This is a genomic window from Burkholderia sp. WTPI3 (assembly GCF_021483755.1).
GTDB lineage: Bacteria > Pseudomonadota > Gammaproteobacteria > Burkholderiales > Burkholderiaceae > Burkholderia.
This window is the reverse complement of record NZ_JAGIXF010000058.1, coordinates 1-47,717: the sequence shown is the minus strand read 5'-3', so window position 1 is coordinate 47,717 and position 47,717 is coordinate 1. Positions and strand designations below refer to the sequence as shown.

Sequence of the window (47,717 nt, the reverse complement as noted above, 5' to 3'; positions counted from 1 at the left end):
ACCGCGGTTCACGTGGTCGACGCGCAGGATTTCCTCGCCGAGGCGCGGCGGCTGGGACGTCTGGACGGGGGCGTTTACAGCATTCGGATTGTGCATCGCGTTTCGCTCTCAATCGGTCTCAGTCGAGCCGCAGCTTCGCTTCGGCGAAGGCATACAGCGGGCGCCACAGCAGGCGGTTGAACAGGGTGACGAACAGGGACATCACGGCGATGCCCAGGATGATCTTCGGGAAGTCGCCGGCGGCGGTGGTCTGCGCGATGTACGCGCCGAGGCCATGCGCCTCGATCCTGGTGTTGCCCCACTGTACGGCTTCCGACACGATGCTCGCGTTCCACGCGCCGCCCGATGCGGTAATCGCGCCCGTCACGTAGTACGGGAAGATGCCCGGCAGGATCGCTTGCCGCCACCATTGCCAGCCGCGGATGCGGAAATTCGTCGCGGCCTCGCGATAGTCGTTCGGATAGGACGTCGCGCCAGCGATCACGTTGAACAGGATATACCACTGCGTGCCGAGCACGATCAGCGGCGACAGCCAGATGTCCGGGTTCAGATGGAAGCGCGCGATCACGATCACGAACACCGGGAACAGCAGGTTGGCCGGGAACGCGGCGAGGAACTGCGCGAGCGGCTGCAGCTTTTCGGCCAGCTTCGGACGCAGCCCGACCCATACACCGATCGGCACCCAGATCACGGAAGCGATCGCGATCAGCACGACCACGCGCAGCAGCGTGATGAGCCCGAGCACGAGCACGTGGCCGACTTCGGCCATCGTCACGCCGGTCGATACGAAGCTGATGACGCGCCACACAATATAGGCGGTGCCGATCAACATGAGGATCGCCCACGCGATGTCGACCGTGCGCGATGCCTTCTTCTCGACTTTCGGCAGCGAGAAGCGCATCGCACCCGACAGCGGCAGGCGCAGCGGGATCCGCGCGGCTTTCGCGAAGAACCAGCCGGCCGGCACGAGCAGCTGATGGATCAGGCGCGTGCGACGCACGAGGTCGAGCAGCCAGGATTGCGGCGCATCGCCCGACGCGGTGTTCTCCATCCGGAACTTGTCTGCCCACGCGATCAGCGGGCGGAATAGGAACTGGTCGTAAGCGAGGATCACGACGGTCATCGTGAGAATCACCCAGCCGATCGCGCCGAGGTTCTTGTCCGAGATGGCCTGCGCGAGATATGCGCCAATGCCCGGCAGCGTGATCGTCTGGTTGCCGACGGTGATCGCTTCCGACGCGACGACGAAGAACCAGCCGCCCGACATCGACATCATCATGTTCCAGATCAGGCCCGGCATCGAGAACGGCACCTCGAGCTTCCAGAAACGTTGCCACGACGTCAGGTGGAAACCGCGCGACACTTCGCTCAGGTCGCGCGGCACCGTGCGCAGCGACTGGTAGAAGCTGAAGGTCATGTTCCACGCCTGGCTCGTGAAGATCGCGAAGATCGCCGCGAGCTCGGCGCCGAGCACCCGGCTCGGGAACAGCGCGAGGAAGAACGTGACCGTAAACGAGATGAAGCCGAGCACCGGCACCGACTGCAGGATGTCGAGGATCGGGATCAGCACCATGCCCGCTCGCCGGCTTTTCGCGGCGAGCGTGCCGTAGACCAGCGTAAACACGAGCGACGCGATCATCGCGGCGAGCATCCGCAGCGTGGTGCGCAACGCGTATTCGGGCAGGTTCGACGGATCGAGCGAGATCTTCTGCGTCTGCAGTACACCGATCGGCGCCATCGTTTCATGGAAACCGACGACCGCCATCGCGATCAGGCAGATGATCAGCGGAAACGCGATGAAATCCCACCGGTTCGGCAGGACGCGCCAAGCAGACGCGTTGGCGGTCCGGTTCGGATTGAAGAATCCGACGTCCATCAGGCGCCCTCCCCGGTAAGGCCGAACGAAGCAGGCAAACGATGTTGATTCATGGCAAAGCGCTCGGGCGCGGTAATTCGACGCGGTAATTCGATGGATTCACGATTTCACGCCGGCGCGACGCGCCGTGCGTGCAAGCTGCGCCCCGGCGGCCGAGTCAGGCCGCGACGGCACGACACTACACCAACCTGTATTTCAGGTACAACCGTCCGGGGACGGGGCGACGCGCGGCCGCCGCACGGTTCGTGCCCGGCGCGCGGGCGGACGGTGGCGCGCGGTGCGGAGCAACCCGGCCGCAGTCGGTCGGCCGGCATGCAGGCCCCGAATTATGCCGTGATCCGGGCCGGCCGTGAACCCGCCCGGCGCACGTGAACGCAAACCATGCCGCACGTCAGCGGACGAATGCGGTGAAGCAGGTATGATCGGGGCTAGCCCTTAGAGTCTGCCGACAGACAGCCCCTAGGGATCGTTCGACCAGCGGGAGGAAGGGAATGGCAGGAAATTTGGTGATCGTCTGCCGCGATCAGGATGCCGACGCGTTCTACGAGCTGATGCAGGAATACGGGTCGTTCCAGACGCGGTTGTCGTCGACGGCGTGGTACCTGAACATGAACGTCGTGCCGGAATCGCTGCAGGAGGAAATCCTGGAGCGCCTCGGCCGCTACACGACCGTCTATATCTTCGAGGCCACGAGCGTGACCTACAACACCATCGACAGCAATGCCGCCGAGACGCTCGGCACGCTGTTCGGCGAATGATGCCGCGCGGCGCCTGCCCGGCAGGCGCCGCTTACGCCGCTTACGCCGCCTGTGCGTGAAGTTCGTCCTTCGGCACCACGTCGAACGGGAACGTCATCGCCACGCGCAGGCCGCCCTCGGGACGGTTGCCGATCTCGCACGCCCCGCCCAGCCTGACGACCAGCCGCTCGACGATCGCGAGCCCGAGTCCGCTGTGGCCGTTCCCGCCGCGCGCGGGGTCGAGACGCACGAACGGCCGCGTCGCGGCCGCGAGGTCGCGCGGCGCGATCCCGCCACCGCTGTCGCTGACCGACAGGACATAGCCGGCCGACGTGCGCACCGTCTCGACGAGCACGGGCGGCGCGCCATATGCATGCGCGTTGTCGAGCAGATTCGACAGGATCCGGTCGAGCGTCGCGGTCGGCAGACGGAAGCCCGGATCGGCCGCGAGACGCGTCTGGACCGTCGGCGCGTTCGGCGCGACCGCCCGATAGGTGCGCGCGATCCGCTCGCAGGTCTGGTCGACCGGCACGGGCTCGCTGCGGTCCGCCCCACCGTGCGCGAACACGAGGAACTGGTCGACGATGTGCGACATCGAGTCGACATCGCGCACGACGCCGTCGCGCAAACGCGCGTCATCCATCATTTCCGCCCGCAGGCGCATCCGCGCGAGCGGCGTGCGCAGGTCGTGCGCGACGCCCGCGAGCATGACCGCGCGGTCGCTCTCGGCCTGTGACACCTGCTCCACCATCTGGTTGAAGCCGTGCGTGAGCTGGCGCAGCTCGCGCGGGCCGCGCTCGCGCAGCGGCGGCACCGGCTGGCCACGGCCGAAGCGCGCGACGGCGCGCGCGAGCGAGCGCAACGGTTGCTGAAGCTGCCACGCCGCGAACAGCGCTGCGATCACGCCGGCCGAGAAAATCGTGCCGAGCCACAACAGCATCCCGTCGAGCGAGCGCGGTGGGCGCAACGGCTGCACCGGCACCACGATCCAGTTGCGGTCGGTCGGCTCCTTGACCCACAGCACCGGCGGATGGCCCGGCTGGCCAATCTCGACCCGGGTGCCCGCGGGCATTCGCTCGCTGACGTCGTCACGGAAACGCTTGAGCGGCGCCGGCATGTTCGAGTCGCCGCTCTTCGGCACATCGGGGCTGTCCGGCGATACGAGCCGCACGCGCGACGGCAGCGGCTGATCGGGCGTGCGCTCGACGTGCTGGCGTACCGCGTCGACGAGGAATGCGGCCTCTTCGACCGCATAGCGCGTCTGCATCTGGCTGCGCTCGAGCCGCATCGCGAAAAACCACGCGAAATGCGACAGGAGCAGAACGCCGACGACCAGCAACGCCAGTCGCCCGAACAGTGAATCAATGGGTTTGCGCATGGGCCTCGCCGTCGGGCACGAACACGTAGCCGCGCCCGCGGACCGTCTGGATGAAACGCGGCGTCGACGGATCCGTTTCCAGGATACGGCGCAGACGCCACACCTGGACGTCGATGCCGCGGTCGGTGCCGTCGTACTCCGGCCCGTGCAGCAGCTCGAGCAGCCGCTCGCGCGTGAGCGTGCGCAGCGCGTGGTTCACGAAGATCTTCAGCAGCGCGAATTCGCTGCTCGACAGGGTTGCGGGCTTGCCGTCGACCGACAGCGTGCGCGCCTGGAAGTCGAGCACGAAACGGCCGAATGCGAACGGCTCGCGCTGCTCGGGCGCGGCGGCCGACGGCGTCGCGCGGCGGCGGCGCAGCACGGCCTGCACGCGCGCCAGCAGCTCGCGCGGGTTGAACGGCTTGCCGAGATAGTCGTCGGCGCCGAGCTCCAGCCCGACGATGCGGTCGACGTCGTCCGCACGGGCGGTCAGCATGATCACGGGGATGTCGTCGCCGGCCGCGCGCAACTGGCGCAGCGCGGTCAGGCCGTCGACGCCCGGCATCATCAGGTCCAGCACGATCAGGTCGGGCCGCTCGCGCTCGAGGCGCTTCTCGAGCGTCGCCGCGTCGTGCAGCACGGACACTTCCATCCCCTGGCGCACGAGATAGTCGCGCAGCAGGTCTCGGAGTTCTTGGTCGTCGTCGACGATGAGGATCTGGGTAGTCATGGCTTGAAGTTTACCGCGCGAGCGCGGAGTCAAAGAACGAAACAAAGGGACGAAAGGGTTACTGCGGGTTACCGCGCAAGGCAACTGTAATGCGCCGTAACCCGGCAGGCTTCCCGCGTAACACCGGCCGAGGTTTGCGCCGCTAACCTGCCTCTTACCGGATGCGGCACACGGGCCACCCCGCGCACCGCATCGCCGGACCCTTTGGATACAAGGAGTTTCTGAAATGTATAAGAAGACTTCCCGCGTGGCCATCGCGGCCGCTACCGTGCTCGCTCTCGCATTCGGCACCGCGCAAGCCGCGCAGCCCAACAACATGCCCCCGCAAGGCGGCCCCGGCATGCATCACATGCACGGCCACGACGGCGGCCCGTTCGGCGTGATCATGAAGCTGCACGATCAGTTGAAGCTGAACGCGTCGCAGGAACAGCAATGGCAGACGGCCGTCAACACGATGAAGCAGAACCACGAGGCGATGCGCAAGAGCCACGAGCAGATGCGCGAGCAGTTCAAGGCTCAGCAGAACCAGCCGATCCTCGACCTGAGCGCGATGAACGCGGCCCGCCAGCAGGCCGAACAGCAGAATGCACAGCTGCGCGAACAGAGCTCGGCCGCCTGGCTCGCGTTCTACAACGGGCTGAACGACCAGCAGAAGACCACCGTCAGCACCGCGCTGAAGCAGCAGTTCGCACGGATGGAGCAGCGCCACGAGAAAATGAAGGAGCACTGGCAGCAGCATCGCGCGGCCAAGGCCGCATCGGCGCCGGCGCAGTAAGCCGGCAGGCCGCCCTCCCGGGGTGGCACCGACGGGGACTCGGGCATCCGGCCCGCGTCCCCGATTTCATTTCAGGCAACGTCGAACAGCAGCACCTCGGCCGCCCGGCCGCGCGCGAACGCGACCGCGTCCACCCCGGCGATCCGCACGCCGTCGCCCGTGCCCAGCGCTTGACCGTTGACTTCCACGTCGCCGCGCGCCACGTGCACATAGGTACTGCGCCCGGCCCGCACGTCGAACGCCGTCTCCTCGTCCCCGTCGATCAGCCCCGCGAAGATCCGCGCGTCGGCGCGCATCGATAACGCGCCGTCGTCGCCATCCGGCGACGCCACCAGCCGCAGCCGGCCGCGCTTCTCGTCGTCGGCGAAACGCCGTTCCGCGTAGCCCGGCCGCCCGCCCCGCTCGGCCGGCTGCAGCCAGATCTGCAGCAGATGCAGCGCGCGGTGGCACGACGCGTTGGTCTCGCTGTGCACGAGTCCCGTGCCCGCGCTCATCCGCTGAATCCCGCCAGCCCGCACGATCGCGCCGTTGCCCAGGCTGTCGCGATGCGCAAGCGCGCCGTCCAGCACATAGGTGACGATTTCGAGGTCGCGGCGCGGCTGCATGCCGAAGCCACGAGTCGGCGCGATCCGGTCCTCGCTCAGCACGCGCAGCGCCCCGAACGGCGGATGCGTGGCCCCGGCATGGCCGGCTAGCGGGAAGCTGTGGCTCGATTCGAGCCAGCCCTGGCGCGTGTGGCAACGGTCGGCGGCGCGGCGAATCTGAAACATGGGGCGGGCACTCCGGCAGGCAAATGTTCTTTGTCGGGTTTACCTGCACTGTAGGGGCGGCGCGGCCACGCCACAATCCGCTTTCCGCGCACCGCATCGTTGCACTCACGAGCTCAATCGGCGCAATATTCGTTGCGAATACCACGATTGCCGCAACGGCCGAATCGAAGAATCGACCGGTCGACCGGATTGCCGTTTTCCGGGTATCGCGTTCGGGTAAAATACCGCCCTTTTGGCGTTCGCCCGTCCGGCGGGCGCCGTTGCCAGCGCGCCGAAACACGAATTTTGGCCGTCTAGAATACGCCGCGGCGCCCGGCCCGACCGGCCGCGAGCGCCCTCCCGGAAGTGAGCGACAAAAGGATGGAAATGAAGAAGGCCGCCCTGTGCGCCGCCCTCGCCCTCGTGGCGGGCAGCGCCTTCGCGAAGGAGTGGAAGACCGTGCGGATCGGCGTCGATGCCAGCTACCCGCCGTTCGAGTCGACCGCGCCGAGCGGCGAGATCGTCGGTTTCGACGTCGATCTCACCAAGGAAATCTGCAAGCGGATCAACGTGAAGTGCGTGTGGGTCTCGCAGGATCTCGACGGGATCATCCCCGCGCTGAAGGCGAAGAAGTACGACATCATCGTGTCGTCGTTGACCGTCACGGACAAGCGTCGCGAACAGATCGACTTCTCCGACAAGGTGTATGACGCACCGGCACGGATGATCGCGAAGACCGGCTCGCCGCTGCTGCCGACGGTCGCGTCGCTCAAGGGCAAGCGTGTCGGTGTCGAGCAGGGCTCCACGCAGGAATCGTACGCGAAGGCGTACTGGGAACCGCAGGGCGTGACGATCATTCCTTACCAGAACCAGGATCAGGTCTACGCTGATCTCGGCTCGGGCCGCCTCGACGCGACGCTGCAGGACGAACTGCAGGCCGACTACGGCTTCCTGCGCACGCCGCGCGGCAAGGGCTTCGCGTTCGCCGGGCCGGAAGTGAAGGATCCGAAAACGATCGGCGACGGCACCGCGATCGGCCTGCGCAAGGACGATACGGACCTGAAGCTCAAGATCAACAGGGCGCTGGCCGACATGCACAAGGATGGCACTTACGACCGGCTGTCGCACAAGTATTTCGCATTCAGCGTCTACTCGGCCCGCTGAGCGCCGACAATGACGGGAACGGATGCGGGGGCGGCCCCGCGTCCGGGCAGTACAGGCAGTCAACCACGCGCCGCCCGCCCCCTCGCCCGCGCTCGCGCGACGGGCCTGCCCGGCACCGTTGCCGGGGCGGACGGCATGATACGCACGGGGCGTTCCGCGCAACTTGGCGGACGCGTATTTCGCGGCGCACCGCGTGCGCCCTCAGGGACCACACCAGGGACCACACATGTTTCTAGAAGGTTACGGCCCGCTGATCCTCGCGGGCACCTGGCAAACCGTCAAACTGGCGGTGCTTTCGCTCGCGCTTTCGTTCCTGCTGGGCCTGCTCGGCGCGGGCGCGAAACTGTCGCGCAACCGCTTCACGAACGGCGCCGGAACCGTCTACACGACGCTGATCCGCGGCGTGCCCGACCTCGTGCTGATGCTGCTGCTGTTCTACAGCCTGCAGATCTGGCTGAACATGGCGACCGATGCGCTCGGCTGGGATCAGATCGACATCGACCCGTTCCTCGCCGGCGTGCTCGTGCTCGGCTTCATCTACGGCGCGTACTTCACCGAGACGTTCCGCGGCGCCTTCCTGTCGGTGCCGCGCGGCCAGCTCGAGGCCGGCAGCGCATACGGGATGACCAACTGGCAGGTGTTCACGCGGATCATGTTTCCGCAGATGATGCGCTTCGCGCTGCCGGGTATCGGCAACAACTGGCAGGTGCTCGTGAAGTCGACCGCGCTCGTGTCGATCATCGGCCTCGCAGACGTCGTGAAGGCGTCGCAGGACGCCGGCAAGGGCACGCTGCGGTTCTTCTTCTTCACGCTGATCGCCGGTGCGGTCTATCTCGCCATCACCACGATCTCGAACTTCGTGCTGATGTGGCTCGAAAAGCGCTACTCGACCGGTGTCCGCAAGGCTGACCTATGATCGAACTCATCCAAGAATACTGGCGCAACTATCTGTACACCGACGGTTTCCGGATCACCGGTGTCGCGATCACGCTGTGGCTGCTGGTCGTGTCGATCGGCCTCGGCTTCTGCCTGTCGGTGCCGCTCGCGGTAGCCCGCGTGTCGAAGAAGAAGTGGCTGTCGGGCGCGGTGTGGCTCTACACGTACGTGTTCCGCGGCACGCCGCTCTACGTGCAGCTGCTGCTCTGCTACACGGGCCTCTACAGCCTGCAGTTCGTGCGCGGCACGCCGCTGCTCGACTCGTTCTTCCGTGACGGGATGCACTGCACGCTGCTCGCGTTCACGCTGAACACCTGCGCGTACACCACCGAGATCTTCGCCGGCGCGATCAAGTCGACGTCGTACGGCGAAATCGAGGCCGCGCGCGCGTACGGAATGTCCACGTTCACGATGTATCGCCGCGTGATCCTGCCGTCCGCGCTGCGCCGCTCGCTGCCGCTCTACAGCAATGAAGTGATCCTGATGCTGCACGCAACCACGGTGGCCTTCACCGCGACCGTGCCGGACATCCTGAAGATCGCCCGCGACGTGAACTCGGCGACCTACATGTCGTTCCACGCATTCGGCATCGCCGCCCTGCTCTATCTCGTGATCTCGTTCACGCTCGTGTGGCTGTTCCGCCAGGCCGAGCGTCGCTGGCTCGCGTATCTGCGCCCGCAAGGCAAGTAAGTTTTCGCAGGACTATTGATGAATCCCCAGACCCAGAAGCTTTTCGTCGACGATCTGCACAAGCGGTACGGCGACAACGAGGTACTCAAAGGCGTGTCGCTGAAGGCGAACTCGGGCGACGTGATCAGCGTGATCGGCTCGTCCGGTTCCGGCAAGAGCACGATGCTGCGCTGTATCAACTTCCTCGAGCAGCCGAACGCGGGCCGCATCGTCGTCGACGGCGAGGAAGTGCGTACCACGAAGGACAAGACGGGCGCACTGCGCGCCGCCGACCCGAAGCAGTTGCAGCGCGTGCGCACCAAGCTGTCGATGGTGTTCCAGCACTTCAATCTCTGGTCGCACATGAACGTGATCGAGAACGTGATGGAAGCGCCGGTGAACGTGCTCGGCATCCCGAAGAAGGAAGCCGAGGATCGCGCGCGCCAATATCTCGAGAAGGTCGGCCTCGCGCCGCGCGTCGAGAAGCAGTATCCGTCGCACCTCTCGGGCGGCCAGCAGCAGCGTGTGGCGATCGCGCGCGCGCTGGCGATGCATCCGGACGTGATGCTGTTCGACGAGCCGACGTCGGCGCTCGATCCGGAACTGGTCGGCGAAGTGCTGAAGGTGATGCAGAAGCTCGCCGAGGAAGGCCGCACGATGATCGTCGTCACGCACGAGATGGGCTTCGCGCGCAACGTGTCGAATCACGTGATGTTCCTGCACCAGGGGCGCGTCGAAGAAGAAGGCGTGCCGTCGGAAGTGTTCGCCAACCCGAAGAGCGAGCGCCTGCGCGGGTTCCTGTCGGGCAGCCTCAAGTAAACGCACGCATCGCGATACGCAAAACGGGCGCCGTCCGGCGCCCGTTTTGCGTTTACGCGGCGTCGAACGATGTGCCATCGGCGAACGCGCGCAGCGCATCGCCCGCGAGCCGGTAACGCACCCATTCGTTCTGCGGCGCCGCGCCGACGCTTTCGTAGAAGCGGATCGCCGGCTCGTTCCAGTCGAGCACGCTCCATTCGAAACGCCCGCAGCCCGAATCCACCGCGATCCGCGCAAGCGCCTTCAGCAGCCGCAGCCCCGCGCCCGCGCCGCGAAAGCGCGGCGACACGTACAGATCCTCGAGATACAGCCCCTGGCGGGCGAGCCACGTCGAGTACGAGAAGAAATACACGGCGAAGCCGGCCGGCTCGCCGCCGACCTCGCAGATCAGCGCGCGCGCCGGCGAGCCTTCGCCGAACAGGCTGCGCTCGAGCGACGCGGGCGTCGCGATCACTTCATGCTCGGCCTTCTCGTAGATGGCCAGCTCGGTGATGAAACGCAGGATTTGCGGCACGTCGGCGACGGTGGCGGGACGGATATCGATTTGCACGGTGTGAGCCCTCCTTCGGCTCTGGCCGGAAACGGGATGCAACGCCCGCGCAATCGCGCTGGCGCAGGTCAGATCGACATGCTACGTTCATGGCTCCACTGCAGGAAGTGCAGTTTCTTCATCAAAACATGAAAGCCATGCATCCCGATTTGCGCCGCCTCGACCTGAACCTGCTGCTCGCGTTCGACGCGTTGTACCGACACCGGTCGGTCACCGCTGCCGCGCACGAATTGGCGATGAGTCCGTCCGCGCTGAGCCATGCGCTCGCGCGGCTGCGCGACGCGATCGGCGATGCGCTGTTCGTGCGGCTCGGCAACGAAATGCAGCCGACCGTGCGCGCGGACGACATCGCTACATGGGCCGGCGACGCGCTCGACACGATGTCGAAAGGGCTCGCCCGCGCACGCCGTTTCGATCCCGCGCAAAGCGACCGCACGTTCGTGTTCGCCGCGAGCGACTACACGGCATTCGCGGTGCTGCCGGCGTTCCTCACGCGTATCGAACGCATCGCGCCGCGCCTGCGCATCCGGGTCGTCCATTCCGAGCGCAAGATATCCGTCGACGAACTCGCCGCCGGACGCATCGATTTCGCGCTCGGCTATCACGAGGAATCGACGGCCGACGCGCCCGGCATCGAGGATTTCGACTGGTTCTCGGACGACTACGTGGTCATCGCAAGCGCGCGGCATCCGGACCTTCACCGGCGGCTGACGCTCGACCAGTACCTCGCGGCGCGCCACCTGGTCGTCACGCCGTGGAACGAGTCGCGCGGCGTCGTCGACTACGTGCTCGACCGGCTCGGCGTCGAGCGGCAGGTGGCCGTGCAGTTGCCGAGCGTGCTGGCCGCCCCGTTCGTGATCGCGGAATCGTCGCTGCTGATGACCATACCGAACCGCGCCGCGCAGGCGCTGCGCCGTGCGGCGCCGATCCGCATCTTCCCCGCGCCGTTCGAGATCCCGCGCTACACGGTGAAGGTCTATTCGCACGCGAAGCACGCGCGCACCGATGCGCACCGGTGGATTCGCGCGCAGTTGCTCGACGCCCGGCCGACACCCGGTTAATCCGGACGCGCCTTCCGGCAGGCGACGTGCCACGGCCACCCGGGCGTTTCAGGCACGACGCAACGCCGCCAGCCCGCCGTCAACTTATTACGAAATACTTACTAATTTCATCTCTCCGGCGCTTACGCCGGTGCCCCGGTGACGTCAATAGTGGCAATCCTTGACCCATGGCCGCGGAATCCGTGTCTCCCTTGTCCGACAAGGGTTTTCCGGCCATCTGCGGGCTCGCCGCGCCCCTCCGCTCCCTCTGTTGCATGGCAATTTGGCGACAGGTGTTAGTCAAACAACGATTTCCATCGCCACAAAATTGTATTTTTGCTAAATTAGTAACCAAAGTAGCAAAACGAAGTTCGTGAAATGTAGTTTAGCTTCACGACACAACAAGGAGACCCCGCAAGCCGACCCGGCTGCGCGGGACCATTCAACGGTTTTCCGTCCGCTTGCCCGCGTGCCGCGCTTACCGGCCCTGCACGAGGTCTCCCTGGTTATCCCGCTTTTCGCTTTTGCCCGGCGTTCGTTGCGCCGGGCATCTCGTGCAGTCTGGGTTGACTTTTTGACAGGGTATGGAGGAGATGATGAAGAAAGCTTTGGTCGCGGCCGCGCTGATGGCTGCTGGGGTGGTTACGGCGCACGCGCAGAGCAGCGTCACGCTGTACGGCCGCCTGGATGCAGGCATCGAGTACATGAACGGCCTGCAAAACGGCCACCAAGTGCGCGCGGAAAGCGGCGACTGGGGCACGAGCCTGTGGGGCTTGAAGGGTAGCGAAGACATCGGTGGCGGCAACAAGGTCCTGTTCCACCTCGAAGGCGCATTCAACACGATGAACGGCGGCCTCGGCACGAGCGGCTCGATCTGGGATCGTTTCGCGACCGTCGGCATCTCCAACGACCACTACGGTACGCTGCTGCTGGGTCGCGAACTCGCGATCGCCAACGGCGTGTGGGACTTCGACCCGTTCGGCCAGTCGGCCTGGTCGACGGCCTCGCTGGTGCGCGGCCGCAACTGGAACAAGACCAGCAACAACGTGTCGTACCAGTCGCCGTCGCTCTACGGCCTCGACTTCTACGGCCAGTTCTCGTTCTCGAACTCGACGAGCTTCAACGGCAACACGACGGCCGGCCAGCCGGGTCGTGCAGCCGGCGCGCAGGTCACGTACACGAACTCGCTGTTCCAGTTGCGCGGCATCTACGACGAAACGCGCGACAGCAACGGCCGCTTCTCGGACGTGTTCAACTACTCGCGTGAATACTTCGCGGGCGTGAACGTGTTCCTCGGCCAGTTCAAGCTGCAGGCGGCTTACCAGGCATCGCGCGCGGACGGCAGCGGCGGCCCGGCAGTGAACGCCGGCGTGACGGGCACCCAGCAGGTGTGGGGCGGCGTGACGTGGCAGGCAACGCCGGCGGCAGCGCTGATCGCGGCCGTGTATCACGTGAACGCGAACCACGGCGGCGGCAACGCGAACATCTATACGGTCGGCGGTTCGTACAACATCTCGAAGCGCACACTGTTCGACCTGCAGGTCGCAACCGTACGCAACAGCTCGACGGCCAACTTCGGCCTGAACGCGAACGGCGCGGGCACGGCCGTGTCGACGGGCAACCCGAACCCGGGCGGCAGCCAGACCGGCGTCTACGCCGGCATCCAGCACCTGTTCTGATCGGGCGCCGTTCAAGGAGCGATTCGACAACACTTTCCACGCTGCTGCGAGAGGCGCGTATCGGTGCGGTACCCAACCGGGTATCGCACCGTTTTTTATTGGCGGGCCGGTTTTGCGCAGCCCTTGCCGGATGCGGCGCTCAGACCGCCGCTTCGTTCTCTTCGCCGGTGCGGATGCGGATCACGCGCTCGACGTCCGACACGAAGATCTTGCCGTCGCCGATCTTGCCCGTGCGCGCCGCGCCGATCACCGCATCGATCACCTGGTCGACCTGCGCTTCCGCGACGACCACCTCGATCTTCATCTTGGGCAGGAAGTCGACGACGTACTCGGCGCCGCGATACAGCTCGGTGTGCCCTTTCTGGCGGCCGAAGCCCTTCACTTCCGTCACGGTCAGGCCGGTGAGGCCGACTTCGGCGAGCGCTTCGCGGACTTCGTCCAGCTTGAACGGCTTGATGATGGCGGTGATGCGTTTCATGATGGTTGTCCCTCGATGCTCGTTTGGATGAAAAATCGCGATCCCGATTGTAAGCCGTAAGCCGGCCAGCGGCGTGCGGCTCAGTCGAGACGTTCGGTAAAGCGTGACGTGACCGGATAGCGCCAGTCTCGCCCGAAGGCGCGATGCGTGACGCGAATTCCGATCGGCGCCTGACGGCGCTTGTATTCGTTGACCTTGATGAGCCGCGTCACGCGCGCGACGTCGGCCTCCGCATAGCCGGCCGCGACGATCTCCGAGAGCGGCCGGTCCTCTTCCATGTACATCCGCATGATCGCGTCGAGCACGTCGTACGGCGGCAGGCTGTCCTGGTCCGTCTGGTTCTCGCGCAGCTCGGCCGACGGCGCGCGCGTCAGGATCCGCTCGGGAATCACGTCGCGCGGCCCGAAGTCGGCGCTCGCGTTGCGATAGCGGCAGAGCCGGTAAACCAGCGTTTTCGCGATGTCCTTGATCACCGCGAAACCGCCGGCCATGTCGCCGTACAGCGTGCAGTAGCCGACCGCCATCTCGCTCTTGTTGCCGGTCGTCAGCACGATCGAGCCGAACTTGTTCGACAGCGCCATCAGCAGCGTGCCGCGGATACGCGCCTGGATGTTCTCTTCCGTCGCATCTTCCGCCCGGCCCGCGAATTCGTTCGCGAGCGCCGCGCGGAACGCGTCGAACATCGGTGCGATCGCGATCTCGTCGTAGCGCACGCCGACGCGCCGCGCCATCTCGGCCGCGTCGGTCGTCGAGATGTCGGCCGTATAGCGTGACGGCATCATCACCGCGCGCACGCGCTCGGGCCCGAGCGCGTCGCATGCGATGGCGAGCACGAGTGCCGAATCGACACCGCCCGACAGCCCGATCAGCGCGCCGGGAAAACCGTTCTTGCCGATGTAGTCGCGCACGCCGGTCACGAGCGCGCGATAGACCTGCGCATCGACCGGCAGATCGGGCGCGATCGCGCCAGGCAGCGGCCGCGTGCCGTCGAATTCGACGATCGCATGTCCTTCGTCGAACTGCGGCATCTTCGCGACGAGCGCGCCCTGTGCGTCGAGCACGAACGAGCCGCCGTCGAACACGAGTTCGTCCTGACCGCCGACGAGGTTTACGTACACCATCGGCAACCCGGTCTCGCGAATCCGCGCGCGCAGGATGTCGATGCGCAGCGCTTCCTTGTCCATGTGATACGGCGAACCGTTCGGGATCAGCAGCACCTGCGCGCCGGCCGCCTTCGCGATCTGCGCGGCCGATGCATGCCACGCGTCCTCGCAGATGATGACGCCGTATCTGACGCCGTTCAGCTCGAACACGAACGGCTCGGTGTCCGTCGCGAAATAGCGTTTTTCGTCGAACACGTCGGCGTTCGGCAGATCCTGCTTGCGATAGGTGCCGACGATCTCGCCGCCGACGATCAGCGACACCGCGTTGTAGGTGTCGGTCGGCGGCACGCCGCGCTCGATTGGACGGTTTGCATTACCATCGACGGCTGGCGTGCGCGCATCGTCGCCGGTGCTGCTGCCCGCACCCCTGCCCGGCCCGCGCAACGGATGGCCGACCAGCACCGCGAGCCCGTCGAACGCGCACAGTGCATCGGCGAGCGTATCGAGCGCGGCAGCCGCCGCCGCGTAGAACGCCGGCCGCAGCAGCAAGTCCTCCGGCGGATAGCCGGACAACGCGAGTTCGGGTGCGATCATCAGCTGCGCACCATCGTTGTGCGCGGCGCGCGCGGCCGCGACGATCCGCGCGACGTTGCCGGCGAAGTCGCCGACGGTGACGTTGATCTGGGCGAGAGCGAGTCGGGTCTTCATGACAGGATCGGCGCAGCCCGGCGGCGCGCCCTGAATGGCTGACGAAATCGTCCCGGACGCAGGCCACGGCGGCACGCATCCGGCGGCATCCAACAGTACGGATTTACGCTTGAAACACGAACGCATCGATTATCGCACGGGCATCCTGTCGTCCCCCTCGGAGGTCTCGGCCGAAGAATGGAACGCGCTGCTCGAGCGCGACGCGCAGCCGACACCGTTCCTGCGCCACGAATTCCTCGACGCGCTGCACGTCGCGCGCTGTGCAGTCGACGACACCGGCTGGTCGCCGCATTTCGTCACGCTGACCGACGCGCACACGGGGCGGCTCGCGGCCGCCGCGCCCGTCTATGCGAAGCAGCATTCGTATGGCGAATACGTGTTCGACTGGGCATGGGCCGACGCGTACCAGCGCAACGGGCTGTCCTACTACCCGAAGCTGCTGTGCGCGGTGCCGTTCACGCCGGTCCAGGGCACCCGCCTCCTCGCCGCCGACGACGATGCGCGCCGCCGGCTCGCGGCCACACTGCTCGCGTTCGCGGAGCAGAGCGACGTGTCGTCGCTGCACGTGCTGTTCCCGACCGGCGAGGAAGCGCAACTGTTCGAATCGATGGGGATGATGCCGCGCGAAGGCGTGCAGTTTCACTGGATCAACGACGGCTACCGCGATTTCGACGACTTCCTCGGCACGCTCGAGCAGAAAAAACGCAAGAACATCCGCGCGGAACGCCGCAAGGTGCACGATGCGGGCGTGACGTTCCGCCGGCTCACCGGCGACATGATCACCGATGCCGACTGGCGCTTCTTCTCGCGTTGCTACCGGCAGACCTACCGCGAACACTATTCGAGCCCTTACCTGAATCTCGACTTCTTCCGCGCGATCGGCGCGACGATGCCCGAGAACCTGCTGCTCGTGATCGCGCAGGCCGACGGCAAACCGATCGCGAGTTCGCTCGCCGTCTACCGGCGTGGCGCGAACGGCGGCGGCACGCTGTACGGTCGCTACTGGGGCACGCTCGAACACGTGCCCTGCCTGCACTTCGAAACGGCCTACTATCAACTGCTCGAGTTCTGCATCGAGGCCGGGCTCGATACGTTCGAGGGCGGCGCGCAGGGCGAACACAAACTCGCACGCGGCTTCCTGCCGACCGTCACGCATTCCGCGCACTGGCTCGCGCACCCGGCATTCTCGGACGCCGTCGCGCGCTTTCTCGAACGCGAGACCGAACATATTCACGCGTACGTCGACGAGCTGCGCGAACACGATCCGTTCCGGCGCAGCGCGGAGTAGCGACCATGCACCGGCGACCGATGCGCCATTCGGCTCGCGCCGCATCGCGCACGTTACGATGCGTCACGGCTCGTGGCGAGATTCGCTGAAAGGCACCAGCAACCGGGTGCGCTCCGAGGCCGAGGCCGTTCATGCGCCTGCGTGAGGTTACGAGCAGCATGCGTCGTTGCGCGTACCGTCGTGCCGGCCGATGATCGGAGCCCGCACACGCCCCCGCCGCGCCGGTCGATATGCTGCCGCCGCAAAATCCGGCGGTTCGCCCGATCTTTTCTGAGACACTGGCGGCTTCGCATCCCGCCGCTCCTCCATGTCCTGGTTTCTGTATCTGATCGAATGCGCCGACGACAGCGTCTACACGGGCATCACGACCGACGTCGCCGCGCGCTTCGACGAGCACGCGGCCGGCAAGGGCGCACGCTACACGCGCTCGCGCAAGCCGCGTGCGGTACTCGCATCGTTTCCGCTGCCCGACCGGTCGATCGCATCGCGCGCGGAGTACTGGGTGAAACGGCTCACGGCCGCGCAGAAACGCGAACTCGCCGCAGGGATCCGGACGCTCGAGTCGGTGTTGCCGGCCGGGATGTCGATCGACGGGAACGTCGATGTGGCCGTTGTGGCGGCCAGCATGCGCGGGCGGAAGAAAGTAAATGCGAAGAACGCCGGCGAGGCGGCGGAATCGGCTGAAACCGGGAGGGTCCCGAAGAAGACGGCGAAGGCCGAAAAACCGGCGAAGGCCGTGCAAACAGGAAAGACACCGAAGAAGGCAAAGGCCGCACCCGCCGCGAAGCGGGCGAAAACCGGCGACGATGCGCCAACGAAAAAGACCTCGACGCGCGGCACGCCGGCCAGAGCGGGTAAAGCGGGGAAGCCGATCAAACCGGTCGCGAAATCGTCGCTCGCCGAGAAAGCATCCGGCGGCAAGCCCGCCACGAACGGACGCGACGACGCTGCTCGCGCACCGGCGCGCAGCCGTGCACCGACAGCGAAGGCCACCGCCACCGCTGCCACGCCGCGCCGCGCAACCCCGGCAAAACGTGCGAAGGACGCCCCGCCTCCCGCCGCCCTACCCGCTGCCGCGCGCAAGAAGCGTTCTGCTCGCGGAAAACAAAACCGCGCGGCCTCCTGAGGAGGCACGCGCGGCTTGCATGGCGGGCGAACCGGCCGTCAGGCCGGCAAGCCGGCTTTACTTCTTGTAGTTGGCGGCGCCGTCGGTGATCTCCTTGTGCGCGGCATCGATGCCGGCCCAGCCTTCGACCTTCACCCACTTGCCCTTCTCGAGCGCCTTGTATTGCTCGAAGAAGTGCTTGATCTGGTCCTTCAGGTACTCGGGCACGTCGTCGATCGACTTCAGGTTGGCCGTCATCGGGCAGACCTTGTCGTGCGGCACCGCGACCAGCTTCGCGTCGACGCCCGATTCGTCGGTCATCTGCAGCATGCCGAGCACGCGCGAGCGCACGATCGAACCGGCCAGCAGCGGGAACGGCGTGATCACCAGCACGTCGACCGGATCGCCGTCGCCCGACAGCGTCTGCGGGATGTAGCCGTAGTTCACCGGGTAACGCATGCCGGTACCGATGAAGCGGTCGACGACGAGGAGACCCAGCTCCTTGTCCGCCTCGTACTTCACCGGGTCGCTTTGCGCCGGGATCTCGATGATCACGTTGAAATCGTGCGGCAGGTCCTTGCCGGCCGGAACATGGTTGAAGCTCATGAGCGCTCTCTGTTGGTCGATGGAATTCGGGACAGGGCGCCGCGGCCGATGCACCGCCGCGGGCGTCCCCGCAAGTAATGCGCCATTATAGCCAATCGACCGGTGGCGTCCGGATGACGATCGGCGCGATAATCGTTCCCGATGTCCGGCCACTGGCCCCGTTGCACGTCGAGCGCAAAGCATGGAATCCGGGTCAGCGCCAAAGCGCTAACTCGGGTCGACCGGAGCAGGTATGGAAGAAGCGAAGCACTTCATCGCGGGCGAATGGACGTTGCCCGCGCAACTGGAAACGATCCCCGTCGTCGATCCCTCCGACGGCCAGCCGTTCGCGACGATCGCGCGCGGCACGGCCCCCGACATCGAGCGCGCAGTCGCCGCGGCCCGCGACGCGTTCGCGGGCCCGTGGGGCGCGGCAAGCGCCGCCGAACGCGGCCGCGTGCTGATGCGGCTGTCCGCACGCGTCGCCGACCACCTCGAGGAACTCGCCGCGATCGAGGCGCGCGACACCGGCAAGCCGCTGAAGCAGGCACGTGGAGACGCGGCCGCGCTCGCGCGCTACTTCGAGTTCTACGCGGGCGCCGCCGACAAACTGCACGGCGAAACGCTGCCCTATCATGCGGGCTACACGGTGCTCACCGTGCGCGAGCCGCACGGCGTCACCGGTCACATCGTGCCGTGGAACTACCCGATGCAGATCTTCGGGCGCAGCGTCGGCGCGGCGCTCGCGGCTGGCAACGCGTGCGTCGTGAAGCCGGCCGAGGACGCGTGCCTGTCGGTGCTGCGCGTCGCCGAGCTGGCCGCCGAAGCCGGGTTGCCGGCCGGCGCGCTGAACGTCGTCACCGGCTACGGCCATGAAGCGGGCGCCGCGCTCGCGCGCCACCCCGGCATCGATCACATCTCGTTTACCGGCTCGCCCGCGACCGGCAAGCTGGTCACGCAGATGGCCGCCGAAAACCACGTCCCCGTCACGCTCGAACTCGGCGGCAAGTCGCCGCAGATCGTGTTCGCCGACGCCGATCTCGAAGCGGCGCTGCCCGTGCTGGTGTCGGCGATCGTGCAGAACGGCGGGCAGACCTGCTCGGCCGGCAGCCGCGTGCTGATCGAGCGCGCGATCTACGAACCACTCCTCGAACGGCTCGCGACCGCATTCAACGGGCTGCGGGTCGGCCCGAGCCGCGCGGACCTCGACTGCGGCCCGCTGATCAACGCGAAGCAGCAGCAGCGCGTGTGGGACTTCCTGTCCGATGCGCAGCACGACGGCATTCCGATGGCCGCGCACGGCCAGGTCGTCGCCGACGCGCCCGAAAGCGGCTTCTACCAGGCACCCGCGCTGTTGCGCGACGTGCCGTCGTCGCACCGGCTCGCGCAGGAGGAAGTGTTCGGCCCGGTGCTCGCCGCGATGCGCTTCGCCGACGAAGACGAAGCGGTCGCGCTCGCGAACGGCACGCCGTACGGCCTCGTCGCAGGCATCTGGACGCGCGACGGTGCGCGCCAGATGCGTCTCGCGCGCCGGCTGCGCGCGGGCCAGGTGTTCATCAACAACTACGGTGCAGGCGGCGGCGTCGAATTGCCGTTCGGCGGCGTCGGCCACTCGGGGCACGGCCGCGAGAAAGGCTTCGAGGCGCTGTACGGCTTCACCACGCTGAAGACGATCGCAATCCGGCACGGCTGAGCACGGCCGGCAGCGACCGGCCGCATCGGCCCACCAGGCACTCATCCAACCCAGGAGACACACCATGCGGTTGAGCGGCAAGACGGCCATCGTCACGGGCGGCGGCTCGGGCTTCGGCGAAGGCATCGCGAAGACGTATGCGCGCGAAGGCGCGAACGTCGTCGTCAACGACCTGAACGGTGCGGCGGCCGAGCGCGTCGCGAGCGAGATCGCGCTGGCGGGCGGCAAGGCCATCGCGGTCGCGGGCGACGTGTCGCGGGACGAAGACTGGCGCGCATTGCTGCAGGCCGCGCTCGACGATTTCCATTCGGTGCAGATCGTCGTGAATAACGCCGGCACCACGCACCGCAACAAGCCGGTGCTCGACGTCACGGAAGCGGAGTTCGACCGCGTGTATGCCGTCAACATGAAAAGCCTGTTCTGGAGCGTGCAGACCTTCGTTCCGTACTTTCGCGCGCAGGGCGGCGGCGTGTTCGTGAACGTCGCGTCGACGGCCGGCGTGCGCCCGCGCCCGGGCCTCGTCTGGTACAACAGCACGAAGGGCGCGATGATCACCGCGAGCAAGTCGCTCGCGGCCGAGCTCGGCGCCGACCGGATCCGCGTGAACTGCATCAATCCGGTGCTCGGCGAGACGGCCCTGATGACCGAGTTCATGGGCTGCGAGGGCACGCCCGAGAATCGCCGCCGGTTCCTGGCGACGATTCCGCTCGGCCGCTTCTCGACGCCGCAGGACATCGCGAACGCGGCCCTTTACCTCGCATCCGACGAAGCCGAGTTCATCACCGGCGTCTGTCTCGAAGTCGACGGCGGGCGCTGCATCTAGCCGCACGACCGTGATTGCGCCACGCCGGCAATGCCGGCCGGCGCCGCATCTCCGCATGAGCATTGCCTCGCACGACCCCGGATCGGGCGCCGCCGCGCCGGCTCCGGCCACCACAAGAAAGGACAGGAGACAACATGGCAACATCGACGCAGTCGCTGCCGGGCTCGTCCGGCGCATTCGAGGAAGCAACCTACCGCAAGGTGTCCTGGCGGCTCACCCCGCTGCTGCTGCTGTGCTACGTGGTCGCGTATCTCGACCGCGTGAACGTCGGCTTCGCGAAGCTGCAGATGGCGAGCGACCTGAACCTCAGCGACACCGTCTACGGGCTCGGCGCCGGGATCTTCTTTTTCGGCTACTTTCTGTTCGAAGTCCCGAGCAACATCATCCTGCACAAGGTCGGCGCACGCGTGTGGATCGCGCGCATCATGGCGACGTGGGGCGTGATCTCGATCCTGACGATGTTCGTCACGACGCCGGCGATGTTCTATGTGATGCGCTTCCTGCTCGGCGTCGCCGAGGCCGGCTTCTTCCCCGGCGTGATCCTGTACCTCACGTACTGGTATCCCGCGCACCGCCGCGGCCGGATGACGACGTTCTTCATGACGGCCGTCGCATTGTCGGGCGTGATCGGCGGCCCGATCTCCGGATTCATCCTGAAGGCGTTCAACGGCGTGAGCGGCTGGCACGGCTGGCAATGGCTGTTCCTGCTCGAAGGGATTCCGTCGGTGCTGGCCGGCGTGCTCATCTTCTTCGCGCTCGACGACCGGATCTCGAAGGCGAAATGGCTCACCGACGACGAAAAGGCGCTGCTCGCGCGCAACGTCGAAGCGGAAGAAGCGACGAAGGAAGATTTGCCGCTCGGCACGGTGATGTCGAGCCCGCGCGTGTGGCTGATGGCGCTCATCTACTTCTCGTTCGTGATGGGCCTTTACGGCGTCGGCTTCTGGCTGCCGACGATCATCAAGGCGACCGGCGTCGTCGACACGTTCATGATCGGCCTGCTGTCGGCGATTCCGTATGCGGTGGCGGTCGTCGCGATGATCCTGATCGCGCGCAGTGCAGACAAGCGCCGCGAACGACGCTGGCACCTGGCGATTCCAGCCGCGTTCGGCGCGCTCGGCCTCGTGCTGTCGGTGATCTGGGCGCATCAGACGGCTCTCGCGATGCTCGGCCTCACGCTCGCGACGATGGGCATCCTGACCACGCTGCCGCTGTTCTGGAGCCTGCCGACCGCATTCCTCGGCGGCGCGGCCGCCGCCGCCGGCATCGCGATGATCAACTCGATCGGCAACCTCGCGGGCTTCCTGAGCCCGTACATGATGGGCTGGCTCAAGCAGGCGACCGGCGCGAACGACGCGGGCATGTACATGCTCGCCGCGTTCCTCGTGCTCGGCGGGCTGCTCGCGCTGTCGGTGCCGAAACGGCTGGTCGACAAGTGATGCTGCGCAAGCTCGGCGCGTAACGCATTCGGGCCGGCTTGCAACGGACGAAAAAGCCCCGAAGGCCGATCGGCGTTAGGGGCTCTGGACGCAGCGGCGCGTCAGACCACGGTGATCGCGAGCGCGCTTTCGCGGTAGTGCCTGGCGGCCTTGTCGGTTTCGCCGAGATGCTCGAACAGGCGCGCGAGCGCACGGTGCGCACGCACCTTCAGCGCCTCGTTGTCGGCCTGCTTCAGCGCCGCCTCGAGGAACGACTGCGCCTTGCCCCACAGCTGCTGCTGCTGGCAGAGGCGGCCCAGCGCGAACAGCAGGTCGGCATCGTCCGGGTGATCCTTCTTCCATCCTTCGGCCTTCTGGATCAGCGGGAGCGCATCGCCGCCGGCGGTGTCCGGATAGCGGCGCAGCAGACGTGCATCCCAGTTGTGCGCGAGCGCGTCCTCGACGATGCGGCGCGCTTCGGTGCGGCGCTCGAGCGGCACCAGCAGGTCAGCCGCGAGATCGGCGAGACGCGGCGACTGGCGCTCGAGCGGCGACAGCGACTGCCACACTTCGAGCAGCGCATCCGGATCGTGCCGGCGTTCGCGCAGCAGGTTCTCCGCGGCCTGCTGGCGCAGCCGCACGGCCGCGGCCGGATGCAGCGCCTCGCGCTTCTCCAGCGCCTTCGCGAGCTTGAGCACCTCGGCCCAGTTCTTCAACTGCTGTTGCGCGCGCAGCGCGACCTGTTGCGCATGAATACGCTTGCCGCCCGCCTGCATGTCGGCCAGCGCGGCGAGTGCGCCATCCGCATCGCGTGCGTCGGCGCGCATGTCGGCCGACGCGAGCAGCCGTGCGTCCTGCCACTCGGGCGCATCGACCTTCGACAGCCAGTCGTCGCGACGCGCGTACTCGTGCATCCGGTGCGCGGCCGTCGCGGCAACGAGGCTCGCGGCGCCCTGGTTCGCATCGACCGCGAGCGCATCGCGCGCGGCCTTCTCGGCACGCGAGAAGCGGCCCGCGTACAGGTTCGCGATCGCATCGCGCAGCGACGCCTGGGCCTTCTCGTTACGCGAACGCGCGCGATACGCAGCGACCCGCTGCGGCATGCGCCAGATGTTGCGCACGATGCGCAGCAGCGCATACACGACGATGAACAGCACGACGATGGCGATCACGAACAGGTTCAGCGACACGTCGACCCGGTACGGCGGGTAGACGAGCAGCACCTGCCCCGCATCGAAATGGCCGATGGTGGCAAGTGCCACGGCGATCGCGAACAGGATCGCGAGCCAGACGATTCCTCGAAGCGTCATCGTTACCCCCGGCTCTTGAACTGCTGAACGGCGTTCAGGCTCGTGTTCAGGTTTGGCACCGCGACCGTCAGCGATGCGCTGTCGACCTGCTTGAGCAGATCCTCGACCGATTGCGTGTCCTTCGATGCCTGGTCGAAATACTTGCCGAGCGACGCCTGCGCGGCGTGCAGGTCGGCCTTCATCGCGCTGTCGTTGCGTGCGAGCAGCGACAGCCGCGCGGTGAGCAGGCGCAGCTTCACGTTCTCGCGCACGAAGTAGCCCTGGTCGGGCGACGCGAGCATCGCATCGGCGTTGTCGATCCGACGCACCTGCACGAGGCCCTTCAGTTGCTGGCCGAGGCCGGCCGAGAAGTCATGCCACCACACCTTCCAGCGCGGCGTGTCGGCGGCGACCGACGACGCGGCGGCGGACGGCGCGGCCTTCGGCGTCGCGTGCGGGACGATCGCCTCGCCCGACAGCGGCAGCGTGTCGATCTTCGCGATCGCGTCGTCGAGCTTGATCGCGAGGCCCGTGAGGTCGGCAGATGGCGCGGCCTTCAGCTTCTCGATGTCCAGAGCGAGCGCCTTGCGCACCGTGACAGCCTGCGCGCTCTGCGACGTCGCAAGGCGTGCATCGGCATTCTGCAGCGCGATCAGTGCGAGTTGCGTGTTGCCCGTCAGCTGCAGCTGCTGGCTCGCGCTCGACAGCATCTGGTCGACTTCCTCGAGCATCCATGCATCGCGGTTGCGCGACAGGTCCTGGTACTGCTGTTGCAGCGCCTGCTGCGCGCTCTGCGCATCGGCGAGCTTGCCGTCGAGCTGCGCGAGCTGCGTGTCGACCTGATGCGTGCTCGCAAGCGCCTGCTCGGTCTTCATGCGGGTCTCGGCCGTCTGCGCATCGAGCGTCTTCTGGCGCGCGACGAACGAATCGCCGAGCCGGTCGACCTTGCGGTTCAACGCGTAGCCGCCGACACCGGCCGCGCAGCCGAGCACGACGATGACGAACCACAGCGCCGCGCTGCCGCCGCGGCGCGCATGCGGCTCGGACCCGAGATAAGGAGGACTGGGCGGCGGTGCGGATGCAGCGGCCGGCTGGGAAGCGACGCTTTTGGAATCGTTGGTATCTGTCATGCGTTTAGTCACCGGTGCGGCTGTCGCCGGTTGGACGGCCTCGTCGGCCATCGTTCGAAACGCGCGGACGATGCGCTCATCGCCCGCGCCGGTCAGCGTAATCCTATCAAAACCCAGTGCGCGCGCGGTCTGCTCGATGCGCGGGTGCGGCGTCACGAGCGGCGCATGCTTCAGCGCGTCGATCTCCGTGTCGTTCAGGTGCGTGCGGGCGAGTTCGTGCAGGTTGCGCACGCCTTCCGAGCTCGTGACGAGCCACGCATGCGGCGCGCCGGCGAGCAGCGCATGCACGCGCTCCCACACGGCCACGCGCGGCTCCGGCACGACGCGCCGGTAAGCCGCGACGAGCGTGACGTCCGCACCGGCTTCGCGCAGGCGCTCGGCGAGCCATTCGCGCCCGCCGTCGCCGCGCACGATCAGCACGCGTTTGCCGGCGAGCGCCTGCGCGCCGCCGAACGCGGCCTCGATGCTCGCGAACAGGCTTTCGGAATCGTAATGAGGGACGCCGCCGTCGGCAGGCACCTGCGGTGCGATCACGCGATGCGCGGGCACCGCGATGCCGTGGCGCTCGAGCGCGGCGACGCTGCCCGGCCCGACGACGCCGACCGGCAACGCATTCGGCCAGATGGCACCGTACTGCGCGAGCGCGCGCTCGATCGCATTCGGCGACACGAAGATCACGAGCGCGTAGTCGGCGAGCGCCGCGAGCGCGGCGTCGAGCGGCGCCGGATCGTCGACCGGCGCGATGTCGATCAGCGGAAATTCGAGCACGTCGCAGCCGGCTTCGGCCAGCTGCGACGCGAGTGCGGCCGACTGGCCGTCCGGGCGGGTCAGGACGGCGGTGAACGCGCGCGCGCCGCCCGCCATCAGGCGTCGCCCTTGCCGGCCTGCGACGCGGCGAGCAGTGCGTTGACGATGTCGAGCGCGCCCTGCGACTCGAGCGCGTCGGACACCGCGCGGCCGAGCGCAAGCGCATCGGCAACCGTCATGACGGCTCCGCACTCGTCGGCCGTCAGCACGCGCTGGCCGTCGGTCGTCGACACGCGGCCCGTCAGGTACAGTTCGCCCGCGCGCCACACCGCATGCGCGGCGAGCGGCACTTCGCAGCTGCCGCCGAGCGCACGCGACACCATCCGCTCGGCCTCGACCGCGAGCGCGGTCTGGCGGTCATGCAGCGGTGCCAGCCACGCCGCGACGTCGGCGCGGTGCGCGGCGATCTCGATGCCGAGCGCACCCTGACCGGCGGCCGGCAGGCTGTCCTCGACATCGATCAGCGCGCGGATCCGCGCTTCCAGGCCGAGGCGCTTCAGGCCCGCGGCCGCGAGGATGATCGCCGCGTAATCGCCGCGATCCAGTTTGGACAGGCGCGTGTCGAGGTTGCCACGCAGCGGCAGCACGTCGAGGTGCGGATAGCGCGCGCGCAGCATCGCCTCGCGGCGCAGGCTCGACGTGCCGACGACCGCGCCGGCCGGCAGCGCGTCGAGCGACGCGTAGTCGTTCGACACGAACGCGTCGCGCGGATCCTCGCGCTCCATGATCGCCGTCAGCGCGAAACCGTCGGGCAGCGCCATCGGCACGTCCTTCAGCGAATGCACGGCCAGATCGGCACGACCGTCGGCGAGCGCATTCTCCAGTTCCTTCACGAACAGGCCCTTGCCGCCGACCTTCGACAGCGTACGATCGAGAATCTGATCGCCACGGGTCGTCATCCCGAGGATTTTCACGTCACAAGCTGGATATAATTTGCGCAGCGCATCACGCACATGTTCGGCTTGCCACATCGCCAGGCGGCTCTCACGCGAAGCAATCGTCAGCGTCGCGGGCGGCTGCGTCTGTCGCGGCCCTGCCGCAGGAATCTCGGAATTCATTGCTGGAACATCGAAGGACGGGATTGAAGATCGAACAATGGTAGCACGCACGCCCCAGCCCGCCCGGGCCCGGAGCCTGCGCCCGCCGCGCTTCGGCGCGGGCGGCGACACCGATGCGCGAATGTGCCGCACGTAGCTGGTTGCTTGACCGCAGTTCCCGTAGTTTCCGCAGTCCCCGCAGTCCCTTTTGACTCGAGCTTTCCCAAGGAAACCCATCGTGAAGTCTTCCGGATCGGCGCGTACGGCGCGCCGCAATGCTGCCCTGCCCTCCTCCGACGCCCAGACGGGCACCGTCGCCACTGCCGCGAACGGCCGTGCGAAAACGGCAACGAAACCGAAAGACCCGATACGTCAGACAAAACGCACCATCAAGACCGCCGGTCCGGCGGCCCGCGCATCGAAGCCCGGCGCCCGTACACGCGAGGACAAGGACGGCCCGCTGTTCGAAGACATCCGCTTTCTCGGCCGCCTGCTCGGCGACGTGGTGCGCGAGCAGGAAGGCGACACGGTGTTCGACGTCGTCGAAACCATTCGCCAGACGGCGGTGAAGTTTCGCCGCGAAGACGACAGCGAGGCCGCGCAGACACTCGAGAAGAAGCTGCGCAAGCTGACGCCGGAGCAGACGGTGAGCGTCGTGCGCGCGTTCAGCTATTTCTCGCACCTCGCGAACATCGCGGAAGACCGCCACCACAACCGCCGCCGCCGCATCCACGCGCTGGCCGGTTCCACGCCGCAGCCCGGCACCGTCGCGTACGCGCTCGAACAGCTGAAGACCACCGGCAACGCGTCCAAGCGCCTGCTGCAGCGCTTCTTCGACGATGCGCTGATCGTCCCGGTGCTGACCGCTCACCCGACCGAAGTGCAGCGCAAGAGCATCCTCGATGCGCAGCACGACATCGCACGCCTGCTCGCCGAGCGCGACCAGCCGCTCACCGCGCGCGAACGCGCATACAACGAATCGATGCTGCGCGCGCGCGTCACCGCGCTGTGGCAGACCCGCATGCTGCGCGATGCACGCCTGACGGTCGGCGACGAGATCGAGAACGCGCTGTCGTACTACCGCGCGACATTCCTCGACGAACTGCCGGCGCTGTACGGCGACATCGAGGCCGCGCTCGCCGAGCACGGCCTGCAAGCGCGCGTGCCCGCGTTCTTCCAGATGGGCAGCTGGATCGGCGGCGACCGCGACGGCAACCCGAACGTGACGGCCCCGACGCTCGACGAAGCGATCACCCGCCAGGCCGCGGTGATCCTCGAACACTATCTGGAACAAGTGCACAAGCTCGGCGCCGAGTTGTCGGTATCGAACCTGCTGGTCGGCGCGAACGACGCGGTGAAGGCGCTCGCGGCGGCATCGCCCGACCAGTCGCCGCATCGCGTCGACGAACCGTATCGCCGCGCGCTGATCGGCATCTACACGCGACTCGCCGCGAGCGCGCGCGTGCGTCTCGGCGAGGGCACGGTGCCGGTGCGCAGCGCGGGCCGCGGTGCGCCGCCGGTACGCGCCGTGCCGTACGCGGATTCCGAAGCGTTCGTCGCCGACCTGAAGGTGCTGACCGCATCGCTCGACGAGCATCACGGCACGTCGCTCGCCGCACCGCGCCTCGCGCCGCTCATGCGCGCGGCCGAAGTGTTCGGCTTCCACCTCGCGAGCATCGACCTGCGCCAGAGCTCCGACATCCACGAGTCCGTGGTCGCCGAGCTGTTCGCGCGTGCGGGCGTCGAAGCCGACTACGCGGCGCTCGCCGAGGAAGACAAGCTGCGTGTGCTGCTCGCCGCGCTCGCCGATCCGCGTCCGCTGCGCTCGCCGTACCTCGAATACTCGGCGCTCGCGCAAAGCGAGCTCGGCGTGTTCGAGAAGGCGCGCGACGTGCGTGCGCAGTTCGGTCCGCGCGCGGTACGCAACTACATCATTTCGCACACGGAAACCGTCAGCGATCTCGTCGAGGTGCTGCTGCTGCAGAAGGAGACGGGCCTGCTCGACGGCACGCTCGGCGGCAACGCGAAAAGCGGCCTGATGGTGATCCCGCTGTTCGAGACGATCCCCGACCTGCGCGACGCCGCGCGCATCATGCGCGAGTACTTCGCACTGCCGGGCGTCGACGCGCTGATCGCGCACCAGGGCGCCGAACAGGAAGTGATGCTCGGCTACTCGGACTCCAACAAGGACGGCGGCTTCCTCACGTCGAACTGGGAGCTGTATCGCGCGGAGCTCGCGCTCGTCGACCTGTTCCGCGAACGCAAGATCACGCTGCGCCTGTTCCACGGCCGCGGCGGCACGGTCGGCCGCGGGGGCGGCCCGACCTACCAGGCGATCCTGTCGCAGCCGCCGGGCACCGTGAACGGCCAGATCCGCTTGACCGAACAGGGCGAGGTGATCGCGAGCAAGTTCGCGAACCCCGAGATCGGCCGGCGCAACCTTGAAACGGTCGTGGCCGCCACGCTGGAGGCGTCGCTGCTGCCGCAGTCGAACGCGCCCGCGCAACTGCCCGCGTTCGAAGCCGCAATGCAGACGCTGTCCGATGCCGCGATGGCGTCGTATCGCGCGCTCGTCTATGAAACGCCGGGCTTCACCGACTACTTCTTCTCGTCGACGCCGATCACCGAGATCGCCGAGCTGAACATCGGCAGCCGTCCGGCGTCGCGCAAGCTGCAGGATCCGAAGAACCGCAGGATCGAGGATCTGCGCGCGATTCCGTGGGGCTTCTCGTGGGGGCAGTGCCGGCTGCTGCTGACGGGCTGGTACGGCTTCGGCAGCGCGGTGAGCGCGTATCTCGACGGCGCGCAGGACGCGGCCGAACGCGCGAAGCGCGTCACGCTGCTCAGGAAGATGAACAAGACCTGGCCGTTCTTCGCGAATCTGCTGTCGAACATGGACATGGTGCTCGCGAAGACCGATCTCGCGGTCGCGTCGCGCTACGCGCAGCTCGTTGCCGATCGCAAGCTGCGCAAGCACGTGTTCGAGCGGATCGTCGCGGAATGGGAGCGCACGTCGCAGGCGCTCGCGGAAATCACGGGGCACGAAGGCCGCCTCGCGACCAACCCGCTGCTCGCGCGTTCGATCAAGAACCGCTTCCCGTATCTCGATCCGCTGAACCACCTGCAGGTCGAGTTGATCAAGCGTCACCGCGCGGGCGACACGAACGCGCGGCTGCGGCGCGGGATTCACCTGACGATCAACGGAATCGCGGCCGGCCTGCGCAATACGGGCTGATCCACGTGCGGCGCGGGTTCGCCCCGCGCCGGCCGGCGGTGCAGATCGAAAGCCTCGATACGCGGCCCGCGCGTATCGAGGCTTTTTTCATCGGCAAGCGCGACGGTGCGAGCCGCCGCGCCGCGCACTCAGTGCGCGTCGATCAGCAACGCGTCGTGCTCGAACGATCCGTCCGCCTGCACCGCATAGTAGGCCCGCACCTCGTCGGGTGCGTGCGCCCACAGCGCGCGGATGCCCGCGACGCTGTCGGCCGGCGTGCGGATGCGCTCGACCCACGTATCGAAATCGATCGGCAGGCGCCAGCGGCTCTCCACGTGCGCATCGAACCCGGCGCCGCGGAACATCGCGAGCCACTCGTCGGCACGGTAATCGCGCACGTGGGACGCGTCGCGCAACACTTCCGCTGCCTGCAGATACGTGTCGAGCAGCGGATGGTCGTTGCCCGCAATGTCGATCATCAGCACGCGGCCGCCCGGCTTGAGCACGCGACGCACCTCGGTGAGCGCCGCGCGCACGTCGTGCCAGTGGTGCGCGCTCATCCGGCTCACCACCCAGTCGAAGGTCCCCGCGTCGAACGGCAGCCGCTCGGCCGGGCCCTGCTGCGTGCGGACGTTCGCGAGCCCGCGCTCACGGGCGGCGCCGTCGACGGTCGCGAGCATCGGCGCGGCAAGATCGTAAGCGACCACGTCGCGCACGTGCGGCGCGACCGCGAAACTCGCGTGGCCCGCGCCGCAACCGAGATCGAGCACCGCGCCATCGGGCGTCGCGCGCACGGCGTCGGCCAGCGCCTGCAGATCGGCGCCCGTCGCGTGGACCGTGCTCGTCAGGTAGGCGGCGGCCGTCGTGCCGAATGCATCGGCGACCTGGTCGTGGTGTTTCATCGTTCGCTCCTTCTTTTGGTGGGGGCGCTCGCTGCCTGCCAGCGCGCGAATCGCTACAATAGGGCCGCGCTTGTACCAGTACAAGTTAAGCAGTTATTCTGGTATTCGTTACACCTGCCTGATTCTCGCCGCGCCCAGCGCCTTTTTCCCTTTTCGTCGTTTCGGCCGTTTTCGCATGAACCCGTCGTCCTCCGCCCCCACCCCGCCACTCGACGAGACGCCCGCCCGCGCGCTCGGCGAATTCATCCGCGCGCACCGCGAACGGCTGTCGCCGCAAGCCGTCGGCCTGCCGCCCGGCCCGCGCCGCCGCACACCGGGCCTGCGGCGCGAGGAAGTCGCGCAGCTCTGCGGCGTCAGCCCGACCTGGTACACGTGGATCGAGCAGGGCCGCCCGGTGTCGGCGTCGGCCGACGCGCTCGCCCGGATCGCCGTCGCATTGCAGCTGTCGAAGGCCGAGCGCGCGTACCTGTTCGAGCTGGCCGCGCAGCGCGACCCGGCCGAGCCCGACGTCGCGGCCGGCGACCTGCCGCCGACGCTCGCGGCGACCGTCGCCGCGATCGCCACGCCCGCCTACGTGCTCGACCGCCAATGGACCGCGCTCGCGTGGAACGTACCGGCCGCGGCGCTGTTTGCCGGCTGGCTCGACGGCGAGCATGACCGCAACCTGCTGCGCTTCACGTTCATGTCGCCGGCCGCGCGCACGCTGATCGTCGACTGGGAAACCCGTGCGCGACGCCTCGCGGCCGAATTCCGCGCCGACTCGATCCGCCACCTGGCCGACGCGCCGACCCGCGCGCTGATCGACGCGCTGATGGCCGGCAGCGACGCGTTCGCGCAGTACTGGGCGTCGCAGGACGTGTTCGAGCGCGAAGGCGGCCTGCGCGAGTTCGATCACCCGGCCGACGGCCGCCTCGTGTACCAGCAGATCACGCTGAAGCCCGCGCACCGGGAAGACCTGAAGCTCGTGGTCCTCGTGCGCGACTGAGCGAGCGGCCCGCGCCGGCAAAGGCCGGCGGGCCGCCCCGCGAATGTTAGAATCGCGGGATTCCCTCGGCGGCGCACGCCGCCCAACTCCCCTTCGAAGAATCGCCATGACGTCCCAACTGCACAAAAAGGGCGAGGCCTGGTCGGCCCGCTTCTCGGAACCGATGTCGGAGCTGGTCAAGCGCTACACGTCGTCGGTATTTTTCGACAAGCGCCTCGCGCTCGTCGACATCGCCGGCTCGCTCGCGCACGCGAGCATGCTCGCGGCGCAGAAGATCATCAGCGCCGACGACCTCGCCGCGATCGAACGCGGAATGGCACAGATCAAGGGCGAGATCGAGCGCGGCGAATTCGAATGGCAGCTCGACCTCGAGGACGTCCACCTGAACATCGAGGCGCGCCTGACCGCGCTGATCGGCGACGCCGGCAAGCGCCTGCACACGGGCCGCTCGCGCAACGACCAGGTCGCGACCGACATCCGTCTGTGGCTGCGCGGCGAGATCGACCGCATCGGCGGCCTGCTGACCGACCTGCGCGGCGCACTGATCGACCTCGCCGAGACGAACGCGGACACGATCATGCCGGGCTTCACGCACCTGCAGGTCGCGCAGCCCGTCACGTTCGGCCATCACCTGCTCGCCTATGTGGAAATGTTCACGCGCGACGCGGAACGCATGCGCGACTGCCGCACCCGCGTGAACCGCCTGCCGCTCGGCGCGGCCGCGCTGGCGGGCACCAGCTACCCGATCGACCGTCACGCGGTCGCGAAGACGCTCGGCTTCGACGGCATCTGCGCGAACTCGCTCGACGCTGTGTCGGATCGCGACTTCGCGATCGAATTCACGGCGGCATCCGCGCTTGTGATGACGCACGTGTCGCGCTTCTCCGAAGAGCTCGTGCTATGGATGAGCCCGCGCGTCGGCTTCATCGACATCGCCGACCGCTTCTGCACCGGCAGCTCGATCATGCCGCAGAAGAAGAACCCGGACGTGCCCGAACTCGCGCGCGGCAAGACCGGCCGCGTGAACGGCCACCTGATCGCGCTCCTCACGCTGATGAAGGGCCAGCCGCTCGCGTACAACAAGGACAACCAGGAAGACAAGGAACCGCTGTTCGACACGGTCGACACCGTCGCCGACACGCTGCGGATCTTCGCGGAAATGGTCGCGGGCATCACCGTGAAGCCGGACGCGATGCGCGCGGCCGCGCTGCAGGGCTTCTCGACCGCCACCGACCTCGCCGACTACCTCGTGAAGCGCGGCCTGCCGTTCCGCGACGCGCACGAAGCCGTCGCGCACGCGGTGAAGATCTGCGACGACCGCGGGATCGATCTCGCCGACCTGACGCTCGACGAGATGAAGCAGGAACTGCCAAACGTCGCGCACCTGATCGGCGACGACGTGTTCGGCTACCTGACGCTCGAAGGGTCGGTCGCGAGCCGCAATCACCCGGGCGGCACCGCGCCCGACCAGGTGCGTGCGGCGGTCAAGGCCGCCCGCGCCGCGCTCGGCAAGTAAGCCTGCTGTCACGAACGGACGCCTTCGGCGTCCGTTTTTCATCCGGGCGGCCGTCGCACCGCCCGTCGCCTTCCCCGCTTCCCGGATACCGCCGATGATTTTCTCCGCCGCGCTCTTCGACATGGACGGCCTGCTCGTCGATTCCGAGCGGACCATCATGAACACGTGGATCGACGTGTCGAACGCCCACGGCGTCGTGCTGACCGAGATCGACTACCTGCAGATCGTCGGCCGCTCGTTCGCCGAGGGCCAGGTGATCCTCGCGCGACTGATCGGCAACCCCGACACGTTCGACGCCGTGCGCACCCGCGTGCGCGAACAGCTTGCCGCGCCCGAACCCCATCCGAAGTTTCCGCTGAAGTCCGGCGCACTCGCGCTGCTCGAGGCGCTCGCACAGGCCGGCATTCCGTGCGCGGTCGCATCGTCGTCCGCACGCGACGTGATCCGTGCGCGACTCGATGCGGTCGGCGTGCTGCCGTTCTTTCGCGCGATCGCGGGCGGCGACGAAGTCTCGCGCGGCAAGCCCGACCCGGCCGTCTACCGGCTCGCGGCCGAACGCCTCGGCGTGCCGGCACAGGCATGCGTCGCATTCGAGGACAGCGACTTCGGCGCGCAGTCGGCGGCCGGCGCCGGCGCATCGGTCGTCACCGTACCGGACCTGAAGACGCCCACGCCCGAGATCGTCGCGTTGAGCCTGCACGTACTCGCATCGCTCGACGACGCGGTCGCGCTCGTGCCGTCGTGGTTCGGCCGCCTCGATACGCAGCAATCCGCGTAAGCACGTCACGCAGCGTCCCGAATGCCAAACGGGCACCCTAGGGTGCCCGTTTCGCGTTGTCACGCACGATCGCCGTCGCGACCCGCGCGTTACTTGTTGCCGGCCGTCTCCGACAGCCGCTTCATCGTCGCGATGCGCGCGCCGATCAGGTCGACCCGCCCGTCCTCGCCGACGAGCGGCGCCGTCGCGTCGCGGAACGCCACCCACGCGCGCTGCGCGCGCACGAGCGTCGCGGCCGAATGCGCAGGCATCTTGCGACGCAGCTTCTGGTAATAGCGGTTCAGGTCGAATACCGCGTGCTCGCACGCGGCATCCTGCACGCACGGCCGCACGCGCTGGATCGCCGGGTCGCGCGCGGCATTCGCCGGCTTGCCGCCGGCTGCCGCGGCAGCGCCTTGCGCCGTGCTCGCGCCGCCCTGCGCACCGCTCGTCGCCGCGACCGGCACGGCGGCCGGCGGCGCATAACGGTCGGCCGCCGCGCGCAGCGCGAGCGCGCGATCGCGCACCGGCTGCAGCTGCATGTCGGCGCTGGACATCGTGTATGCGCTCCCGCGCGTCGTGTCGTACACCGCCTTCAGCAGATGCAGTTCATCCTTGCGCCACGTGACCCAGCGGCGCTGACTGTCCTGCCAGCCGCGCTTCACGTCGGCCGGCGCATCCTTCGACAGGCGCTGGTATGCGCCATCCATCACGGCCTGCCACTGCTGCTGCGCTTCGCCCATGCACTGGATCTGGCCGGCCGTCGACGACCGGTCGCGCCGTGCGAAACACTGCCGCATCGCGACGTCGATCGGGTCGGCAGCGGCAACTTCCGCGTGCGCCGCATTCAACCCGATCGGCCCCGCCAGCCACGTCGCCCAGACGACGAGCGCGGCCAGCGCCGCGCGCATCGCCCGGATTCGTCCACGCGCCGCCATCAGTCGCGCACGCAGTCGACGAAGTACTCGACGCGGCCGTTCACCTCTTCCGCGACGAGGCCGTGGATATCGGTGTGGAAGCCCGGGAAGCGCTCGTTGAAATCGCGCGCGAACCGCAGGTAGTTCACGATCGTCTTGTTGAAGCGCTCGCCCGGGATCAGCAGCGGAATGCCCGGCGGGTACGGCGTGAGCAGGATGCTCGTCACGCGGCCTTCGAGCTCGTCGAGCGGCACGCGGTCGATCTTGCGGTGCGCGAGCTTCGCGAACGCGTCCGACGGCTTCATCGCCGGCTCCATGTCCGACAGGTACATCTCCGTCGTCAGGCGCGCGATGTCGTTCGCGCGGTAGACGTCGTGGATCTGCGTGCACAGGTCGCGCAGGCCGACACGCTCGTAGCGCGGATGCTGCGCGACGAATTCGGGCAGCACGCGCCACAGCGGCTGGTTGTTGTCGTAGTCGTCCTTGAACTGCTGCAGCTCGGTCACCATCGAGTTCCAGCGGCCCTTCGTGATGCCGATCGTGAACATGATGAAGAACGAGTACAGGCCGGTCTTCTCGACGATGATCCCGTGTTCGGCCAGGTACTTCGTGACGATCGCGGCCGGGATGCCCGTCTCGCCGAACTCGCCGTCGACGTCGAGCCCCGGCGTGATGATCGTCGCCTTGATCGGGTCGAGCATGTTGAAGCCTTCCGCGAGCGGGCCGAAGCCGTGCCAGTGGTCGTTCGGCTTCAGCATCCAGTCTTCGCGCGAGCCGATGCCCTCTTCGGACAGGTCGTCCGGGCCCCACACGCTGAAGAACCAGTCGTCGCCGTATTCGGCGTCGACCTTGCGCATCGCGCGGCGGAAGTCGATCGCCTCGGCGATCGACTCCTCGACGAGCGCGGTGCCGCCCGGCGGCTCCATCATCGCGGCCGCGACGTCGCACGACGCGATGATCGCGTATTGCGGGCTCGTCGACGTGTGCATCAGGTACGCCTCGTTGAAGCGGTGCTTGTCGAACGTGCGGTTCTCCGAATCCTGCACGACGATCTGCGACGCCTGCGAGATGCCCGCGAGCAGCTTGTGCGTCGAGTGCGTCGCGAAAACGAGCGCGCCCGTGCGCGGACGGCCGTCGCCGATCGCGTGCATGTCGCGGTAGAAGTCGTGGAACGTCGCGTGCGGCAGCCACGCTTCGTCGAAGTGCAGCGTGTCGAGCAGGTCGCCGAGCAGGTCCTTGATCATCTCGACGTTGTAGACGACGCCGTCGTAGGTGCTCTGCGTGATCGTCAGGATGCGCGGCTTCAGGTCCGGATTCTGGCGCAGCGCCTCGCGCGCGAACGGGTTCGCCTCGATCTTCTTGCGGATGTTCTCGGGCTTGAATTCGTCGCGCGGGATCGGCCCGATGATGCCGAAGTGGTTGCGCGTCGGCGTGAGGAACACGGGGATCGCGCCCGTCATCGTGATCGCGTGCAGGATCGACTTGTGGCAGTTCCGGTCGACCAGCACGATGTCGCCAGGCGCGACCGTCGCGTGCCAGACGATCTTGTTCGACGTCGACGTGCCGTTGGTCACGAAGAACAGGTGGTCCGCGCTGAAGATGCGCGCCGCGTTGCGCTCGGACGCCGCGACCGGGCCCGTGTGATCGAGCAGCTGGCCGAGTTCGTCGACGGCGTTGCACACGTCCGCGCGCAGCATGTTCTCGCCGAAGAACTGGTGGAACATCTGGCCGAGCGGGTTCTTCAGGAACGCGACGCCGCCCGAGTGGCCAGGGCAGTGCCATGAGTACGAGCCTTCGTCCGCGTACTTCACCAGCTCCTTGAAGAACGGCGGCGCGAGCGAGTCCAGATAGACCTTCGCCTCGCGGATGATGTGGCGCGCGACGAACTCCGGCGTGTCCTCGAACATGTGGATGAAGCCGTGCAGCTCGCGCAGGATGTCGTTCGGCAGATGGCGCGACGTGCGCGTCTCGCCGTACAGGAAGATCGGAATGTCCGCGTTGCGGCGGCGCACTTCGGTGACGAACGCACGCAGCTCGATGATCGCGGTCGCCAGTTCGGGCAGCTCGCCGTCCGGGCCCGTTTCGCCGAGCATGAGTTCGTCGTCGTCGATCGACAGGATGAAGCAAGACGCGCGGCTCGACTGCTGCGCGAACGACGTCAGATCGCCGTAGCTCGTGAGGCCGAGGACTTCGACGCCCTCCTTCTCGATCGCTTCGGCCAACGCCCGGATGCCGGAGCCCGAGATGTTCTCGGAGCGGAAATCTTCGTCGATGATGACGACGGGGAAACGAAACTTCATGGGCGATTCTCCAAAAAGAACGACCGCGGCGCGTCACGCGCAGCGGTCACCCGGAAACTGGTGAGACGTTATGCAACCAGATCAGGTTTTCGGCAGCGTGACACCGCGCTGACCCTGATACTTGCCGCCGCGATCGGCGTACGACACGTCGCACACCTCGTCGCTTTCGAAGAACAGCACCTGCGCGACACCTTCGTTCGCGTAGATCTTCGCCGGCAGCGGCGTGGTATTCGAGAATTCCAGCGTGACGTAGCCTTCCCACTCGGGTTCGAACGGCGTCACGTTGACGATGATCCCGCAGCGCGCGTAAGTCGACTTGCCGAGGCAGACGGTCAGCACGGTGCGCGGGATGCGGAAATATTCGACGGTGCGGGCCAGCGCGAACGAGTTCGGCGGGATGATGCACACGTCGCCCTTGAAATCGACAAACGAACCCTCGTCGAAGTTCTTCGGATCGACGATCGTCGAGTTGATGTTCGTGAAGATCTTGAATTCGTCCGCGCAGCGGATGTCGTAGCCGTAGCTCGACGTGCCGTAGCTGACGATCCTGCGACCGTCCTCGGATGCACGAACCTGATCGGGCACGAACGGCTCGATCATCTTGTGCTCTTCGGCCATGCGCCGAATCCACTTGTCGGACTTGATGCTCATGCCAGCCTCCGCCGGGCCGTCCCAAGAAGGCTGGCCGTCCCCTCGGGGGACAGCGAACGAAGTGAGCGTTGGGGTCGTTTCATATCGGGGCGCCTGGAAACGCTGCGTGACAATCGGTAAGGGCCACTGGCGCGAGGCAGCGACCCGGAAAGGCGCACATTTTACGCGATCATCGGCTCGCGCACGCAGCGGCCGTCAACGGATCACGCCGCACGCGAGCGCGGGCCCCGCGCCGTGCTGCGGAAACGCGGAATCGCTGGAGTCGTGGTGGACCAGCACCGCGCGGTTCTGCGCGGAGCGCACGCCATCGAGGGCCAGATCGGGAGCGACGATGAAACCGGCCGCGACGCCGTTCGCGTCCGCATGGATGTTGCCGAGGTCGCCGGCGACGCGCGCGCCCGCGCGCAGCCGGTCGGCGGCTGGCGCGAACACCTGGCCGGCGCTCGAACCGTCGCCCGCGTTGCAGTCGCCGCGTTCGTGCACCTGCAGCGCGTGATCGCTGTTTGGCGGCAGGCCGACCAGGTTGTAGGTGACCTGGACGCCGTCCGGGCGCTCGACGAACGTCACCGCGCCGCGCGTCTGCGAGCCGACGGTCGGCTGCAACTGCGCGTCGGCGCGCTTTTCGTGCGACGAGGAAAAAGAAGTACAGCCGGCCAGCAGGCCCAGCGCGGCGGCGGCCAGCAGCGCGCGCCGCGCGCGGCCGGCGCGCACGCCGTGATGTCGTTGGTTCATTCGATCCTCATGCCGGCTGGCGGCCGTTCGACACGGCGGCCATGCCGGGCGGGTAAAGGGACCCGGGAAAAGTCGCCATGATACCGCGCCTCGCGGCGCCGTAAACAGCGTGAGGCCCCGCCCCGCAAGGGTTTTACGTATTTTGAACAACGATCGACGGGAACTTCGACGTCATGTCGCGCGAACGCTCGGCAATCGCCAGTGCCACGCCGCGCGCGATGTCGCGGTAGCGTCGCGCCAGCGCACCGTCCGGTTCGGCCGCGACCGTCGGCGTCCCGCTGTCCGCGCGCTCGCGGATCGCGATGTCGAGCGGCAGGCTGCCGAGCACGTTCACGCCGTAATCCTTCGCCATCCGCTCGGCCCCGCCAGCGCCGAAGATGTGCTCTTCGTGGCCGCAGTTCGAACAGACGTGGATGCTCATGTTCTCGACGATACCGAGAATCGGAATCCCGACCTTCTCGAACATCTTCAGGCCCTTCTTCGCGTCGAGCAGCGCGATGTCCTGCGGCGTCGTCACGATCACGGCACCCGTCACCGGCACGCGCTGCGCGAGCGTGAGCTGGATGTCGCCGGTGCCCGGCGGCATGTCGACGATCAGGTAGTCGAGCTCGCGCCAGTTGGTCTGGCGCAGCAACTGCTCGAGCGCGGACGTCGCCATCGGGCCGCGCCACACCATCGGGTTGTCTTCCTCGATCAGAAAGCCGATCGAGTTCGCCTGCAGGCCGTGGCCGACCAGCGGGTTCATCGACTGATTATCGGGCGACTCCGGGCGCTGGCCGTGAATGCCGAGCATCGTCGGCAGCGACGGGCCGTAGATATCGGCGTCGAGAATGCCGACCGATGCGCCCTCCGAGGCGAGCGCGAGCGCCAGGTTCACGGCCGTGGTGCTCTTGCCGACGCCGCCCTTGCCCGATGCGACCGCGACGATGTTCTTCACGTTGGGCAGCAGCTTCACGCCGCGCTGTACCGTGTGCGCGACGATCTCCTGCGACACGGCGACGCGTGCATCGCGCACGCCCGCCACGCCCTTCAGCGCATCGGCGATGCGCGCGCGCACGTCGTCGTGCTGGCTGCGTGCCGGATAGCCGAGCACCACGTCGACCGCCACGACGTCGCCGTCGATCGCGACGTTGCGCACGCCCTTGTTCGCCGCGTACGGACGGCCGGTATTGGGGTCGACGACAGCCGCCAGTGCGGCGTCGACTTGTGCCCGGTCAATGCTCATCGAAACTCCGTGAAAACGTTTTTTTCGCGCGCAAACGTCAAGAAATATCAAATAACGCTGCGAAAAGCGGGAAAAGTGAAAGAATCTGTTGCACGCCATTGCGCGAACGCGCGCGGCGGAGCAATCTTCGCGTGCGGCACGCTATGGGGCCAAATCGGCCGCCAACCGCCTATATTGTAGAGGCTGACGCGTCACCCTGTCCGAACAGCCACGCTGGCGAACAGGGCATGCGGCCGCCTCCGCGGCTGCCGCGAGCGCGGGCCCGCCCTCCTTTTTCGGGCGGTCCGTGCAGGGAGCCGTAACTGTTGTTTGTCGTCGTTGTCGACTCGTTCAACCAAGAGAGGAATCCAAGATGACCATGAAAATCGCGACTCGCCTGTCCGTCTTCGCACTCGCCGGCGCACTGCTGGCAGGCTGCGCCACGCAGCAAGGCAACAATACGGCCGTCGGCACCGGCACGGGTGCGGCGCTGGGCGCAGGTATCGGCGCACTGGCGGGTGGCGGCAAGGGCGCGGCGATCGGCGCGGGCGTCGGCGCACTGGTGGGTGGCGTGACGGGTTACAACTGGCAGGCGATCAAGAACAAGCTCGCGCCGTCGGCAGCGCAGACGGGCACGCAAGTGACCGAGCAGCCGGACGGCTCGCTGAAGCTGAACGTGCCGAGCTCGGTGACGTTCGCGACGAACCAGTACGCGATCACGCCGGCCTTCACGCCGCTCCTGAACGACCTGGCGACGACGCTGAACCAGAACCCGCAAGTGACGGCCTCGATCGTCGGCTACACGGACAGCACGGGTTCGGCACAGCTGAACCAGACGCTGTCGCAGAACCGTGCGCAGAGCGTCGTGAACGCGCTCGTGCAGCGCGGCGTCGCCGGCGGCCGCCTGTCGGCCCAAGGCATGGGCGCGTCGAACCCGATCGCGGACAACGCGACCGAAGCCGGCCGCGCGCAAAACCGCCGCGTCGAGATCTACCTGCGCGCGCCGCAGCACCAGTAAGCAGCGTAGCGAGAGGAAACGGGGGCGCGCGCCGGGCGCTCAGCCCCGTCGCTCAAGGCTCGCCGCGGGACGTCAACAAATCGAAAAAAATTTCGAACTTCTGTCGCGACCCGCGGTCTGTCTTTACGGTACGCGGCTGGCGCTGCCGGCGCGTCACCATTCTCCTCTTGTCGTTGTTGCTCCGGGGCCGTATCCGCCCCGGTTTTTTTTGCCCGAAAAATGCGTGCTGCGCCGCAACACGATGCCGCCACGCACGTCCGCCCGACGCTCCCGCCCCTTGCGCCGTCCTGTCCGCGGCACCGCCCCCGACTGACCTGCGCGCGCCCCTGCTAGAATCGCAGTTTCCTCCGTCGTTTCCGCCGTTCTTCTACAGACCCTATGTCCGCATCCGACCTCACTTCCGTGCAGGCTGCGGCGCCGCAAGGCAGCCGCCAGATCCTCGTTACGTCCGCACTGCCCTATGCCAACGGGCAGATCCACATCGGCCACCTGGTCGAGTACATCCAGACCGACATCTGGGTGCGGACGCTGCGAATGCATGGCCACGAGGTCTACTACATTGGCGCCGACGACACGCACGGCACGCCAGTCATGCTGCGTGCGGAGAAGGAGGGCCTCACGCCGAAGCAGCTGATCGATCGCGTATGGTCCGAGCACAAGCGCGACTTCGACAGCTTCGGCGTGTCGTTCGACAACTTCTACTCGACCGACTCGGACGAGAACCGCGTGCTGAGCGAGAAGATCTACCTCGCGCTGAAGGAAAACGACCTGATCGCCGAGCGCGAGATCGAGCAGGCGTACGACCCCGTCAAGGAAATGTTCCTGCCGGACCGCTTCATCAAGGGCGAGTGCCCGAAGTGCCACGCGAAGGACCAGTACGGCGACAACTGCGAAGTGTGCGGCTCGACCTACCTGCCGACCGAACTGCTGAACCCGTACTCGGTCGTGTCCGGCGCGACGCCGGTACGCAAGAAGTCGACGCACTACTTCTTCCGCCTGTCCGACCCGCGCTGCGAGTCGTTCCTGCGCGAATGGGTCAGCGGCCTCGCTCAGCCCGAAGCCACCAACAAGATGCGTGAATGGCTCGGCGATGCCGGCGAAGCCAAGCTCGCCGACTGGGACATCTCGCGCGACGCGCCGTACTTCGGCTTCGAGATCCCGGGCGCGCCCGGCAAGTACTTCTATGTGTGGCTCGACGCGCCGGTCGGCTACTACGCGAGCTTCAAGAACCTGTGCGACCGCAAGGGCATCGACTTCGACGCGTGGATCCGCTCGGGCTCGACCGCCGAGCAGTACCACTTCATCGGCAAGGACATCCTGTATTTCCACACGCTGTTCTGGCCGGCGATGCTCGAATTCTCGGGCCATCGCACGCCGACCAACGTGTTCGCGCACGGCTTCCTGACGGTCGACGGCGCGAAGATGTCGAAGTCGCGCGGCACGTTCATCACCGCGCAGAGCTACATCGACACGGGCCTGAACCCCGAATGGCTGCGCTACTACTTCGCCGCGAAGCTGAACGCGACGATGGAAGACCTCGACCTGAACCTCGAGGACTTCCAGGCCCGCGTGAACAGCGACCTCGTCGGCAAGTACGTGAACATCGCGAGCCGCGCGGCGGGCTTCCTGATCAAGCGTTTCGACGGCCGCGTGCAAGATAGCGCGATGAATCATCCGCTCGTCGCGAAGCTGCGCGATGCGATTGCGCACATCGCCGCGAACTATGAAGCGCGTGAATACGGCCGCGCGCTGCGCCACACGATGGAGCTCGCTGACGAAGTGAACGCGTACGTCGACGGCGCGAAGCCGTGGGAACTCGCGAAGGATCCGGCCAATGCGGTTGCGCTGCACGAAACCTGCAGCGTGAGCCTCGAGGCGTTCCGCCTGCTGTCGCTCGCGCTGAAGCCGGTGATGCCGCGTGTCGCCGAATCCGTCGAAGCGTTCTTCGGGATCGCGCCGCTTACCTGGGCCGATGCCGCGAAGCCGCTGTCGTCTGCACAGCCGATCAAGGCGTACCAGCACCTGATGACGCGCGTCGACCCGAAGCAGATCGATGCGCTGCTCGCCGCGAACCGCGATTCGCTGCAGGCCGATGCCGCCGGCGCCGCTGCCGCGGGCGCCAACGCCGCCAAGGAGTCGAAGGGCGCGAAGAACGCCAAGGCAAGCACGCAGCCGGCCGCCGCGAACGGCGCCGACGACGGCCCGATCTCGATCGACGATTTCGCGAAGGTCGATCTGCGCATCGCGAAGATCGTCGCCTGTCAGGCCGTCGAAGGTTCGGACAAGCTGCTGCAGCTCACGCTCGACATCGGCGAGGAAAAGACCCGCAACGTGTTCTCGGGCATCAAGTCGGCGTACCAGCCCGAGCAGCTCGTCGGCAAGCTGACGGTGATGGTCGCGAACCTCGCGCCGCGCAAGATGAAGTTCGGGCTGTCCGAAGGGATGGTGCTCGCCGCGTCGGCCGCCGACGAGAAGGCGGAACCGGGCCTGTACATCCTCGAGCCGCACAGCGGCGCGAAGCCCGGCATGCGCGTGAAGTAAGCGCACGCGGCTGCCTGCCTGACCAAGCCCCGCACGTTTGTGCGGGGCTTTTTTCATGCCGCCGCGCGAAGATGCCCTGCCCGGCAGGCATGGCGCGCGGACGCGTTCCGTTACCATAGCGGCTGCATCGGACCCGCCGGATTCCGAAGGCCGCGTCGATCGAGCGGTCGACCCTGGCCGTGGCGGCGGGCTCCTCGTCACAACAACGATATGACAAACGTACCCGACGCCCCGTCCACCGAGCGGACGCGCGCTTCGCCGCGCACGCGCGATGCGTGCGCGGCGATGACGATTCCGCTCGTACCCATTGCCGACGCAAACGCCGTCGCGCCGCTCGTCGCGCGCAGCCGCGCGTTCGACACGCTCGCGCAGCGCTTCGCGTGGCTCGCCTTGCGCGAGCCGCCCCCCGCCGATGCCGGCCGATGGCATGTCCACACCGTTGCAGGCCGCACGCTCCGCTTCGCGCAGCCGCTGACGTTCACGCCGTACGCAGCCGCGCAGCCCTGCTCCGCACGCTGCCGGTTCTGCTCGGAAACGCTCGTCGACGACACCGCGGTGGGGCCGATGGCGGCGAGCCTGCGGCCGCCGGCCGACTATTTCGACACGCTTCGCCGCGCGCTGCGGGCGCTGCGCGGCGTGCCGCTGTCGTATTCGCTGTCGGGGCTCGAGAACACGGACGATCCGCACTGGCTGCTGTCGCTCCTCGCGACGCTGCGCGCTGCCGGCGACGACGGTCCGGACGCGAACGGCAGCGTGCTGTACACGAACGGCGCCGGCCTCGTCGACCATCGCGACGCACTGCTGCCCGCGCTCGCTGGCTTCGGACTGTCGTGGCTCGAATGGTCCCGTCATCACGACCGCGACGATGTGAACCAGTCGATCATGCGCTTTCGGCCCGGCCAGCGCATCATGCACCAGCCCGCGTTCGAGGCAGCCTTCGTCGCCGCGCGCGAGCACTTTCCGGTCAAGCTCGTCTGCATCGTGCAGCGCGGCGGCATCGAGACGCCCGCGGACGTGCTGCGCTATGTCGCCCACGCCCGCGCACTCGGCGCCCGCTCGGTGATCTTCCGCGAATTCTCGGCACTGCCCGATACCTACCGGCACAACGCAACGCGGCGCCATATCGACCGCACGCGCATTCCGATCGACGCATTGCTGCTCGCGTGCGCGGCGGACCGCGCGTTTTCCGCGCAGTGCGAACCCATCGAACTGACGGGCGGCTACTACTTCTGGAACGCGCGCTGGGCGCATCGCGACGGCCTCGACGTCGTGTTCGAAACCTCCGACTACGGCGCGATGCGCGAACACGAATTGCGCGACGCCGTGTACAAGCTCGTGTTCCACCCGAACGGCAACCTGTGCGCGGGCTGGCAACCGACGCGCGACATTCTCTGGAGCAGCGATGACCGCCGTGACTAGCTGGTTGCGCCTGACCGACGAGGCCGCCGACACCACCCTGCCCGCCGATCTGCGTGCCCGCGATTCGTTCGACGCGCGCGATTGCGGCTGGGTCGAGCAGATGGTGCCGTTCATCGGCAGCCACGCGACGCCGGGCGGCTGGATCGTCGATCCGTTCGGCGGCTTCGGCACGACGCTCGTCGCCGCAGCGCGGTGCGGCGTGCCGGCGCTCGGCGTCGAAATCGACCCGCAGCGCGTCGCGTTCGCACGCGAACGGCTCGCACGCGCCGGCGCCGCGTACCCCCGCTATCCGGTGCTGGCCGGCGATCTGTCGAGCACCGCGACGCAGGCTGCCGCGCGCGACGCGGGCGGCCCGTTCACGCTATGCCTGACGAGCGTGCCGTATTTCGGCTGCAGCGGCCTGCCCGGCCGCCCGAGCGACGGACAGCTGTACGGCGTCGGCTATTACGCGCCGTATCTCGAACGGATGCGCAACGTGTTTGCCGGCGTGCACGCGCTGCTCGAACCGGGCGGCTGGTGCATCGCGATGGCGCAGAACCTGCGCATCGGCGGCCGCTTCGTGCCGCTCGCGTGGGATGTTGCGCGGCTGCTCGGCGAGCGCTTCGTGCTGCACGAGGAACGCGTGCTGATCTACGAACGGGCGGACGGCCCCGCGCCACACGGCGCCGGCGCCACCGATCGCACGCATGAATACGCGCTCGTGTGCCGCAAGGCGCCGCTCGCGAGCGACGCCGACGCGGCCCGCGCGCTGGTTGCCGCGCTGACGCGCGACGGCTTCGCATTCACGGTGATCGGCAGCTTCGCGCGGCGCCTGGCCGGCAACGCGAACGCTATCGGCGCCGATGCGCCGCTGAACGACGTCGACCTTGTCGTCCCGCCCGACGATGCGGGCGTGTCGCGGCTGCTGCAATGGCTCGAGGCCGACGGCTTCGCGATCGAATCGTGGAATGCGCGCATCGCGCCGCCGGTGGCGGCTGCCGCGCTGCGCTACCGTCATTACTTCCGCGCGCGGCGCATCGACGCGCACGGCCGATTGTTGCAGGTCGACGTGACGGTGGCCGAAACGCAGGAAGGGTTCGAGTCATGTCTGCGCGCCGCTCCGATGCCGGGTGCGGCGGCCTGAGCCGAAAAAAACGAGGCCGCACGCGTCGCAAGCGCCGAGCAAACGGGCACGCCTCCCGCCACGACGGGTGCCGCCCGTTCGTCAGCGCCGCGAGAACCAGCGATCGAAACGCCGCGTGTAGTTGAGATCGACGCCCTGGAACGTGCCGCCATACGCGGACACCGACCAGAAGCGCGTCAGGTTGATCGTCGCCTTGAACGCGTTGCTCGCCGATTGCAGGCCCTGCTCGAAGCCGAGCACGAAACGCTCGTTGATCGCCTTCGACACCTGGATTACCTGCGGATCGGTCAGCCCGACGTCGCTGCGGCCGATCGAGAACTCGTCGAGGCCGAACGTCTGCGCGACGCGCTTGCCGGTCACGCTGCCGAGCAGCGCAAGCGCGGCCGTCATCGTGCCCTGCTGGCCGACGTTGTTGCCCTGGTCGGTGCCGTGCCCGAACAGCAGCCACGACAGCTTTTCGTTGTCCGTGACGTTCGGCTCCGACACCAGCTTGACCGTCAGCGACTGGATCGTGCCGGTGACCTGCACCCCTGCCTCGACCTCCTGGTTGCGCCGCATCGCGAGAATGTTCACGCCCGGGTTCGACACCGGGCCGTTGAACGTGAAGAAGCCGTTCTCGATCGCGAGCTTGCGGCCGAACGACGTATAGGTCGACCCTTCCGTCACGCGTACGTTGCCGACCGCACGCAACGGCACGCCGGGCGCGCTCATCACGGTGATCGTGCCGCGCAGCCCGAGATCCGCACCGTGGCCCTTGAAGCGGAAGTTGTTGCCGAGGTCGATGTCGATGTTCGCGCGCGGCGCGAGCGACGGCGCCGGCTTGTCCGTCACCTTCTGCGGCTTCGCGGCCGCCGTGCCCGTCGGCGTCTCGCCACGCACCGTGCCGTCCGGCTGCACGATCACGACATCGTCGGACAGGTGCGGCGCCGCGTCCTCCGGCAGATCGAACAGCGCGCGATCGACGACGAACTTGCCGTCGATCGACAGCGCGCCGCGCGGCCCGTCGTTCGCGACGGTCGCCTTGCCCGACAGCGACAGCTTTCGATCGGGCGCCGCGAACAGCTCGAGCTTGTCCGCGACGATGCTCGCGGTCAGGTCGGGTGCCTCGCCATCGAGCCGCACGCGACCGATCGCGCGCAGCGTCCCGTCACCGCCGTGGAACTCGACCTGCTGGAATTCGACGAGGTTGTCCGAGAGCTTCACGCGCACGATGCCGTCCTTCAGTTGCACGCCCTGGTCGACCAGCGTCGCCGACAGATCGTCGCCCGTCAGCATCCCCGACACGTTCGGCTTCGCCGGTGTGCCGCCGACCGTCAGTTTCAGCGCCGCGCGCCCGCCGAGCAGATAGCTCGGCCCGAACAGATTGCCGGTCGCCTTCAGCGACGGAAGGTCGGCATCGATGCGGCCCGACAGCGGGCCGTCGTCGGCGACGCCGAACACGCCGTCGCGCAGCGCGAACGGCACCGTCACGTTCGCGTCGAGCGAGCCGATCCGGTTCGCCTTCGCGAGCGCCACCAGGTTGAGCCGGTTGCCGGGCGCGAAGCTCGCGCGCGCGGACAGGTCGGTCAGCCCGAGCGACGCGATACCGCGCCCGCTCTCGATCGTCACATCGCCGCCGCGCCGCTTCACCTGCACGTAACCCGTCGCGTTCGCACCGAGCGAGAAATCCCAGTCCGCATCAAGCACGACGTCGGTACGCACGGGAGGCCGCTGGCCCGTCAACTCCTGGCGAACCTCCAGGAAACGCGCGACCGACGCCCCGCTCACGGAGCCCGCCGAACGCATCTGGCCGTGATCGAACACGAACGACTTCAGATCGATCGCCGCGCCTTCGAGCGTGAGCCGCGTCGCGCCGAGCGTCACGCGGCCGGCCCCGGCCGAGACGGCGGCCGG

General features: G+C 67.5%; 39 protein-coding genes. 21 read left to right on the top strand and 18 right to left on the bottom strand.

The window, feature by feature from the left end:
* Positions 1 to 118: 118 nt before the first annotated feature.
* Positions 119 to 1,876 (bottom strand): ABC transporter permease, encoded by a 1,758-nt coding sequence (locus J7024_RS26170; protein WP_234745595.1) that lies wholly within the window; start codon positions 1,874 to 1,876, stop codon positions 119 to 121.
* A 491-nt stretch (positions 1,877 to 2,367) separates the two neighbouring features.
* Between J7024_RS26170 and J7024_RS26165 the strand changes: the two genes are divergently transcribed.
* The gene (locus J7024_RS26165; protein ID WP_027786765.1) at positions 2,368 to 2,634 is read left to right on the top strand and encodes a double-stranded DNA-specific endonuclease; all 267 of its coding nucleotides are present in this window, start codon (positions 2,368 to 2,370) and stop codon (positions 2,632 to 2,634) included.
* A 40-nt stretch (positions 2,635 to 2,674) separates the two neighbouring features.
* On the opposite strand, the gene J7024_RS26160 is transcribed toward J7024_RS26165, so the two are convergent.
* Both J7024_RS26160 and J7024_RS26155 read right to left on the bottom strand, forming a co-directional pair.
* On the bottom strand, positions 2,675 to 3,991 hold the full coding sequence (locus J7024_RS26160; RefSeq protein ID WP_124827245.1) for an ATP-binding protein: 1,317 nt from the start codon (positions 3,989 to 3,991) through the stop codon (positions 2,675 to 2,677).
* Complete coding sequence (locus J7024_RS26155) at positions 3,975 to 4,700, bottom strand: response regulator (RefSeq protein ID WP_009693256.1); 726 nt, start codon at positions 4,698 to 4,700, stop codon at positions 3,975 to 3,977. The genes J7024_RS26160 and J7024_RS26155 overlap by 17 nt, the downstream gene beginning before the upstream one ends.
* 226 nt (positions 4,701 to 4,926) lie before the next feature.
* Here J7024_RS26155 and J7024_RS26150 point away from each other — a divergent pair, with 226 nt between their 5' ends.
* The gene (locus J7024_RS26150; RefSeq protein WP_124827246.1) at positions 4,927 to 5,475 is read left to right on the top strand and encodes a periplasmic heavy metal sensor; all 549 of its coding nucleotides are present in this window, start codon (positions 4,927 to 4,929) and stop codon (positions 5,473 to 5,475) included.
* A 71-nt stretch (positions 5,476 to 5,546) separates the two neighbouring features.
* Here the strand turns inward: J7024_RS26150 and J7024_RS26145 are convergent, their stop codons facing one another.
* A complete protein-coding gene (locus tag J7024_RS26145) occupies positions 5,547 to 6,245 on the bottom strand; it encodes a pirin family protein (protein ID WP_175752237.1) in 699 nt (232 codons plus the stop codon).
* Positions 6,246 to 6,611: 366 nt separating this feature from the next.
* Between J7024_RS26145 and J7024_RS26140 the strand changes: the two genes are divergently transcribed.
* The 4 genes from J7024_RS26140 (at position 6,612) to J7024_RS26125 (ending at position 9,812) form a co-directional block, all read left to right on the top strand.
* On the top strand, positions 6,612 to 7,388 hold the full coding sequence (locus J7024_RS26140) for an ABC transporter substrate-binding protein (protein ID WP_148094085.1): 777 nt from the start codon (positions 6,612 to 6,614) through the stop codon (positions 7,386 to 7,388).
* Between the two features lie 226 nt (positions 7,389 to 7,614).
* A complete protein-coding gene (locus J7024_RS26135; protein WP_124827249.1) occupies positions 7,615 to 8,304 on the top strand; it encodes an ABC transporter permease in 690 nt (229 codons plus the stop codon).
* A complete protein-coding gene (locus J7024_RS26130; protein WP_096502157.1) occupies positions 8,301 to 9,014 on the top strand; it encodes an ABC transporter permease in 714 nt (237 codons plus the stop codon). Before J7024_RS26135 ends, J7024_RS26130 begins: the two co-directional genes overlap by 4 nt.
* 18 nt (positions 9,015 to 9,032) lie before the next feature.
* On the top strand, positions 9,033 to 9,812 hold the full coding sequence (locus J7024_RS26125; protein ID WP_124827250.1) for an ABC transporter ATP-binding protein: 780 nt from the start codon (positions 9,033 to 9,035) through the stop codon (positions 9,810 to 9,812).
* 52 nt (positions 9,813 to 9,864) lie between these two features.
* Here J7024_RS26125 and J7024_RS26120 read toward each other — a convergent pair whose 3' ends face one another.
* A complete protein-coding gene (locus J7024_RS26120; RefSeq protein ID WP_124827251.1) occupies positions 9,865 to 10,362 on the bottom strand; it encodes a GNAT family N-acetyltransferase in 498 nt (165 codons plus the stop codon).
* A gap of 89 nt (positions 10,363 to 10,451) precedes the next feature.
* Here J7024_RS26120 and J7024_RS26115 point away from each other — a divergent pair, with 89 nt between their 5' ends.
* Positions 10,452 to 11,423, top strand: coding sequence for a LysR family transcriptional regulator (locus J7024_RS26115; RefSeq protein WP_233409921.1), 972 nt, complete (start codon positions 10,452 to 10,454; stop codon positions 11,421 to 11,423).
* A gap of 572 nt (positions 11,424 to 11,995) precedes the next feature.
* Complete coding sequence (locus J7024_RS26110) at positions 11,996 to 13,081, top strand: porin (RefSeq protein ID WP_124827253.1); 1,086 nt, start codon at positions 11,996 to 11,998, stop codon at positions 13,079 to 13,081.
* Positions 13,082 to 13,220: 139 nt separating this feature from the next.
* Here J7024_RS26110 and J7024_RS26105 read toward each other — a convergent pair whose 3' ends face one another.
* Together J7024_RS26105 and J7024_RS26100 are read right to left on the bottom strand one after the other, a co-directional pair.
* The gene (locus J7024_RS26105) at positions 13,221 to 13,559 is read right to left on the bottom strand and encodes a P-II family nitrogen regulator (RefSeq protein WP_006398637.1); all 339 of its coding nucleotides are present in this window, start codon (positions 13,557 to 13,559) and stop codon (positions 13,221 to 13,223) included.
* Positions 13,560 to 13,639: 80 nt separating this feature from the next.
* A complete protein-coding gene (locus tag J7024_RS26100; protein WP_234745594.1) occupies positions 13,640 to 15,370 on the bottom strand; it encodes an NAD+ synthase in 1,731 nt (576 codons plus the stop codon).
* A gap of 109 nt (positions 15,371 to 15,479) precedes the next feature.
* Between J7024_RS26100 and J7024_RS26095 the strand changes: the two genes are divergently transcribed.
* On the top strand, positions 15,480 to 16,658 hold the full coding sequence (locus J7024_RS26095) for a GNAT family N-acetyltransferase (RefSeq protein WP_234745593.1): 1,179 nt from the start codon (positions 15,480 to 15,482) through the stop codon (positions 16,656 to 16,658).
* Positions 16,659 to 16,965: 307 nt separating this feature from the next.
* Positions 16,966 to 17,784: a GIY-YIG nuclease family protein gene (locus J7024_RS26090; RefSeq protein ID WP_175858279.1), complete on the top strand. Its 819-nt coding sequence runs from the start codon at positions 16,966 to 16,968 to the stop codon at positions 17,782 to 17,784.
* A gap of 57 nt (positions 17,785 to 17,841) precedes the next feature.
* Here J7024_RS26090 and ppa read toward each other — a convergent pair whose 3' ends face one another.
* Positions 17,842 to 18,369, bottom strand: coding sequence for an inorganic diphosphatase (gene ppa, locus J7024_RS26085; protein ID WP_006753432.1), 528 nt, complete (start codon positions 18,367 to 18,369; stop codon positions 17,842 to 17,844).
* Positions 18,370 to 18,601: 232 nt separating this feature from the next.
* On the opposite strand from ppa, the gene J7024_RS26080 reads away from it, so the two are divergent.
* The 3 genes from J7024_RS26080 (at position 18,602) to J7024_RS26070 (ending at position 22,303) form a co-directional block, all read left to right on the top strand.
* The gene (locus J7024_RS26080) at positions 18,602 to 20,041 is read left to right on the top strand and encodes an aldehyde dehydrogenase family protein (protein ID WP_124827257.1); all 1,440 of its coding nucleotides are present in this window, start codon (positions 18,602 to 18,604) and stop codon (positions 20,039 to 20,041) included.
* Positions 20,042 to 20,105: 64 nt separating this feature from the next.
* Positions 20,106 to 20,864, top strand: a complete 759-nt coding sequence (locus J7024_RS26075; protein ID WP_234745592.1) for an SDR family oxidoreductase — start codon at positions 20,106 to 20,108, stop codon at positions 20,862 to 20,864.
* 134 nt (positions 20,865 to 20,998) lie between these two features.
* Positions 20,999 to 22,303: an MFS transporter gene (locus J7024_RS26070; RefSeq protein WP_124827259.1), complete on the top strand. Its 1,305-nt coding sequence runs from the start codon at positions 20,999 to 21,001 to the stop codon at positions 22,301 to 22,303.
* A 101-nt stretch (positions 22,304 to 22,404) separates the two neighbouring features.
* Here J7024_RS26070 and J7024_RS26065 read toward each other — a convergent pair whose 3' ends face one another.
* Genes J7024_RS26065 through hemC form a run of 3 tightly spaced genes read right to left on the bottom strand, consistent with a single transcriptional unit; the run spans position 22,405 to position 26,566 of the window.
* Positions 22,405 to 23,592, bottom strand: a complete 1,188-nt coding sequence (locus J7024_RS26065; protein ID WP_124827260.1) for a heme biosynthesis protein HemY — start codon at positions 23,590 to 23,592, stop codon at positions 22,405 to 22,407.
* A 2-nt stretch (positions 23,593 to 23,594) separates the two neighbouring features.
* Complete coding sequence (gene hemDX, locus J7024_RS26060; RefSeq protein ID WP_124827261.1) at positions 23,595 to 25,565, bottom strand: fused uroporphyrinogen-III synthase HemD/membrane protein HemX; 1,971 nt, start codon at positions 25,563 to 25,565, stop codon at positions 23,595 to 23,597.
* Complete coding sequence (hemC, locus tag J7024_RS26055; protein WP_124827262.1) at positions 25,565 to 26,566, bottom strand: hydroxymethylbilane synthase; 1,002 nt, start codon at positions 26,564 to 26,566, stop codon at positions 25,565 to 25,567. The genes hemDX and hemC overlap by 1 nt, the downstream gene beginning before the upstream one ends.
* Before the next feature lie 217 nt (positions 26,567 to 26,783).
* On the opposite strand from hemC, the gene ppc reads away from it, so the two are divergent.
* Positions 26,784 to 29,780 carry a phosphoenolpyruvate carboxylase gene (ppc, locus tag J7024_RS26050; protein WP_124827263.1) on the top strand — a complete coding sequence of 999 codons (2,997 nt, stop codon included), beginning with the start codon at positions 26,784 to 26,786 and terminating at the stop codon, positions 29,778 to 29,780.
* A 128-nt stretch (positions 29,781 to 29,908) separates the two neighbouring features.
* On the opposite strand, the gene J7024_RS26045 is transcribed toward ppc, so the two are convergent.
* A complete protein-coding gene (locus J7024_RS26045; protein WP_175752241.1) occupies positions 29,909 to 30,661 on the bottom strand; it encodes a class I SAM-dependent methyltransferase in 753 nt (250 codons plus the stop codon).
* Between the two features lie 175 nt (positions 30,662 to 30,836).
* Between J7024_RS26045 and J7024_RS26040 the strand changes: the two genes are divergently transcribed.
* The 3 genes from J7024_RS26040 (at position 30,837) to J7024_RS26030 (ending at position 33,940) form a co-directional block, all read left to right on the top strand.
* The gene (locus J7024_RS26040; protein WP_124827265.1) at positions 30,837 to 31,646 is read left to right on the top strand and encodes a helix-turn-helix transcriptional regulator; all 810 of its coding nucleotides are present in this window, start codon (positions 30,837 to 30,839) and stop codon (positions 31,644 to 31,646) included.
* 106 nt (positions 31,647 to 31,752) lie between these two features.
* On the top strand, positions 31,753 to 33,162 hold the full coding sequence (gene argH / locus J7024_RS26035; RefSeq protein ID WP_234745591.1) for an argininosuccinate lyase: 1,410 nt from the start codon (positions 31,753 to 31,755) through the stop codon (positions 33,160 to 33,162).
* A gap of 94 nt (positions 33,163 to 33,256) precedes the next feature.
* Complete coding sequence (locus J7024_RS26030) at positions 33,257 to 33,940, top strand: HAD family hydrolase (protein ID WP_124827267.1); 684 nt, start codon at positions 33,257 to 33,259, stop codon at positions 33,938 to 33,940.
* Positions 33,941 to 34,029: 89 nt separating this feature from the next.
* Here the strand turns inward: J7024_RS26030 and J7024_RS26025 are convergent, their stop codons facing one another.
* The 5 genes from J7024_RS26025 to apbC all read right to left on the bottom strand — a co-directional run bounded on the left by J7024_RS26025 (position 34,030) and on the right by apbC (position 39,744).
* A complete protein-coding gene (locus J7024_RS26025; protein WP_124827268.1) occupies positions 34,030 to 34,857 on the bottom strand; it encodes a lysozyme inhibitor LprI family protein in 828 nt (275 codons plus the stop codon).
* Positions 34,857 to 37,136, bottom strand: coding sequence for an arginine/lysine/ornithine decarboxylase (locus J7024_RS26020; protein WP_124827269.1), 2,280 nt, complete (start codon positions 37,134 to 37,136; stop codon positions 34,857 to 34,859). Before J7024_RS26020 ends, J7024_RS26025 begins: the two co-directional genes overlap by 1 nt.
* A gap of 81 nt (positions 37,137 to 37,217) precedes the next feature.
* Positions 37,218 to 37,787, bottom strand: a complete 570-nt coding sequence (dcd, locus tag J7024_RS26015; RefSeq protein WP_006398615.1) for a dCTP deaminase — start codon at positions 37,785 to 37,787, stop codon at positions 37,218 to 37,220.
* A gap of 195 nt (positions 37,788 to 37,982) precedes the next feature.
* On the bottom strand, positions 37,983 to 38,519 hold the full coding sequence (gene sodC, locus J7024_RS26010) for a superoxide dismutase [Cu-Zn] (RefSeq protein ID WP_124827270.1): 537 nt from the start codon (positions 38,517 to 38,519) through the stop codon (positions 37,983 to 37,985).
* A 133-nt stretch (positions 38,520 to 38,652) separates the two neighbouring features.
* Positions 38,653 to 39,744, bottom strand: a complete 1,092-nt coding sequence (gene apbC / locus J7024_RS26005) for an iron-sulfur cluster carrier protein ApbC (protein WP_124827271.1) — start codon at positions 39,742 to 39,744, stop codon at positions 38,653 to 38,655.
* Positions 39,745 to 40,096: 352 nt separating this feature from the next.
* Between apbC and J7024_RS26000 the strand changes: the two genes are divergently transcribed.
* From J7024_RS26000 to J7024_RS25985, 4 genes are all read left to right on the top strand, one after another.
* Positions 40,097 to 40,741 carry an OmpA family protein gene (locus tag J7024_RS26000; RefSeq protein ID WP_124827272.1) on the top strand — a complete coding sequence of 215 codons (645 nt, stop codon included), beginning with the start codon at positions 40,097 to 40,099 and terminating at the stop codon, positions 40,739 to 40,741.
* A gap of 378 nt (positions 40,742 to 41,119) precedes the next feature.
* The gene (gene metG / locus J7024_RS25995; protein WP_124827273.1) at positions 41,120 to 43,282 is read left to right on the top strand and encodes a methionine--tRNA ligase; all 2,163 of its coding nucleotides are present in this window, start codon (positions 41,120 to 41,122) and stop codon (positions 43,280 to 43,282) included.
* A gap of 210 nt (positions 43,283 to 43,492) precedes the next feature.
* The gene (locus J7024_RS25990) at positions 43,493 to 44,701 is read left to right on the top strand and encodes a hypothetical protein (protein WP_233409922.1); all 1,209 of its coding nucleotides are present in this window, start codon (positions 43,493 to 43,495) and stop codon (positions 44,699 to 44,701) included.
* Positions 44,685 to 45,824: a DNA methyltransferase gene (locus J7024_RS25985; RefSeq protein WP_175751028.1), complete on the top strand. Its 1,140-nt coding sequence runs from the start codon at positions 44,685 to 44,687 to the stop codon at positions 45,822 to 45,824. The genes J7024_RS25990 and J7024_RS25985 overlap by 17 nt, the downstream gene beginning before the upstream one ends.
* Positions 45,825 to 45,905: 81 nt before the next feature.
* On the opposite strand, the gene J7024_RS25980 is transcribed toward J7024_RS25985, so the two are convergent.
* Positions 45,906 to 47,717: translocation/assembly module TamB domain-containing protein (locus J7024_RS25980; RefSeq protein WP_234745590.1), on the bottom strand; the 1,812-nt coding region annotated here is incomplete at its 5' end.

Coding starts and splice junctions, on each gene's coding strand:
- apbC (WP_124827271.1), bottom strand. CDS start 39,744: ATGAGCATTGACCGGGCACAAGTCGACGCCGCACTGGCGGCTGTCGTC.
- J7024_RS26140 (WP_148094085.1), top strand. CDS start 6,612: ATGAAGAAGGCCGCCCTGTGCGCCGCCCTCGCCCTCGTGGCGGGCAGC.
- J7024_RS26020 (WP_124827269.1), bottom strand. CDS start 37,136: ATGAAGTTTCGTTTCCCCGTCGTCATCATCGACGAAGATTTCCGCTCC.
- J7024_RS26025 (WP_124827268.1), bottom strand. CDS start 34,857: ATGGCGGCGCGTGGACGAATCCGGGCGATGCGCGCGGCGCTGGCCGCG.
- J7024_RS26030 (WP_124827267.1), top strand. CDS start 33,257: ATGATTTTCTCCGCCGCGCTCTTCGACATGGACGGCCTGCTCGTCGAT.
- J7024_RS26065 (WP_124827260.1), bottom strand. CDS start 23,592: ATGACGCTTCGAGGAATCGTCTGGCTCGCGATCCTGTTCGCGATCGCC.
- J7024_RS26045 (WP_175752241.1), bottom strand. CDS start 30,661: ATGAAACACCACGACCAGGTCGCCGATGCATTCGGCACGACGGCCGCC.
- J7024_RS26040 (WP_124827265.1), top strand. CDS start 30,837: ATGAACCCGTCGTCCTCCGCCCCCACCCCGCCACTCGACGAGACGCCC.
- J7024_RS26160 (WP_124827245.1), bottom strand. CDS start 3,991: ATGCGCAAACCCATTGATTCACTGTTCGGGCGACTGGCGTTGCTGGTC.
- hemC (WP_124827262.1), bottom strand. CDS start 26,566: ATGAATTCCGAGATTCCTGCGGCAGGGCCGCGACAGACGCAGCCGCCC.
- hemDX (WP_124827261.1), bottom strand. CDS start 25,565: ATGGCGGGCGGCGCGCGCGCGTTCACCGCCGTCCTGACCCGCCCGGAC.
- J7024_RS25990 (WP_233409922.1), top strand. CDS start 43,493: ATGACAAACGTACCCGACGCCCCGTCCACCGAGCGGACGCGCGCTTCG.
- J7024_RS26110 (WP_124827253.1), top strand. CDS start 11,996: ATGATGAAGAAAGCTTTGGTCGCGGCCGCGCTGATGGCTGCTGGGGTG.
- J7024_RS26000 (WP_124827272.1), top strand. CDS start 40,097: ATGACCATGAAAATCGCGACTCGCCTGTCCGTCTTCGCACTCGCCGGC.
- J7024_RS26170 (WP_234745595.1), bottom strand. CDS start 1,876: ATGGACGTCGGATTCTTCAATCCGAACCGGACCGCCAACGCGTCTGCT.
- J7024_RS26075 (WP_234745592.1), top strand. CDS start 20,106: ATGCGGTTGAGCGGCAAGACGGCCATCGTCACGGGCGGCGGCTCGGGC.
- J7024_RS26080 (WP_124827257.1), top strand. CDS start 18,602: ATGGAAGAAGCGAAGCACTTCATCGCGGGCGAATGGACGTTGCCCGCG.
- argH (WP_234745591.1), top strand. CDS start 31,753: ATGACGTCCCAACTGCACAAAAAGGGCGAGGCCTGGTCGGCCCGCTTC.
- J7024_RS26115 (WP_233409921.1), top strand. CDS start 10,452: ATGGCTCCACTGCAGGAAGTGCAGTTTCTTCATCAAAACATGAAAGCC.
- dcd (WP_006398615.1), bottom strand. CDS start 37,787: ATGAGCATCAAGTCCGACAAGTGGATTCGGCGCATGGCCGAAGAGCAC.
- J7024_RS26100 (WP_234745594.1), bottom strand. CDS start 15,370: ATGAAGACCCGACTCGCTCTCGCCCAGATCAACGTCACCGTCGGCGAC.
- J7024_RS26090 (WP_175858279.1), top strand. CDS start 16,966: ATGTCCTGGTTTCTGTATCTGATCGAATGCGCCGACGACAGCGTCTAC.
- J7024_RS26130 (WP_096502157.1), top strand. CDS start 8,301: ATGATCGAACTCATCCAAGAATACTGGCGCAACTATCTGTACACCGAC.
- J7024_RS26150 (WP_124827246.1), top strand. CDS start 4,927: ATGTATAAGAAGACTTCCCGCGTGGCCATCGCGGCCGCTACCGTGCTC.
- J7024_RS25985 (WP_175751028.1), top strand. CDS start 44,685: ATGACCGCCGTGACTAGCTGGTTGCGCCTGACCGACGAGGCCGCCGAC.
- sodC (WP_124827270.1), bottom strand. CDS start 38,519: ATGAACCAACGACATCACGGCGTGCGCGCCGGCCGCGCGCGGCGCGCG.
- J7024_RS26155 (WP_009693256.1), bottom strand. CDS start 4,700: ATGACTACCCAGATCCTCATCGTCGACGACGACCAAGAACTCCGAGAC.
- J7024_RS26145 (WP_175752237.1), bottom strand. CDS start 6,245: ATGTTTCAGATTCGCCGCGCCGCCGACCGTTGCCACACGCGCCAGGGC.
- ppa (WP_006753432.1), bottom strand. CDS start 18,369: ATGAGCTTCAACCATGTTCCGGCCGGCAAGGACCTGCCGCACGATTTC.
- J7024_RS26165 (WP_027786765.1), top strand. CDS start 2,368: ATGGCAGGAAATTTGGTGATCGTCTGCCGCGATCAGGATGCCGACGCG.
- J7024_RS26070 (WP_124827259.1), top strand. CDS start 20,999: ATGGCAACATCGACGCAGTCGCTGCCGGGCTCGTCCGGCGCATTCGAG.
- metG (WP_124827273.1), top strand. CDS start 41,120: ATGTCCGCATCCGACCTCACTTCCGTGCAGGCTGCGGCGCCGCAAGGC.
- J7024_RS26125 (WP_124827250.1), top strand. CDS start 9,033: ATGAATCCCCAGACCCAGAAGCTTTTCGTCGACGATCTGCACAAGCGG.
- J7024_RS26135 (WP_124827249.1), top strand. CDS start 7,615: ATGTTTCTAGAAGGTTACGGCCCGCTGATCCTCGCGGGCACCTGGCAA.
- J7024_RS26105 (WP_006398637.1), bottom strand. CDS start 13,559: ATGAAACGCATCACCGCCATCATCAAGCCGTTCAAGCTGGACGAAGTC.